Here is a 53,518-nt window from a genome sequence, read left to right on the forward strand (position 1 = left end):
CTTGGCGGCCTCGGCGCGGGCCGCGGTGATCGGCTTGCCCATCTCGATGGTCATCGTGCGGGCGATGTCGTCGGTGTCCTCGTCGAGGAGGTCGGCGGCACGGCGCATGAGACGGGCGCGTTCGGCGAAGGTCGTCGTGCGGTAGACCCGGAAGGTCTCGTGGGCGGCGGCGATGCGCCGCTCGACCTCCTCGGGCCCGTGAGCGTCGTAGGTGCGCAGTGTCTCGCCCGTCGCGGGATTCACGGTGGCGATGCCCATGTCTCGTCTCCTCCTGACGTCCACTCCAACGGAACCCTCCCGCGCCCCGGCCCCCGCCGCAATCGGAGGCGGTGCGCGGGGGTGACGCGGCCGCGGCCGGCCCGTGCGCCCCGGGGGTGCGTCTTCCGGAGGTCGCGGGGTCCGAAACGTGTCGCCGGCCCGGGCTTCTTCAGGGAGTTCCGGTCAGGACCGCCGCGCGGGCCCGCCGTCGGTGACCCAGAGCAGCGCGCCGGCGAGGTGCGCGCGGAAGGCGGGGTCCTCGTACGCCTCGGCGGCGTGCCCGAGCGCCGTGAACAGGACGCGGCCCCGTCCCTCCTCCCGGCACCAGACCAGGGGGTGGTCCGCTCCGAGCGTGCCGCCGCGGTAGCTCGACTCGTCGGCCGTCGCCAGCACCCGCACGCCGCTCCCCCGGGGGTTGGCGGTGAAGTTGTACCACTCGTCGGTCCACGCCCAGCGGTCCGGCAGGGCGGCCGTCGCCGGGTGGTCGCCGTCCGCCACGCACACCACGCCCGGCTGGATCTCCGGATGGCCGTCGAAGCGGGTGCCGAGGAGGCGGCCGTAGAAGGGCCAGTCCGGCTCCGCGTTGGCCGCCGCGTGGACCGCGAGGAATCCGCCGCCCCGTCGCACGTACGCCTCGAAGGCCGTACGGCCTTCGGGAGTCAGCACCGTGCCGGTGGTCGACAGGAAGACGACGGCCGCGCACCGGTCGAGCCGGTCGGGCGTGAAGTCCGCCGGGTCCTCGGTGACCTGGGCCGCGAATCCCGCGGATCTCGCCAACTCGGTGAGGGCGGTCGCGCCGGCCGGGATCGAGTCGTGGCGGTAGCCGGTGGTGCGGACGTAGACCAGGACGTCCGAGGCGGGTCCGGCAGGCACGGTGGGCACGGGTCGCACTCCAGTCAGTAAGCGCTTGCTCCGGGGACCGTAGTCGCCGGAATCCCCGAGCCGCAAGCGCCGCCCTCCCGGCGGCCCGCGCCCGCCGCGGCCGGGCGGCCCCGACCGCCTCCGCGCCCCGGTGCGGGAGGCTTCCCGGAATGCGCGCGGATCCATTGTCGTATCGGATACACATCTGTATCTTTTGGCGCCGCGACACTCCCGTGCCCTCACGCACGCATCCCACCCTCCGAGGAGCCCGCATGAGCACCCTGCCGCCCGCACTCGCCGCCGCCGTGGGCCCGATGCCCGAGGGGGTCACGCTGCCGCTGCCGCCGGTCTTCGACACCGTCGAGGAGGAGCGGCAGTACCGCAAGGAACAACTCGCCGCCGGCTTCCGGCTGTTCGGCCGCTTCGGGTTCTCGGAGGGAGTCGCCGGGCACATCACGGTCCGCGACCCGGAGAACCCGGACGCCTTCTGGGTCAACCCGTTCGGGATGAGCTTCGGTCAGATCAAGGCGTCCGACCTGATCCTGGTCGACCACGAGGGCACGCTGCTCTCCGGCAACCGCCCCGTGAACCGTGCCGCGTTCGTCATCCACTCCCAGGTCCACGCGGCCCGCCCCGACGCGGTCGCCGCCGCGCACTCCCACTCGCTGCACGGCAAGGCGTTCTCCAGCCTCGGCGTTCCGCTCGACCCGATCACCCAGGACGCCTGCGCGTTCTTCGAGGACCACGGGATCTACGACGACTACCGGGGCGTGGTCAACGAGCTGGAGGAGGGCGAGCGGGTGGCGAAGGCGCTCGGCGGCCACAAGGCGGTCATCCTGAAGAACCACGGGCTGCTCACCGTCGGGCACTCGGTCGCCGAGGCCGTGTGGTGGTTCATCACGATGGAACGGTCCTGCCAGGCCCAGCTCCTGGCGATGGCCGCCGGCACACCGCAGCTCATCGACCGCGAGACGGCGCTGATCACCCGCGGGCAGGTCGGCACCCACCTGGCCGGCTGGTTCCAGGCGCGGCCCCTGTGGGATCAGATCACCGCGTCGGACCCGGATCTGTTCGACTGATCCCGGGCTCGTCCGGCTGCTCCCGGCCCGGCTCGGCCGTTCACGGGCCGGGCGGGCCGGTACGGCCGGTCGCGGGCCGGTCCTCCTAGGTCCTGTCCGGGCGATCTTCGAGGACCGGCCCGCGGCGTCGGATGTGGTGTATCGCAAGGCGGAGGATCGCCCTCGTACCGGGCGTACTCGGGCGACTCCGACAACGCCGCGAGACGCCGCAGCCGTCGTCGCGGGCCCGAGAAGATCGCCCGGACAGGACCTAGGCGCCGCTCCCCGCGCCCCGCTCCGCGGCGACCGGCCGGGTCGACGCCTCCAGGAGTCCCGCGAGGAAGTCCCGTTCGAGCGCTCCCGGGGGCAGCTCCTCCGGTTCGACGTAGCTCTGGGCGAGGCCGCCCTCCCGCAGGGCGATCATCAGCCGGGCGAACCGGTCCGCGTCCACGGTCAGTTCGCGCCCCGCCCTGCGCAGCACGGTCGTCAGCCCGCGGGCGATCTCGGCTCGCAGCCGCGCGTCGTGGCGGGCCAGCACCCAGGCCGCCTGCGGGTCCCGGATCGCGTGCAGGGTGAACTCGGTGGTCACGAGGTACCAGTCCCGCTCGTCGGGCTCGACGCGCGAGGCCAGCTCCGCGAGCCGGTCCAGGGTGTACTCCTCGGCGGTCAGCGAGTCGACCGCCTCGGCGAGCCGGCGCACGGTCCGCTCGCTGTGCTCGTCGAAGAGGGCGAGGAAGAGTTCTTCCTTGCTGGCGAAGTTCGAGTAGTAGGCACCCCGGGTGTAGCCGGCCCGTTCGCAGATCTGCTCGATCGAGGACGCGTGGAAGCCGTGCTCGGCGAAGGTCTCCAGAGCGGCCTTGAGCAGGGCCGCGCGGGTGCGGGGCCGGCGCCTGGTGACACCTCTCGGCACGGGGTCTCTCTCCTTCGTCCGGGGTCGGGCGCCCCACGATACCGGCGGCTCTCGCAGGCACGGATCGGTGCCGGAAGATAAAATTCACGCATGGGAGAGCGGCCTTTCGCGCCTGCCGCGCCCGAATTGGTCCTCGAGATCGACGGGGACGCGACCCTCATGAGCCCGGGTCACGTCTATCGCATCGGGCGCGACCCCACCAGTGACATCGTGCTCGCCGACGCCCGGACGTCCTGGCACCACGCGGTGCTGCACGTCGAGGGCGACCATTGGGCGCTGGAGGACGAACACAGCACGAACGGCACGTACGCGGACAGCCAGCGGGTCCGGGAGGACTACGCGGTGGGTCCGGGTTCGATCATCCGGTTCGGGCACCCCTGGGACGGCCCGTGCGCCGTCCTCTCCCGTACGGCGCCGCCGCGGGAGCCCGATCCCCCCAGGCCCGCGCCCGCGCCCCCGCCGATGCCGGTCCCGGCGCCGCCGGCGCCCGCGCCGCCGCGTACACCGCCCCGGCCGTCGTCGGTGTCCCACCCGGGCGCCACGGGCACCTTCCGGCAGCCCACCTCCGTACGGCCGCTGCCCACCCGGACCGTGCGCATCGGGCGCGCGCCGGACAACGACCTGGTCGTGGACGACCTCGTGGTCTCGCGGCGGCACGCCGAGCTGCTGGCGCAGGCCGACGGGACGTACTGGATCCATGACCTCGGCAGCCACAACGGCACCTACCTCAACGGCCGGCGCGTCGAACGCTCCCGGGTGACCCCGGACGACATCGTCGGCATCGGGCACTCGGCGTTCTGCCTGCTCGGGGACAAGCTCGTCGAGTTCACCGACACCGGCGAGGTCTCCCTCGACGTGCAGGATCTCGCCGTCACCGTGGACCACGGGAAGAAGACGCTGATGGAGGACGTCTCCTTCCCGGTCGGGCAGAAGTGCCTGCTCGCCGTCGTCGGGCCCTCCGGCGCCGGCAAGTCCACCCTGCTCGGCGCCCTCACCGGGCAGCGGCCCGCCGACCGGGGCACGGTCCTGTACGACGGCCGTGACCTCTACCAGGACTACGCCGAACTGCGCCAGCGCATCGGGCTCGTACCGCAGGACGACATCCTGCACCTGCAGCTCACCGTACGGAGGGCGCTCGGGTACGCGGCCGAACTGCGCTTCCCGGAGGACACCGCGGCGTCCGAACGCCGGGCACGGGTCGACGAGGTGATCCGGGAGCTCGGCCTGGGCGAGCGGGTCGACCAGCCCATCCACAGCCTCTCGGGCGGGCAGCGCAAGCGGGTCAGCGTGGCGCTGGAGCTGCTCACCAAGCCCTCGCTCCTCTTCCTCGACGAGCCGACCTCCGGCCTCGACCCGGGCATGGACCGCTCCGTGATGCACATGCTCCGGGGGCTGGCCGACGACGGCCGTACCGTCATCGTCGTCACGCACAGCGTGCTGAGCCTGGACGTCTGCGACCGCCTGCTGGTGCTCGCGCCGGGTGGCCGGATCGCCTACTACGGACCGCCGGACGAGGCGCTGGAGTTCTTCGGCTTCGACGAGTGGCCGGAGGCCTTCGAGGCCTTCGAGAACGAGCGCGAGCGGGACTGGGCCGGACGGTACCGCGCCTCCCGCTTCCACCGGCAGTACGTCGCGGACGCCATGGACCGGACGGGCCTGCCCCCGTCGGTTCCGGCCGCGGTGCCGGAACCGGGACCGCCGCCGAAGGCGCAGAGCTGGGGTTCCCAGCTCCGTACGCTCGTCAGGCGGTACGCGGCCGCGCTGGCCGCCGACCGGACCTTCCTGATCATCATGGTCGCCCTGCCGTTCGTCATGGGTGCGATGGCCCGCGCGCTGTCGGAGGGGAGCCTCAATCCCGAGTCGACGCTGAACGTGCTGCTCATCCTGTGCGTCGGCGGTGTGCTGACGGGTGCGGCCAACGCGGTGCGCGAGCTGGTGAAGGAGCGCACGATCTACCGGCGCGAGAGAGCCGTCGGCCTGTCGCGCTCCGCGTATCTGATGTCCAAGATCGTCGTCCTGGGGACGATCACCGTCGTGCAGGCGGTGGTGCTGACCCTGGTCGCCCTGATCGGCGTGCCGCTGAACGTGCCGGACGGCAAGGGCGTGCTCTTCCCACCCCTGGTGGAGCTCACCCTCGCGGTCGCCCTGCTCGCCTTCACGGCGATGATGCTGGGGCTGTTCGTCTCGGCGCTGGTGCGCAAGGAGGAGGTGACCATGCCTCTGCTGGTCCTCCTCGCCATCGTGCAGGTGGTCTTCTGCGGCGCGCTGCTCACCGTGCGCGGGGCGCCCGTCCTGGAGCAGCTCGCCTGGCTGGTGCCGTCGCGATGGGCGTTCGCGGCGATGGGGGCGACCATCGACATCGGCGAGATCGCGCCGAGCGAGAAAACGACCGATCCGCTGATGCACCACACCCTGGAGGCCTGGTTGTTCGACATGGGGATGCTGGTGGTCCTCTGCCTGGTGCTCGGATTCGTGGTCGCGCGGCTGCTGCGCCGACACGAGCCGGTGATCATGCGGAAGTAGCCCGGATCCCGCGGCCCGTCCGAGGCCGTCGTACGTCCCGCACAGCGAAGGCAGGCGGTCCATGGCTTTCCCCGTCACACCCCCCGTCCCCGAGTTCGTCCCCGACTTCCGGCCGACGCACGTCGTGCCGCGCGACGGGCTGCCCGCGTGGGAGGCCCCGGATCCCGGTCTGCCCACCGAACCCCTCGACGCCTTCCTGCCGGTGCAGCTCATGGAACGGGTCGGCGACTGGGGCCGGATCCTGTGCTCCAACGGCTGGTCGGCGTGGGTCGACGCGCGGCTGCTGGTCGCGGTGCCCGTCGATCCGCCCGAGGCCCGCAAGCCGCTCGCACGGACCGCGGACCCCCGGCAGCTGATCGCCCGGGCCGAGGAGTCCCTGGGCCGCTACCGGCGCGCGGCGGAGGAGCTGGCGGCGGGGCGCACGGACGGCGACGCCTTCCGGCGGCGCACCCGCGGGCTGCGGATCGGGATGGTCGTGGACGGCGAGGCGGTGTGGCTGTACGACGCGGAGCACGAACGCTGGGTGTTCTGCGACGGGACGGGGCTGACCACGTACGCGGCGTCGGTCGCCCCGTCGGCGGCGGCCGCCGTACCGGCCGAGGCGGGTGCGGTCGCGGCAGGGCACGAGCCCACGCAGGTGGTGGAGCGGTTCGACGAGGAGGGCGACCGACCGCGGAGCGATCCGGCGGGCCCGCCGCCCACGCAGATCGTGGACCCCGGGAACCTGCCGGGTGAGCGCTGATGGCCGGGGCCACCCGGGGCGCGGATCTGCCGGCCGGCCGGGAGTCGGGGCTGGTGGGCAAGCAGATCGCGGGCTACCTCGTCCAGGGCGAGATCGGACGGGGCGGGATGGCGGTCGTGTACCGGGCGCGGGACCTGCGGCTGGACCGCACGGTGGCGCTGAAGCTGCTGGCGCCCGAACTCGCCCGCAACGACACCTTCCGCAAGCGTTTCGCGCACGAGTCGCGGGTGGCCGCGGCGATCGACCATCCGCACATCGTCCCCGTCTTCGAGGCCGGCGAGACGGAGGGCGTGCTGTACATCGCGATGCGGTACGTCGCCGGGCAGGACCTGCGGGCGCTGCTGGACCGCGAGGGCCCGCTGCCGCCGGCGACGGCGGGCCGGATCGCCGCCCAGGTGGCGTCCGCGCTGGACGCGGCGCACGCCCACGACCTGGTCCACCGGGACGTGAAGCCGGGCAACATCCTGGTCGCGGAGGGAACGGACCGGGATCATCCGGAACACGTGTACCTCACGGACTTCGGTCTGACGAAGAAGTCCCTGTCGCTGACCGGTCTGACGACGGTGGGCCAGTTCGTCGGCACGCTGGACTACGTGGCCCCGGAACAGATCTCCGGCAAGCCGGTGGACGGCCGGTGCGACGTGTACAGCCTGGGCTGCGTGGTCTTCGAGACGCTGACGGGGATGCCGCCGTTCCGCCGCGACGACGACATGGCGCTGCTCTGGGCCCACCAGTACGACCCGCCGCCACCGGTGTCGGCGGAGCGCCCGGGTCTGCCGGAGGCGGTCGACACGGTGCTGGGGAAGGCTCTGGCGAAGGTCCCGGAGGAGCGGTACGACACGTGCGTGGAGTTCGTCATCGAGCTGCGCGCGGCGCTGGAGCACGGCGCCCCCGGCCCGGCCCCCTCGGAAACCTCGGAGCCCCGCCCCCCGAGCCCCCCGCCCGCGCCGCCGAAGTGGGCGCTGCCGGTGTTCCGGGAGGAGCCGTAGAGGTGCCGTAGGGGGCGCAGCCGCCACCGGTGGCAGGTGCGCGGGCCGTCCCGGCGATCGGGCCGGACCCCCGCCACCCCCTGAGGGATGTCAGGACGTGCGGTCCGCGGGGCGGTCCGGATCGGCGTCCACCTCGCCGCGGTGGGCGCCGGTGGCGAGCAGGGCACCGAGGAAGCCGGCGACGGCACCCCACAGCAGGGCCAGACCGGCCGTTCTCCAGACGTGCGGGCGCAGGACGACCTCGCCGCCGAGGGAGTCGAGGTCGCCGATGCCGAGGATGGAGAGGCCGAAGCGTGCCTCGACGAGGGTGATCGGCATGACGACCAGCATGGTCAGGGCGAACGCGATCGCGAAGTGCACGGCGTGCTGCCAGAGCCGGAAGCGGGCCGGGGCGCGGACGGCGGCGACGAACGCCGCGACGAGCACCAGGACGGCGGCGACCGGGAGGAGCCACCAGGCCCGCGAGTCGTACGAGGCGAGCGAGGAGAGGTCCACCGTGGACAGCTGTGAGGTGTCCGGGCCGCGCAGCACCGCGTCGAGGATGGGTGGCATGGGGAGCCCGAACGGGCCGTCGACCCGGCCCTCCCAGGAGCCGCCGATGCCGACGCCGAGCGCGATCCAGCTGACGTTGGGCAGGCCGAGCAGCAGGACGGCGAGGGTCTCCGACGCGTGGCCCTGGGTGGCCGCGACGACGACGCCGATGCCGAGGCCGATGACCACGTACGTCAGGACGAGCAGCAGCATCGCGGAGGCCACGGGGCGGACCGGCTCCTGGTAGCGCAGGAGGCGCGGCGGGAGCGGGGTCCGGCGGGACACGAGCAGTGCGATGAGCAGGACGCCGAGGATCCACAGGAGGCCGAAGAGGAGGGTGGGGCCGAGGTCGGTGCGGAAGCCGACGGTCGGGTTCACCGCGTCGAGGAGTTCACCGAAGATGTCGGGCAGGTCCCCCGTCGTGTCGCCGCCGCCGAGGGTGAGGGGGAAGTCGTGGGCGGCCAGCGCCGACAGTGCGGCGAGCCCGGCCAGCCAGAGCACGACGACGGCGACGACCCGGCCGAGGAGTTCGCCGGTGTGGGCGACGGCGTGGTGGCGCAGGGGGCGCAGGAAGCAGAAACCGGCGACGAGTGCGCCCACCAGGGTGACGGTGAGCGGCATCGCGGTGATCTCGGCGTTCGTCCCGGCGAGCGCGCCCGCGTCTCCGGAGAGTTCCACGTGCCCGCCGGCGGCCATGACGACCACCGCGGCGACGACGTTGACGAAGCCGCTGGGGAGGTCGGCGGCGCCGGCGGCCCAGAGGCCGAGGGCCGCGACGACGGCCATGGCGGCGAAGCCGGCCAGTACGGCGGCCAGGGCTTCGCCCCATTGACGGGCGACATGCCCCGCGCTGGTCGGGGGGCGGGGCGTGGTGGGGACCTGACGGCTCACGCTGCCCACGCTAATGCCGGCGGGTGCGGTCCGCTTGCGGGCGGCACCCGTTCCGCGCACACAATGGGCACGGAACGGAAGAAAGGGAAAAACGTGACTTCCCACCCGCCGTCCGGCCGCCCGTCGGTACCCCCCTCAGGCCCGCCCTCCGGCCCCCTCTCGGGGCCGAGCACCACTCCGGGTTCGGCCGGACCGCCGCCCCCCTCCGGGCCGCCACGCGGCGGCTCGGGCGGAGGCCCGAGCGGAGGCGGATCCGGCGGAGGCGCGGGCGCGGGCGGATCCGGTGGAGGCCCGAGCGGCACCGGTGGCGGTCCGGCCGGCGGCGGCGCGGGCTCCGGCGGTGGCGGCCCCTGGTGGCGCTCCGTTCCCAAGATCGCCTCGATCACGGCCGTACTGGTCGCGGCGATCGCCCTGATCGTGGTGCTGACCCGGCCGGACGGCAACGGCGGCGGAAGCGCCTCCGGGGGCGGCGGTGAGGTGTTCCTGCAGAACGCCGCCGCCACCGGCCCCGATCCGTTCACCCCGTCGACCGCCCGCGCACCCGACGCCTCCCCGTCCGCCGTGCCGCTGCCCAGCCCCACCAAGTCGGCCGACGCCAACGCCACCCGCAGCGTCTCGGGCGCCGCGCCCGGCCTGTACGGCGGCACGCAGAACGTGGCGAGCTGCGACGTCGAACAACAGGTGCGCTTCCTGGCCGCCGAGCCCGCCAAGAACGCCGCCTTCGCGTCGGTCCTCGGCATCTCCGCCAACGAGGTTCCCGGCTATCTGCGGTCCCTGACGCCGCTTCAGCTCCGCGTCGACACCCGCGTGACCAACCACGGCTTCCGGGGCGGCGGGGCCACCACGTACCAGTCGGTGCTCCAGGCCGGCACGGCTGTCCTCGTCGACGACCGCGGCGTGCCCCGGGTGCGCTGTGCCTGCGGCAACCCGCTGACGCCGCCCGTCGCCCAGAAGTCGCCGAAGACCACCGGCGCCGCCTGGCCCGGTTACGAGGCCTCCCAGGTCGTCGTCGTGGCGCCGTCCGTCACGGTCGTGAACGTCTTCGTCGTCTACGACCCCTCCGGTGGCGACTGGTTCACCCGCAAGCCGGGCGACACGGGGAACAAGGACAAGCACACGACCGCGCCGACGGCACCCCCGTCGCCCTCGGTGTCGGATTCAGGCTCGACCTCCCCGGTGCCGTGCTTCACGGGCACGGAGACCCCGAAGCCCCAGGGCGGGATCACCCCGACCCCGTGCCCGTCGGACTCCGTCTCGACCCCGTCGACGCCGCTGTCCCCCGTTTCGCCCGAGTCCCCCGTCGCGCCCGTCTCGCCGGTGTCGCCCGACTCGCCGGACTCCCCGCCGCCCGACTCCGACTCCCCGCCCGCGCCGCAGTCACTGCCCCAGACGGAGGGCTCGACCACGGACGGCACGACGGCCGACCAGTCGGCCCCGGGCGGCAGCCCGTTGTCCGAGGACGCCCCCCCGCCGGGTTCCCCCGGGGCCCCGGACGCCGGAGTCCCGGACGCCGGAGCGGTCACGCCGGACCTTCAGCCGGTGCTCTGAGCCGGCTCGCGCCCACGCGGGACGACGGCGCCGCCCGACGGCCGGGCGGCGCCGTCGTCCCGGTGTCGGCGCGTGGCCGTGGCCAGCCGGCGGATCCAGGTCGCGAGCACCGGCGGCCGCGCCGCCCCGAGCTCGGCCCGCCGCTGCCACAGCCTCTCGTCCCGATCGGTGAAGTGTCCCGTCATCGCCTGTCCCCTTCCCGGCCCCGCGCCCCACGGCCACCAGGCCACTGGACAGCAGTCTGTAGCCTTATTGGCCTGAGGAGCAGGGCCAATAAGGAGTGATTGGCATGGCAGAGAGTGGAGTGGTCCGCACGGTGGTCTCCACCGCCGACCGGACGCTGACGGGCCGCCAGCTGGCCGCGCTGCTCACTCCCCCGCCCGACGGCCGGTTCGGCTACCGGGAGCTCGCCCGGGCGGTCCGCAGGGCACTGCTCGACGGCCGGGTCTCCCCGCGCATGCGACTGCCCGCCGAGCGGGAGCTGGCCGTGGCGCTCGCGGTGAGCCGCACGACCGTCACCGGGGCCTACGACCTGCTGCGGGAGAGCGGGTACGCGCACAGCCGCCGGGGTGCGGGCACCTGGACGGCGCTGCCGGACGGTCAGGCACCGCTCGGGCCGGCCGCGTTCGCCTCGGACGCCGAGTCCGTCGTGGACCTCGCCCTCGCCGCGCCCGAGGCTCCGGCCGACGAGCTGGCCGCGGCACTCGCAGCGGCCTCGGCCGAACTGCCGCGCCTCGCCCGCGCCCAGGGCTACCACCCGTACGGGCTGCCGCAGCTGCGGTCGGCGATCGCCGACCGCTACACACGCCGGGGTCTGCCGACCCGGCCGGAGCAGATCCTGGTGACGACCGGCGCCCAGCAGGGCGTCTCGCTGGCACTGGCCCTGCTCGGTGCGCCCGGCGACCGGGCCCTGGCCGAGAACCCCTCGTACCCCAACGCCCTGGACGCCATGCGCGGGCGGCGGCTGCGCCTCACCCCCGTCCCGGTCACCGAGGCGGGCTGGGACAGCGGGCTCCTCGACGCGGCGTTGCGGCAGACGGCGCCCCGGCTGGCCTACCTGATCCCGGACTTCCACAACCCGACCGGGCTGCTCATGCCCGACGAGCAGCGCCGGGAGGTGGCGCGCTCGGCGAAGGCGACCGGCACCTGGCTGGTGATCGACGAGACGCTGACCGACATCGCCCTGGACGTACCGGCACCGCGGCCGTTCGGCGCGGCGGTGGGGGCGGCGGGCGGCGAGCAGGTCATCGGGGTCGGCTCGTTGAGCAAGAGCTGCTGGGGCGGCCTGCGGGTCGGCTGGCTGCGCGCCGCCTCGCGGGTGATCACGGAGCTGGCCCGGATCCGGATCACGGCGGACCTGTCGGGTTCGGTCCTCGACCAGCTGGTCGCGGTCGCGCTCATGGACCGCCTGGACACCGTTCTGCCGCGGCGGGCGGCGCAGCTGCGGGAGCGGCGGGCAGCACTGGAAGCGGCGCTGGCCCGCCATCTGCCGGACTGGGGGTGGACGCGGCCCGCGGGCGGCCTGTGCCTCTGGGTCGACCTCGGCCGGCCGGTCGCCTCCGGCCTCGCGGAGCGCGCCCTGCGACACGGTGTACGGGTGGAGGGCGGAGCCCGGTTCGGCGTGGACCCGGGCACCCACGAGCACCGGCTGCGGCTTCCCTTCACCCTGCCGTCCGAGGTGTACGACACGGCGGCCGAGCGCCTGGCGGCGGCACTGGAGGGCGCTCCGGCCCGGATGCCGGACCCCGGCCTGCCCGACTGGGTGGCCTGAGCGGGGCCCGAGCTCACGGCACGGCCCTCGGCCGGGGTGGGGTCCGCGGCCGGGCGCGGCTCCGCCGCCGGGGCACGGTCCGCGGCCGGGCGCGGCCCGGCGTCGGTGAGGGCTGCCGTCGGTGAGGGTCGCCGGAAAACCGGGTGCCCCCGCCGGGCACCGTGTGTACGGTGCACCGAGTGGAACCTCTTACCGACCGCCAGATCCGCTCGTCGTTCGTCAACTGCACGAAGGGCGAGGCGAGCAGGCTCCGGCTTCCGCTCGACTTCGCCGCGCTCCCCTGGGAGGACCTGGACTTCCTCGGCTGGGTCGACCCCGGCGCGCCCCTGCGGGCCCATCTGGTGCTCCCGCGCGAGGACGGCCCTCTCGGGATCAGCCTGCGGGTACCGGCCACCGGGCGCACCAGCGCCGTGAAGTCCAGCCTCTGCCAGATCTGCCTGACCGGGCACGCCTCGTCCGGCGTGACGCTGCTCGCGGCGCCGCTGGCCGGCTCCCGGGGCCGCGAGGGGAACACGGTCGGCACGTACATCTGCGCCGACCTGGCCTGCTCCCTGTACATCCGCGGCAAGCGGCAGCCCAGGCTGCGCGCGGGGCGCCAGGAGGAGTCCCTCACCGTCGACGAGCGGATCGAGCGGACGATGGCCCACCTGAACGCCTTCGTCGACAAGGTGGCGGCGGGCTGAGTCCGCCCGAGGACCCGCCCGGACCTCGGCGGCCTCCCGGGATCCGGCGGGCCGAGCCCCGGTCCGGATCGCCGGTCGGCCCGGACCGGATCGCGGGTCAGCGGAAGGCCGACTCGCCCGTCAGGGCCTTGCCGACGACGAGGGAGTGCACCTCGCTCGTGCCCTCGTAGGTGAGGACCGACTCCAGGTTGTTGGCGTGCCGCATCACCGGGTACTCCAGCGTGATGCCGTTGGCGCCGAGGATCGTGCGGCACTCACGGGCGACGGCGATCGCCTCGCGGACGTTGTTGAGCTTGCCGACGCTGACCTGTTCGGGCGTGAGACGGCCCGCGTCCTTGAGCCGGCCCAGGTGGAGCGCGAGCAGCATGCCCTTGCCCAGCTCCAGCGACATGTCGGCGAGCTTCTGCTGCGTGAGCTGGTAGGAGGCGAGGGACCGCTCGAAGACGACGCGGTCGCCGGCGTAGGCGATGGCGGTCTCCAGACAGTCGCGCGCCGCACCGAGGGCGCCGAAGACGATGCCGAAGCGGGCCTCGTTGAGGCAGCCGAGCGGTCCGGACAGGCCACGCGCCTCGGGCAGCATCGCGTCGGCCGGGAGGCGCACGCCCTCCAGGACGAGTTCGCTGGTCACGCTCGCCCGCAGGGACAGCTTCCGCTTGATCTCGGGGGCGCTGAAGCCGGGAGTGCCGGCCGGGACGAGGAAGCCGCGGACGCCTTCGTCCGTACGGGCCCACACGACGGCGACGTCGGCGACCGAACCGTTGGTGATCCACATCTTCGTGCCGTCGAGAACCCAGTCGGCGCCGTCGCGCCGGGCGTGCGTGCGCATGGCGCCCGGGTCGGAACCGGCGTCCGGTTCGGTCAGCCCGAAGCAGCCGATGTACTCGCCCGCCGCCATGCCCGGCAGCCACTGCCGCTTCTGGTCCTCGGAGCCGTACTTCCAGATCGCGTACATGGCGAGCGATCCCTGGACCGAGACCAGACTGCGCAGTCCCGAGTCGACCGCTTCCAGTTCCAGGCAGGCCAGGCCGTACGCGACGGCGTTCGTGCCCGCGCAGCCGTACCCCTCCAGGTGCATGCCGAGCACGCCGACACCGCCGAGCTTCCGGGCCAGTTCCCGGGCCGGTACGGCGCCCTCCTCGAACCATCCGGCCACGTGCGGGCGCAGCTCGCGGTCCGCCATGGCCCGCACGGTGCGGCGGATCTCCCGCTCCTCGTCGGTCAGCAGCCCGTCGATGGCCAGCAGGTCGAAGGGATGGACGGGCGAGGACTTCGGCACGCTCGTGGACTTCATCGCGGGACTCCCGGCGGTTGCGGCTACTCGGCGGGCCGAGCCTAGCGGCAGATCGTATTTTGGATCCAGTATTGAATATCCGCTCACCGGTGCGTACGTTCGCCCCGGATCGGATCGCCGGCGGAGGAGAGCGGGATGCACGCAGACCAGCCGAGGACGCGGGAGACCTCCGGAGGTCCGGACACCGCGAGGCCGGGAGAGCGGGAGACGGACTGCGCTCCGGATCGGGCGGAGGCCCCCGACGCGCACGCAACGGCCGCCGGCTCCGGACCGGACCCGGATCCGGGGGTGACCGGCGCGGCCGGTGCGGCGCCGCGGCCCGGAGCCCTGGACGGGATCGTCGTCGCCGACTTCGGCCGGGTCCTCGCCGGGCCCTACATGACGATGCTCCTGGCCGACCTCGGCGCCGAGGTGATCAAGATCGAGCGGCCCGGCACCGGGGACGACACCCGCGCCTGGGGCCCGCCCTTCGCCGACGGCGAGGCCACGTACTTCCTCGGGGTGAACCGCAACAAGCGCTCTCTCGCCCTCGACCTCACCGACCCGGCCGGCCTGGAGGCGGCCCGGGCCGTCGTCGCCCGCGCCGACGTCCTGGTGGAGAACTTCCGCCCGGGCACCATGGAGAGGTTCGGGCTCGGCCACGAGGACCTGCGCGCCTCCCACCCCGGGCTGATCTACTGCTCGGTGACCGGCTTCGGCGCCGGCGAGGGGGCCCGGCTGCCCGGCTACGACCTCCTGGTCCAGGCGATGGGCGGCCTGATGAGCGTGACCGGCGAGCCGGGCGGTCCCGGCACCAAGACGGGCGTCGCGCTCGTCGACGTCATCACCGGGCTGCACGCCGGCCTCGGCATCCTGGCCGCGCTGCGCCACCGGGAACGCACCGGCGAGGGCCAGCGGGTGGAGGTCTCCCTGCTCACCTCGCTCCTGTCCGCCCTCAGCAACCAGTCCGCGGCCTATCTCGCCGCCGGCGTGGTCCCCCGCGCCCTGGGCAACCGGCATCCGAGCATCGCTCCCTACGAGGTGTTCGAGGCGGCGGACCGGCCGCTCGCGCTCGCCGTGGGCAATGACCGGCAGTTCCGGACGCTGTGCGCACACCTCGGGCTGGCCGGCCTCGCCGAGGACGCCCGCTTCGCCACCAACACGGCCCGGGTCGCCCACCGCGAGGAGCTCGTCGCGGCGCTGTCGGGCCCGCTCGCCGGGCGTACCGCCGACAGCTGGTTCGAGGAGCTGACGCCGGCGGGAGTGCCGTGCGGGCCGATCAACGACCTGGCCGCCGCCTTCGCGTTCGCCGAGCGGCTCGGACTGGAACCCGCGGTCCCGGCCGAGGCCGCGGGTCCCGGGCAGGTCGCCCATCCGATCGCGCTGAGCGCCACGCCCCCCGTCTACGCCGCCGCTCCCCCGCGCCTGGGCCAGCACACCGCGGCGCTGCTCGGGGAGCTGGGGCTGCCCGATCGGCTCCGTAGGGAGGCCCCGTAGGAAGATGGACGCGACCGGCGGCGCGGGCGCGCGGCGGGCGACCGAGCGAGAGGCCACAGGGGATGAACAGCGCGGCAGGGAAGCGGCGGCCACCCACCGCCCAGCAGTTCGTCCTGGAGGAGCTGCGGCGCGCCATCACCAGCGGGGAACTGCGTCCTGGCGACCAGATCCGCCAGGACGCGCTCGCGGCCCGGCTCGACGTCAGCAGGGTGCCGCTGCGTGAGGCCCTGAAGTCCCTGGAGGCCGAGGGCCTGGTGGTGCACCACGTCCACCGCGGCTATTTCGTGGCCGAGTTGTCGCTGGCCGACCTGGAGGAGATCTACCGCATCCGGGAGCTCCTGGAGGGCGAGGCCGTGCGGAGTGCCGTGGCCCGTGCGGACGAGGGGCTGCTCGACGCCGTGGAGGAGATCCAGCGCGCGGTGGAGGAGGCCGCGGAGTCCGGTGACGTCACGGAGATGGCGGCGGCCAACCGCCGGTTCCACTTCGCGCTGATCGAGGCGTCCGGCATGCCCCGGCTGATCCGGCTCGTGGCGACGCTCTGGGACTCGACCGACGCCTACCGGTCGCTGTACTACGCCGAGGCCGGGCACCGCGACCTGGCGGTCCGCGAACACCGGGCGGTCATCGCCGCCCTGCGGGACGGCGACGCGGACACCGCCGTCCGCCGGCTCGACGAGCACCGGACCCACGCGGTGGCGGCGCTGCGGGAGGTACTGGACCTGAGGTGAGCCCCCCGGCCGGCGGGCGACCGAGGCGCCGCCCCGCGCCGGCGAAAATCCGGATGCCGGGCAGGGCGCCTGCTGCATAGCCTCGGGTCCATGGATCACGAAAGACCGGCACTGGGGCTGTGGAACGTCGTCGACGTCGAGGCGACCTGCTGGGACGGCCGGCAACCGCCGGGCGCGGTGAACGAGATCATCGAGATCGGGCTCAGCGTCGTCGACCTCGACGCGGGCGTGCGGGTCGCGCGCCACCGCGTCCTGGTCAGGCCGGCCCGGTCGACGGTCAGTCCGTTCTGCACGGAACTGACCGGGCTCACTCAGGCCGAGGTGGACACCGGCCTGGACTTCGCGGCCGCCTGCCGGCTGCTGGCCGCCGAACACGCCACCGGGTCGCTCCCCTGGGCCAGTTGGGGCGACTACGACCGGAACCAGTTCACCCGCCAGTGCCGGGCGACCGGCACCGAGTACCCCTTCGGGCGTCATCACACCAACGCCAAGGCCGTGTTCACCGAGGCGTACGGGCTCGGCCGGCGCCCCGGGATGGCCCAGGCCCTGCGGATCGCCGGTCTGCCGCTGGAGGGCAGGCACCACAGCGGCGAGGACGACGCCTGGAACATCGCGGCCCTGGTCCTGCGGATGCACGAACGCGGCGCCTGGCCGGCGGTGACTCCCTAAGCGTCTTGTCGATCAGGCCGTATCGGTGAGCGGAGCGCTCGCCGGGTGCGCTCGGCGGCGGCCCCGCCGTCGGCCACGGAGCGGTCCCCGTCGAACCGGCTGATGTGCCGTCAGTAGCCGTGCGCACACCGTCGGTTGACGGTCCTCGGCAGCGACGCAAGGCCGGCGCTCCCCGCCCTCGACAGGCGCCGGCACCGGCGTATGCGGAGGAAACCGTCACAGCCATTGACAGGTTCATTGCCCCCTCCCCATTCTGAGAGCGCTCTCAGAGCGCTCCCGGGCGGGAGTGCTCCGGCGAGCCTCATTCATCCCCGCACGGATCCCCCACCCCTCGAGGAGCCCCCATGCCCTCCCCCCACCGGCGCAGGCTCAAGGTGTTCGTCCCGCTGTCGCTCGCCGCGGTCACCGGCATCACGCTCACCGTCGCCGGACCGTCCGCGGACGTCCAGGCCGGCACCGTCCGCGCCGACGCCGCGGCGGCCGCCGCCGTCCCCGCGACCATCCCGCTCACCTTCACCAACAACTCCGGGCGCACCGACCAGGTCTACGTCTACAACCTCGGCACCGAGCTCTCGACCGGCCGCCAGGGCTGGGCCGACGCGAACGGCACCTTCCACCCCTGGCCCGCCGGCGGCTCCGTCCCGTCCCCGGCGCCCGACGCCTCCATCGCCGGACCGGCCCGGGGCCAGGCGATGACGATCCGCCTGCCGAAGTTCTCCGGCCGGATCTACTTCAGCTACGGACAGAAGCTCGTCTTCAAGGTCGCGACCGGCGGTCTCGTGCAGCCCGCGGTCCAGAACCCGAGCGACCCCAACCGCAACATCCTCTTCAACTGGTCCGAGTACACGCTCAACGACGCCGGTCTGTGGCTCAACAGCACCCAGGTCGACATGTTCTCGGTGCCCTACGCCGTCGGCGTCAAGCGCCCCGACGGCAGCGTGGCCAGCACCGGACGGCTCAAGCCCGGCGGCTACCGGGGCTTCTTCGACGCGCTGCGCGGACAGCCCGGCGGCTGGGCCGGCCTCGTCCAGACCCGGTCCGACGGCACGGTGCTGCGTGCCCTCGCACCCGGCCACGGCATCGAGGCCGGAGCGCTGCCCTCGGGTGTGATGAACGACTACATCAACCGCGTGTGGAGCAAGTACGCCGGCTCGACGCTGACCGTGACCCCCTTCGCCAACCAGCCGGCGGTGAAGTACTACGGCCGGGTCTCGGGCAACGTCATGAACTTCACCAACAGCTCGGGCGCGGTCGTGACCTCCTTCCAGAAGCCCGACTCGGACAGCGTCTTCGGTTGTTACAAGCTGCTCGACGCGCCGAACGACCAGGTCCGCGGCCCCATCTCGCGCACGCTGTGCGCGGGCTTCAACCGCTCGACCCTGCTCACCAACCCCCAGCAGCCGGACACCTCGTCGGCCGGCTTCTACCAGGACGCCGTGACGAACCACTACTCCCGCAAGATCCATGCCCAGATGGCGGACGGCAAGGCGTACGGCTTCGCCTTCGACGACGTCGGCGCGCACGAGTCCCTGGTGCACGACGGCAGCCCCCAGCAGGCGTACGTCACGCTCGACCCGCTCGACTAGGTCCTGTCCGGGCGACACATCCCCCGGACCTCGTCACCCTGACCCGGCGTGGCGCCCGGACACCCCCCCTGGGGCGTGTCCGGGCTCCGCGTGGGGGATCATGGACAAAGGAGACGAGAAGGGACGTGACCGGGCATGAGGAACCGCAGTGTGGCCGATCTGATGACCCCCACCGCGGTGGCCGTGCAGCCGGGCACGTCGTTCAAGGAGATCGCGCGGTTGCTCGACGAGTACGGGATCACCGCCGTCCCGGTCGTCGACGAGGACGACCGGCCCGTGGGCGTGGTCTCGGAGGCGGACCTGCTGCGCCGGCACACGACCAAGGACGGTCCCAGCACGGCCGAGGCGATGATGACCAGTCCGGTGGTGGTGGCCCGGCCGTCGTGGACGGCGATCGAGGCGGCCCGGCTCATGGAGCGGCACCGGGTCAAGCGGCTGCCGGTGGTGGACGCCGGCGGCCGGCTCATCGGGGTGCTGAGCCGCAGTGACCTGCTTCAGCTGTTCCTGCGGCGTGACCGGGCGATCCAGGAGGAGATCCTGGAGGACGTGGTCACCCGCATCCTGGGCCTCTCGCCCGCGTCGATCCACATCGACGTCGACGAGGGCCGGGTCACGCTGAGCGGCACGCTGGAACGCCGGAGTGTGGCCCCGGTCTTCGTACGGCTCTGCGAGAGCGTCGACGGGGTCGTGGAGGTCGTGGACCGGCTGACCTACGAGGACCAGGACCGTGGTCCCGGAGACGACCAGGGCCTGGCCGGCGGCACCGACACGGCCGCGGTCCCGCCCGGACCCGCCCCCGAAGCAGCGGAGGGCGGCGCCGGGCACGAGCCGCTCGCGGGGTCCGGCCCGGCGCGCGCCTGACCGGAGCGGGCCCGGTGCCCGGCTCAGGACCCGCCCGTACGACCGCGGCCGGAGCGGCCGGCACGAGCCGCCCGGACGGCCTTCAGGAGACCGCCTCGGGCCAGCCGTATCCGGGCCCGGTGTGCTGGGGCACCGTTCCGGCGCCGACCGCCTCCATGTCGCGGTCGGCCTCCCGCATCAGCTTTCCGGCCAGATCCTTCATGGCCCGGCCGGCGGCGAGTTCGTCGCCGATCGCCGGTACGTCCACGTCCGAGGGGTTGCAGCGGGCGCTGCCGCGGCCGGTGAGGCGGGCCGTCCCGGTGTCCAGACGGGCCTCGGCCTTCGTCCTGCCGTCCTCCTCGGTCAGTTCCAGGCCGACCGTCCACTCGAGTTGCCGTGTCATGGTCTGCCTCCTCGCACTGGGGCCACGCGGAACCGCCACGCGGCCCTTCTCCTTCAAGAATCCCTCCATGCGGGCTCCGGCGCTCGGCGACGGCCGGTTCCGCTCCGACGACGCTCCGACGACGCCCCGACGACGTCTCCTAGGGCGCGGTGAAGAGGAGGGGGAAGCGCGGGCCGAGCCAGGGCCTGCGGCCCCAGCTGAGCGCCCTCCCGCCGGCGATGGCGCGCCAGGGGTCGCAACGGCCGAGGGCGAGCAGCAGGAAGACGACCGGCTCGGTGAGGACGGTGCAGTCCGGGCGTTCCGCGGGCCGGGCCGTGGTGTGTACGACGTCGTCGGCGACGGTGACACCGAAGCGGGCACCGCCCCACAGGCGGACGGTGAAGCGGGCGCTGAGTCCCTTGACGGCGGCGGGGTCGACGACCCGGGGCATGGCCGTGATCATGAACGGCAGCGTGAGTTCGACCCGGGCGCGGTCGATCATGTGCGGTCGGCGCAGTGCCTGGGCGAGGTCGTAGCCGTGGCCGAGCATGTGGGTGAGCAGGTACGAGCCGAAGACGGCCGGGTCCATCGGGCCGAGGGGCGTGTCCAGGACGTCGTCCGGCGCGCGCTCGTCGATCGCCCGGAGGAAGGCGGCCGCCTGGTCCGTGATCATCTCCGCGAGCGGGGCGGCACCCCGCTCGGGGAAGGCGTCGAGGGCCTGCGCGTTCGCCGCGGCCAGGCCCGGCGGGGTGCCGTCGCCATAGGGCCGGGGACGGCCCGCGGCGATGTCGGCCATCAGTTCGTTGGCCTGGGCGAGGTGTGCGGCGGCCTCGCCGACGGTCCACTCGGACCGCGGCACGGGCACCCCCGTGTCCACCGCGGTGCGCAGCACGGCGGCGATGTCCTCGGCGGTGGCGCGTATCGCCTCGCCCAGCCCCGCGGGCAGCACACCCCGCCCCTGCGCGGTCGGCTCCGTCTCCATGGCCTTCTCCCCTTCACCCGGTCACGTGCCCCGGCAGGAGCCCCGAACGGGGCTCCTGCGCTGACGGCGCCCTGATCCTAGGCAGACGGATGAACCTTGACGAGGGATCGTGCGTCTCAGAGATCGACGGGCTCACCGGGGACTCGCCCCGGAGGCTCGCCGACGGGCCTTCGGCCGGCGGCTGCCGGGCGTGGCGGGGGCCACGCCGGGAAGACGGCTCGTACACGCCCCGGGACACGGTCGTCACGGGGCTGCGGCGCACCGGGCGGTGCGCTCTCTCGGAAGGACAGGGGAAGCATGGCAGGACCCGATCCGATCTCGCGCCGGCTCAGGCGGCTCTTCGCCGTACTGGACGGCGACGGGGACGGCAGCGTCACATGGGCCGACCACCGCGGCATCGTGGACCGGTACGCGGCCGGGTACGGCCTGGCGTCGGACGACGCCCGGATCCAGGCACTGGAGCGGGCGTACTGGGAGCTGTGGCTCGGGCTGCTGGCCCGGGCGGAGCCCGGGCGCGACCGGCTGTCGGAGGAGGAGTTCGTCGCCGCGCACCGCTCGGCCGACTACGAGACGGACGGGCAGAACGTCCTGGAGCGGCTCGCCCGGGCGATCTTCCGCATCCTGGACACCGACGGCGACCAGCGGGTCGGCGCCGACGAGTTCGCGGCGTACCTCACCGTCTGGGGCGTCTCCGGCGACGCCGGTCCGGTCGCCTTCCGCCGACTGGACCTGGACCGCGACGCGTTCATCTCCCAGCGGGAGATCGCCCGCTCACTGCGCGCGTTCCACATCAACAACGACGACCTCGACACCCCGGGGGGCCTGTTCCTCGGCGTCCGCTGAGGTCGCGGCCCCTCCGCCGGCGGCCGTGCCCATGTCCCCGGTCCGCAGCACTCCGAATGGCGGGGCCGGGGCGGCGGGCTTTAGCTGGTTCCACTGCATCCGGGCACTCCCGGGACACGTTGGGACACGCGCATGAGCCAAGCCGACGGGACGGGGAACGGTCCGCTGCCTCCCTCCGAGCGCACGGAACTGACCGAGCTGCGCGAGCGTCTCGCGGCGCTGGAGCAGACGCGTGCGGCGCCCGCCCGCAAACACCACCTGCGCTCGGCCCTCTCGGCCGTCCTCATCGTGCTGGCGGTCATCCTGGCCCCGCTGAGCGTCGTCGCCGTGTGGACCAACGACATCGTGGGCGACACGGACCGCTACGTCGCCACGGTGGCGCCCCTCGCCTCGGACCCCGACGTGCAGGCGGGCATCACGAACCGTGTCACCAACGTGGTCATGGAGCACGTCGACGTCCCCCTCCTCCTCGACCAGGTGGCCCCGGAGGACCGGCCACGGCTCGAAGCGGCGCTGAAGAAGCTCGAAGGGCCGCTGACGGACGCGCTGCGCGGGCTGGTCGAGACCATCACGTCGAAGTTCGTGACGAGCGACGCCTTCGCCACGGTGTGGACCGACGTGAACCGGCGCGCCCACGCGGCGGTCGACAAGGCCCTGACCGGCAGCGGTGACGGCGCGGTGAAGCTGGAGGGGGACAAGGTCACCATCGACCTCGCCCCCGTCGTGGAGCAGGTCAAGCAGCGGCTCGTCGACAGCGGCCTGACGGTGGCTTCGAAGATCCCCGAGGTGCACACCGACTTCACGGTCATGACGTCCGATCAGGTCGGCAAGGTGAAGACCGGTGCCCGGCTGCTGGACGTCATGGGGGTCTGGCTGCCCGTCATCGCCGTCCTGCTCGCGGCCGGCGGCGTCTGGCTCGCCGTCCGGCGCAGGCGCGCGCTCGTCGTGACCGCGCTCGCCATGGCGGTGGCGGTCGGCATCCTCGGCATCGGGCTGACGGTGTTCCGCACGTTCTACCTGGACGCGCTGCCCGCGTCGGTCAACCCCGCGGCCGCGGGCTCCGTCTACGACGCGCTGATCCGCTTCCTCCGGGCCGGCGTCCGCACCGTCGTCACGCTGGGCGTGATCGTCGCCCTCGGTGCCTGGCTGAGCGGGCCGGGGCGGCGGGCCGTCCGGGCGCGGGAGATGTGGCGGTCGGGCATCGGGGCGGTACGCGGTGCGGCCGGCCTGTCGACCGGCCCCGTGGGCGGCTGGGTCCACCGCCACAAGAACTGGCTGAACTGGGGCGTCGTGGTGCTCGCCGCCGTCGTGTTCGTCCTCTGGGACCACCCGACGGGGATGGTCACCTTCTGGCTGGCCCTCGGCGCGCTCGGGCTCCTCGCGGTCGTCGAGTTCCTCGACGACGCGGACGAGGTCCGGCCCTCCGAGCGGGAGGCGGCGGCGCGTCCGACCGTCTGACGGCTTCCCCCGTCCGGCGGAACCTGTCGCGGACCCCGCCCGTACCGCTCAGGAGGGTCGACTCCGGGGTCCGGGCGTCCACAGCCGCGGATGGCGTTCCGCGCCCAGCTCCTCGACCCATGCCAGCCGGTCGGCGACCACGGGGCGGCGGGTGTCGGGGCACGCGTCGAGCAACCGGGTCAGCAGCCCGCGCATCCTCAGCAGGGTCATCGGGGCGCCCGTGGACGCCGCGACGATCACGTCGTCCACGGCGGTGCGCACGTAGCGCTCCCAGTCCGGGACGGGCACGATCAGGCGGACGCCGCCCTGCGGATCCGTGACGTGCCCGATCGCCAGGTCGCGGTCGGCGAGCCGGATCAGCAGCTCCTCCACGTGGTCGAGGGTCTGCACGGCCGTGGCGGGGTCGTTGACGGCCGCCGAGAGGGCCCGGAGCGCGATGTCGGCGAGCAGCCGGAACGGCAGCTCCGCGTCCTGGCCGAGGGTGCGCTCCACGCCGGTGAGCAGCCCGCGGCGCACCACCGCCTCGGGGAGGTCCCGGCCCCGGATCTCGCCCACGGGACGCCCGCGGCCCAGGGTGTCGCCGATCCCGGCGTACAGGACGACGACGGCGTCCGCCCGGCGCGCGGCCTCGACCAGCCGGGGCACGTCGATCTGCTGGAGCACCGCGCCCTGTCCGGTCCACCACAGCGTCACGGCCTCGCCCGGCCTCTCGCCGGTCTCCACGGCGGTTCCGGTCGCTTCGGCCCTTCCGGTCGCGTACGGCTTCGTGTACAGCACGTCCATCACGTGGTGGGCGTGCTCCGCGATCGCCGCGAGCGACGGCGCGAGCTGGATCGAGGTGAAGGCCCGCGCCTGGAGCGTGCGCATGAACCAGAGCGCCAGCAGGGAGAGGATCACCGCGGCGGCGGGGAGGACGACCGAGACGTCCTCCTGGCCGATCGCGGCGAGCCCCGTGGTCACGCAGAAGACGAAGACCCCGACCGCGAAGGCGAACGTCCGCCAGACGATCGGATCGTCCCGGAAGAGACCGAGGCGCGGGGTGAAGGTGCTGGCCGAGAACTGCACGACGAGGAAGAGCACCGAGTAGATGATGCTGACCAGACTGATGACGCCGAAGCCGAAGGTGAACAGCATGCCCCCCACGCCGGCCGCCGCCACCTGCGGCCCGGCCTCCACCTGGGCCACGAGGAGCCCCAGGCCGATGCCGGCCAAGCCGCACAGCACCTGCGAGAGCTCTCTGCGCATCGCGCGGCGCGGCGGGTGGAACAGGCCGTGCGACCGCCGCGCACCGGGATAGTCGACCACCGCGGGCCCCTCTTCTCGCGCGCAGGACGGAGCCGCGAGCCCATCACACCGAGGGGACGGCGGGGCGCATTGGGCGTCCGAAACGGGCACGGATCAGCCGTTCGGAGTCCGTCCGGACCTCTGGTTCCGCCGCGGGGCCCGGCACGGGCACCGCGCCGCTCCCCGGACGCCGGAGCGGCGCGGTGCCTGTGGTGCCGCCGGGCCGGCGGCGGTTCAGGGGGTCACGGGACCCAGTGGTTGCCGGATGCCGTGATCATGACCTGGAGCTGGATGCTCGCCGAGAAGTAGCTGCTCGTGTCGATCGGGGTGCCCAGCATCTTGTTCCACAGGGCGTCCAGCCACGCCTGGCTTCCCGGGTCCGTCATCGCCGCCACGGCGAAGGGGGCGAAGTAGGCGGCCTCGCTGCCCGCCGAGATCTGCGTGCCGTTGAGCTTGTAGCCGATGGCGATCTTGTTCGGGTCACCGCCCGTCTTCGTCTTGATCCAGCTGTTGAGCTTGCGGGCCGCCGCGAGCGACTTGCCGTCCCCGCCGGTCACGGCGTCGTCGCCGATGCGCCAGGGGGTGCGGCAGGCGTTCCACCAGTAGGAGCCGTCGTTCGGGTCCTCCAGGACCTGCCCGGGCGCGGGCTTGGGCGTGGTGTTCGTGGTGACCACGAAGTCGGGCAGCAGTCCGGTGCTCGGCGCGTACGTGGACTGGAGGTTGGCGATCTGGGTCTGGTGGGCGGTGCGGATGCCGTCCCAGGCGCTGTCGCCCGTGGCCGAGCGGAAGGCGCGGAAGTGGTCCACCATCCAGTCGGAGGTCCGGGTGATGTAGTAGTACTGGTCGCCGGAGCTGCTCCAGTCTCCGAGCTTCAGCAACTGCGTCGTGGGGTTGACCTCGTCCTTCTTGATCGCGTTGATGTGCTTGATCGCGAGGTCCTTGTAGTTGTACGTGCCCGCGCTGCCCCACTGCTTGTCGGCGAGCAGCAGCCCGTACGCCACGTCCATGTCGCCGTCGGTGGCGCCGTCCCCGCCGTTGACGCTGCGGCAGTTGACGTCCTGTTCGGCCGCCAGCAGGTTCGGGTTGACCGAGGACGGGTGGTCGATCTTCCACTTGACCAGTCCGTCGAAGATCTTCTTGGCGTCCGGGTCGGCGCCTGCCATCGTCGCCGCGATGACCATGCCGTAGCCCTGCGCCTCGGCGACGTACGGGTGGTCGGCGTCGGGCGAGATGATCTGGTACCAGCCGTTGCCGCAGTTCTGCCGGACGAAGGCGGACTTCCAGTTGTTGTAGTAGGCGACGACCTTCTGGTCGAGGGCCGCCTGCGTGCCGGACGGCTTGAGCGTGCCGGCGGCGTAGGGCCTGAGGTGACTGCCGAAGGGCACCGCCGGTCCCGAACCGCCGCCGGGTGTGGTGACGTTGAGCGCGGCGCTCGCGGCCGAGGCGTTCCCGGCCGCGTCGCGCGCCTTGACGGTGTAGCTGTACGCGGTCGAGGCGGTGAGTCCGGTGTCGGTGTACGTCGTCCCGGTGGTGGAGCCGACGAGGGCGGCGCCGCGGTAGACGTCGTAACCGGTCACGCCCACGTTGTCGGTGGCGGCGTTCCAGGCCAGCGAGGCACTGGTCGACGTCGTCGCCGTGGTGCGCAGGTTCCCCGGCGCGCTCGGCGCGGCGGTGTCGCCGCCGCCCGAGGCGGGCGCGCCGTAGACCTCGAACTCCCAGAGGGAGTACCCGTACGGGGTGCCGCGGCCTGTCCCGTACATGCGGACGTAGCGCCCGGTGCCGGAGACGGCGAGGTCGTCGACCGCCCCGTCGCCCGAGCCGGTGGAGTAGAGGTCGGTCCAGGTGACGCCGTCCGACGAGGACTGGATGCGGTAAGCCTTGCCGTACGCGGCCTCCCAGTGGAGTTTCACGCGCGAGAGGGTGTGGGGGGATCCGAGGTCGATCCGCACCCACTGCGGGTCGGCCCCTTCGGCGCTGGCCCACCGGGTGGCGGTGTCGGCGTCGACCGCGAGACCCGCCGCGAAACCGCTTCCCTCGACGGACGACGCCGTCGCCGGCTTCCCGACGGAGACGAGGGAGTCGGCCGCGGCTGCCTGGGGCAGGCCGACGAGCGGCAGGGCCAGCAGTCCCGACAGCACGAGAAGAGTGGTGCCTCTTCGGCTCATGACAGTGGTGGTTCCTTTCGTGACGGACTTCCAGGGACCGGGCTCTGAGCCATGGCTAATGGTTAGGAAATATTCCTAACCATTGCGCCGGAGGTTAGAGAGCGGGCCGGGGTCCGCGCAAGACCCCCGCCACGAACGGATTTCTGACTTGTGTTCAACTACCTGTCCAGGGGCCGCCGTTCGACCGGTTCCCGACGACGTCCGAGGCTTCGACTCCGGAGTCGCCGAGCCGGTTCCTCCGCGCCGCCGGTTCCTCCGCGCCGGGCGGAGGCGGCGGCATGCGCGTCCGTCACCCGCCGCGTCCGGCCGGGGGCGGCAGCTGGACGGCGGCCTGCTCAGGTCCGCCGGCCGCCGGCCGCCCGTCGCGTCCCGGGTACGGGCGGGTCCTCCCCGGCGTCGTGCTCCGGCGGCTCGGGACCCGAGCGTCCCGCCCGCAGGCAGAGCGCGGCCAGACCGACCAGGAGGGAGGCGAGGCCGCCGGCCACGAAGCAGGCGCGGGCTCCCCACTCCGCGCCGATCCGCGCGACGAGCAGCGCGCCCAGCGGGGTGGAGCCCTGGAGGATGAGGGTGTAGAGGGCGAGGACGCGGCCGCGGAAGCGCGAGTCGCTGCCGAGTTGGACACGGTGGTTGGCGGCCTGGGCGAAGTAGATGGAGGCCCCGCCGGTGAGGAAGAGCAGGACGACGGCGGCGGCGTACCCGGGGGCCCACCCGGTCGCCGTCTCCAGGCAGGCGAAGACGAGGGCCGCGCCGGTGACCAGTCGTGCCGAGGGCCGCGTCCGGCGGGCGGTGGTGAGGAAGGCGGCGGCGAGCGACCCGGCGGCGAAGGCCGTGGTCAGCAGACCGAACGAGGCGGCGTCGGCGTGGAACACGGTCTTGGCCAGCAGCGGCAGGGTGAGCTGGAAGTTCAGCCCGAACAGGCCCACGCCGGCGACCAGGGCGAGCGGCACCACCAGGTCGGGGCGGCTCCGCACGTACCGCAGCCCGTCGGCGACCCGAGCCCGCCCGGCCGGCTCGGCGCCGCGGTGCAGTTCGTCCGGGCGCATGCGCCGCAGGGCGAGCACCGTCGCCGCGTAGCTGAGCCCGTTGAGCAGGAGGACCCAGCCCGTGCCGGCGACGGTGATGAGCAGGCCGGCGACGGCGGGGCCCGCCACGCGCGCGACACTGAAGTACGCGGCACTCAACGCCGAGGCGTTGGGCAGTAGTTCCGGTCCCACCAGCTCACTGACGAAGGCCATCCGGGTGGGCACCTCGACCGAGTTGACCAGCCCGAGGCCGAGCGCGAAGAGGTTGATGTGCGCCAGGCTGACGCCGCCGCTCAGGACGAGGACGGCGAGCAGCAGGGCGAGGAGGCCCGAGGCGAGGTTGGCCGCCGTCAGCAGCGTGCGCTTGTCGTGGCGGTCGGCCAGCTTTCCGCCGTACAGGGTGCACAGCAGCACCGGGGTGAACTGCAGGGCGGTGACGGTGCCGAGGGCGGTCGCGGAGTTCCCCGTCAGCTCCAGGACGAGCCAGTCCTGGGCCACGACCGACATCCAGGTGCCGGCCACGGAGACGACCTGCCCCAGGGCGAAGAGCCGGAAGTTGCGGACGCCCAGGGCACGGAACGGGTGGGCGGCTGCAGCCGGGATCACGGTGCGACGGCGGGAGGGCCGGCGTGGGGGCGAACGGCGACGGTGGCGTGGGGGGCGGTGTGCTCCGCCGGGGAGCGAGGGCCGGCCTCGGAAGCGGCGGCGTCGCGGTGGCCGGGTGCTCGCCCGCCCTGTGCACGGAGGCATTCGTCGAGGAACGCGAGCGCCCGCAGGTGGTAGGCGCGGGCGGCGGTCCCGAGGCTGATGTTGTGGCCGGCGCCGGGAAGCCGGTCGACGACGACACGGGGCGCGCCGGACAGCAGTCCGGTGAGGGCGCCGAGATCGGCGTCGGTGTGCCGCCACCAGGCCTCGTGCTCGGCGAAGGTGAGCCGTACGGGGACGCGCACGCGGGGCAGCAGTCGTGGCGCCAGGGCGCCCCAGGCGCCCACCGTGTCCCGCTCGCGCGGCGGCATCGGGGTCACGATCCGCTGTCCGACGTGGAAGGTGCCCGACGGGTACAGGTGCAGCGGACCCCAGTTCAGGCGGCGCAGGGCGGCGCCGTCCGCCCGGCGCAGGAGGCGGGCGGCGTCGACCGCCGGCCGGTGCCCGCACCCGGAGACGTCGACGCCCAGGAACAGCCCGGGCGGCGCGTCCGCCGCGAGCGCGAGGGCGAGCTTGCCGCCGAAGGAGTGAGCGAGCAGGAAGAGCGGGCCGGTGTCGTGACGGGCCGTGACCTCGGCGAGCGCGGCCCGGACGGCCGTCGCCTGTTCGGGCAGCGCCTGCCCCTCGGGCAGATACCGGGCGGAGGCGCCGTAGCCGGGCCGGTCGAGCGCGAGGACGGCGACACCCAGGCGGGCGCCGAGCGTCATGAGGGAGACGTCGGGGTGGGCCTGGCCGTCGAAGTACCCGGCGCTCATGCCTCCCCCGTGCAGGGCCACGACCGTCGCGCGGGGCGGGCGGCCGTCCGCGGGCTCGCTCAGGAGGGCGGAGAGGGGCAGCCCGGCGGCGTCGAGGGTGATCCGCCGCACGCCGGGGGAACGGGATCCGCCCGGGTGCGCGGACGCCGTGGGAGCCGTGTCCGGCTCGGGAGCCGCGGGAGCCTGTGCCGCCGTCTCTGCCATGTGACCGTCCTCGTTCGCGCGCCGAGGGGCGCCGGTTTCTCGGGACCGGGCGCGCGCCCGGGCGTTCACGGTGCCGTGATGCGTCGCTCCTCCGGGGCCGGTACTGGTCCCGGCGGCGGCCGGGAAACTGCGCGAGGGCGCCGGATCCGCCCGAGGGCACCCCGGCTCTCGACCACCCGTTCGACGGCGGGTGCCCGGGCCGAGCCCAGTATCGCCCGCCGCCATCCGGCTCGCGATCTCTGTGGGCGCCGGCCGGCGGGGACCGGGGGCGAGGGCGGCGTGGTCACCGGGTGTGGTCCCCGTGGTCGGTGCAGACCCACCCGGGGGCCCTCGGCCCGCACGGCCGATCGGCCGCACCGCCCCTTCGGCCGCTGCGCGACTTTTGCCGCCGGCGTGGGCGGGTACTGCGCGGGGATGAGCTACGTGCAGCACGGCAAGGAGTACGCGCGCGACAGCCGGTACCTCACCACCCGCGTCACCGCGGACGGCCGCGACGGTTTCCCCGTGGAACCCGGCCGCTACCGGCTCGTGGTCAGCCGGGCCTGCCCCTGGGCGAGCCGCGCGGTGATCGTGCGGCGGCTGCTCGGTCTTGAGGCGGCCCTGCCGATGGCGATCGCGGGCCCCGTCCACGACGAGCGGAGCTGGACGTTCGACCTCGACCCCGGTGGCCGTGACCCGGTCCTCGGTATCGAGCGGCTCCGGGAGGCGTACCTCGCCCGCGATCCGGAGTACGACCGGGGGATCACCGTGCCGGCGATCGTCGACGTGCCGACGGGCGAAGTGGTGACGAACGACTTCGCGCAGATCACGCTCGACCTGTCGCTGGAGTGGACGGCGCACCACCGCTCCGGGGCCCCGGAGCTCTACCCGCCCGCACTGCGCGAGGAGATCGACGCCGTGAACGGGCCGGTCTACGCGGACGTCAACAACGGTGTCTACCGGGCCGGGTTCGCCGGATCGCAACGGGCGTACGCGCAGGCGTACGAGCGCCTCTTCGACCGGCTCGACCGGCTCTCCGAACGTCTCCGGGGCAGCCGGTACCTGGTGGGCGACACGATCACCGAGGCGGACGTGCGCCTGTTCACGACGCTCGTCCGCTTCGACGCCGTCTACCACGGGCACTTCAAGTGCAACCGGCAGAAACTCAGCGAGATGCCGGTGCTCTGGGCGTACGCCCGGGACCTCTTCCAGACGCCGGGCTTCGGCGACACGACCGACTTCGCCCACATCAAGCGCCACTACTACACGGTGCACGACGACATCAACCCCACCGGGGTCGTCCCGGTCGGCCCCGACCTCTCCGGCTGGCTCTCCCCGCACGGGCGCCACGCGCTCGGTGGGCGCCCGTTCGGCGACGGCACACCGCCCGGTCCGGTCGCCACCGGGGAGCAGGTGCCGGCAGGTCACATGCCGTCACGCCACTGAACCCGGCGGGTCAGACGGGTCAGGCGGCGGCCTCCGGGGCGGAAGCCCGGGGCCGTCTCCGTGAGTTCGGGTCGGGACCGCCTCCGTGAGTCCGGCGGGTCAGTGGGTTCGCTGGGTTCAGTGGGCCGCCGCCCCGAACTCCGCGTGCTGCGTGCGCAACGAGTAGTCCGTCTCTCCCCCGGGCGGCGAGCCGAGCGACCGGCGTCGTGCTTCCGCTCTGGCCTCGCTCAGGAGTGCCCGGAACTCCTCGTCGGTGAGCCGGCCCGCCGCGCCCGCCGTCCGCGACACGGGCCTCCCGCCGTTGCGCCCACGCATGACCTGCCTCCTCCTGCGTCCTCCACACTCGCCCGCGCGAGTACCCGAAGAACGGCGCGGTATCCGCCCCGCCCCCGGCGGGCCACCGCCCGGCCGTGAGCACCGTCCGGTTCCCGGTGCGGAAGCGGGGCAGGCGAGACAGGTGACCGCAGACCGACACCCTTGCTGAGGAGATATGGACAGCGTTCTTCGTCTGACGATCGTCGTGGGCGGCTCCGTGCTGCTCACGGTCGCCAGCGGCCTGCTCGCCGACTTCCTGCTGCGCCGAGCGGACCTCCGCCATCCGGAGACCCCGTTGTGGGGGCTGCTCCGCCGCTGTCGTGCCGCGTTCCAGATCGTGTTGCTCGCGGGACTGCTCCGCGGCTCCCACCGGGCGATCGACTGGCCCCCGCTCCGTGAGCGTGAGGCACTGATCGGACACATGCTGCTGCTCGTGCTGATCGCCGCGGGCGCTTGGCTCTCGATCCGCATCGTGGCCGCCGTGGTCGAGTCCAGCTACGCGCGCTACGCGTCCGGCAGCCGCGAGGCGGCCAAGGTGCGCCGGGTCCGTACCCAGGTCACGTTGATCATGCGGGTCGTGACCGTCGCGGTGGGCATCCTGGCGGCCGCCGTGATGCTCGTGACCTTCCCGAGCTTCCGCACCCTGGGCACCTCGCTGCTGGCCTCGGCCGGCATCATCGGCGTCGTGGCGGGCGTGGCCGCCCAGTCGACGCTGGGCAACCTGTTCGCCGGCTTCCAGATCGCGTTCGGCGACATGGTCCGCATCGGGGACACCGTGGTGGTCGACGGCGAATGGGGAACCGTCGAGGAGATCACGCTGACCTTCCTCACGGTCCGCACCTGGGACGAGCGACGCGTCACCATGCCCGTGTCGTACTTCACGGCCCGTCCGTTCGAGAACTGGTCGCGCGGCGGGATCGAGATGACCGGCACCGTCATGGTGCACTGCGACCACGCCACGCCCGTGCAGCTGATGCGGGCGGAGCTGCGCGAGATACTCGACACCTGCCCGACCTGGGACGGGCGGGGCTGGGACCTGTCCGTCACCGACACCACGCCCACGGGCATCACGGTCCGCGCCATCGTCACGGCGAAGGACCCCGACGACCTGTGGACGACCCGGTGCACCGTGCGGGAGCAGCTGGTCGCCTGGCTGTCCCGCCGGCATCCGTACGCCCTGCCCCGCGTCGCCACCGCCCCGGCGGACCGGCCGGCCCGGTCCACCAGGTCGGCCGGCGGCGAGGTGCGCAGCCCGGCGCGCTGAGCCCGCGAAAGCCGGGCCCCGTCCCCCGCGCGGTGCGGAGACCGGCTGACGTCTCCCGCACGGCGCTGCGTACCGCACCCGCCCGCCGGTGGCGCTCGGCGGGCGGGTGCGGTACGCGCGGCCTCGGGGCGCGCGTACGGGCGTCTCAGGTGTGGACGCGGCCGTTGACTCCGTCGTGGGCGTCCGCCGCCTCGTCGTCGAACCAGTAGTCCCCGGCGGCGAGGTAGCGGAAGGCGTGGGCACTCTTCAGGGGCAGGCCCACGGTCACGGCGCGCCGGCCGTCCTTGCGCGGCTGGAGGGTGTGGACACCGGGCCGCCAGCCGTTGAAGTCGCCGACGACGCTGACCGGTCCGGGCGGGGTGTCGGCCGGCAGGACGAAGGTGACCTCGGCACGGTTCTTACGCGTCTTGCGTTCGAGCATCGGGGGCTCCCGGCTTGTGAGTGGGGTGATCGGGCCCATCCTCGGCCTTGGAGGCGACGGCGGGCGGCGCGGCACGTTCCAGCACGCCGGAGACCACCCGGCCGCCACACCGCCCCGCGTCCGACGGAGCTCCCCGCGGCGGAAAACCCGGATGCGGGTGCCGCACGGCAGGCCCTAGGCTGCGCCCGCGCACGGGACCAGGACGAGGGTCGGGCGAGGCGCCGTACCGGTGGTCGGCGGATCGGAGACGTACGGGTATGACCAGTCAGCTGTTCGCGATCTGCTTCCGCGCGGCCCGGCCCGCGGACCTGGGGCGGTTCTGGTCCGGGGTCCTCGGCCGGGAGGCGGCCGACGGTCCGGACGGCGACGTCGCGCTGCTGCCCCCTGACCCGGGCGCGTTCCGCATCCGCTTCCTGCCGGGCCTGGAGCCGAGGACCGGACGGAACCGCGGGCACTTCGACCTGACCAGTGCCTCGCCCGAGGAGCAGCGGCGGACGGTGGCGAGGGCGCTGGAACTCGGCGGGAAGCACCTCGACGTGGGTCAACTCCCCGAAGAAGGACATGTGGTGCTCGCCGATCCGGAGGGCAACGAGTTCTGCGTGATCGAGGCGGGCAACGCGTTCCTCGCCGACACCGGCCTCATCGGAGCGCTGGCCTGCGACGGTACGCGGGAGGTCGGCTGTTTCTGGAGCGGGGCGCTGCGGTGGCCGCTGGTCTGGGACCAGGACGAGGAGACCGCGATCCAGTCGCCGAAAGGCGGCACCAAGATCACGTGGGGTGGTCCTCCGGTGGCGCCGCACACAGGCACGAGCAGGCCGTTCTTCGAACTTGCGGTCCCCGCCGACGCCGACTGGCAGGCGGAGGTCGACCGCCTGGTCTCGCTCGGCGCGACGCGCACGGACGCCGGCGAGGGCCGGGGTGCGGGCTCCTCCGAGGGTGGCGGCGGGGCGTGGATGCGTGACCCCGACGGCAACGAGTTCTCCGTACGGAGGACCCGGTAGCGGCCACGATTCCGCTGCCCGGCAAGGGGCCGGCCCCGTCCGGAGGACTTTCGGGGATCGGCTCGCACGGCGCACGGCGGGTGCGGGTGCCGCTGTGTGCGCCGATCACTACGGGGTACGCGCTCGCCAGGCGGACGAGCGTCGTCACCGGCCACGCCGGCACGCTCACGCTCGTCGGCCACGGTCCCCTCGCGGGACCGCCGTATCCCCTCCCGGCCGCGGGCCGGGCCATCCGAAGGAGACGATCATGATCGCCGATCACCCTGCCGTCGGACTCGCTTCCGAGTCGGCGGCCGCCGGCTCCAACGCCCTCTTCCTCGCCGTCGCGATCGGAATCGTCGTGGTGGGCGTGCTCCTCGCGAGCTTCTGGTGGGGCAGCCGCCGGGTCGCACGCCGGCGGCGTCCGGTCGGTGACCCGACCCTGGCGAAGCCGCAGCCGGGCGGCGATTCGTGGACGACCCCGGACGACGACCCGAACCTGGGCGACTCCCGCCGCTGACCCCGCCTGCCCGGGCCGGTCGTCCGGGAAGCGCGGCTCGTCCGGGAAGCGCGGCCCGGAGCGTCGCAGAGCCCCGGCCCCGTGGCGGAAGCCGCCGGACCCGTCCGGGCCGCCGGACCCGTCAGGGCAGGAGCCGTCCCAGCGGTCCGAGGTCCAGGTTCAGGTCCTCCAGCTCGTAGCCGTGCTGCCGGCAGAGGTCCTCCAGCCGGTCGTGCAGGGCGAGGAGCGTGGCTCCGAGCTCTTCCTCCTGGTCATCGGTGAGGTCACCGGCGTCCACCCTGCGCAGGGCCTGGCGCTCGATGAGCTGCCGCAGGAGCTCGACGAGGGTGAGCACGAGCTTCAGGAGGTCCTCCTCCACCGTGTCCGAACCCGTGCGCACCCGGTGCGCCGGGTACCGGCCGTGGTCCTCGGGCGTGGGCGGTGACCGGAGGAGGCGGTACGCGCGCGACATCGACTCACCGAGGCCCGTGAGGTCGCCGGTGGGGCCGTCCGGGGGGCCGGCTCCGTCGCGCGCGTCGGCTCCGCCGAAGGCGCTCATGACGGCCGTCCGCCGTACAGCGGCATCGCCGGCGTGTCGGAGTCGACCGACACGATCAGGGCGCGCAGCGAGATGCGCACCAGGTCGATGTCGGCGATGGACAGGACGATGTCGCCCGCGATGACGACGCCGCCGGCCAGCAGCCGGTCCAGGAGATCGACGAGCGCGACCTGGCGTCCGGCCAGCGGCTCGCCGTGGAGCGGGACGGCCGGGGGCTCGCCGTGGAGCGGGACGGCCGGCGGTTCGTCACGGGGTGGGACGGTCATCTGTCTGCTCCCTGCCCTGCTCGGGTTCCGGAGGCATGGCGAACGAGTACGGCGCCCAGGGCCCCGTCAGCTCGATCCGGAGGGCGGTGTACGGCGCGGCGGCCTCCAGGACGGCGGCGCGGAACCGCTCGGTCTCCCGGTCCGGCACCAGGTAGGCGTTGTTGAGGATGTTCTCCAGCGGGCCGCTGAGCGCGCTGCGCTGGACCGGATGCCGGACCACGCCCGTGGCGTGGCGCGCGCCGGCGGCCTCGACGTGCGCGGCGGCCTCGCCCGCCTGGACGTCCCGTGCCTCCCGGGCGGCGTGCTGGGCACGGCGCTGCCGCAGGTAGGAGCGTCCGGGTGCGGCGGTGTCCGGCGGCGCACCGGGGCCCGATCCCCGCGGCCCGTCCTCCGGCTCCCCCTCGGGCGAGGAGGGCGACGGCGACAGATAGATCTTGACCCCGTACTCCGTGTGGCCCCGCAGCAGCGCCAGCCGCTCGGCGAAGTACTCCCTGCGCCGGGACAGCGCCTGCCGGGCGCGCTCGGCGTCCTGGTACACCGTGGCCATCCGGAGCGGCAGGACCGCCGTGCGGGCGGCGAGCGCCTCGACGACGCCGTGATGCGCGCGGGCGGTGTCCTCCAGCCATCCCACGTCCTCGAAATGCTGCTTGAGAGCGCTTTCCCCGAAGTCCTCGGCGGGCACCCGGCTGGCCGCGAACGCGAGCGCCGGCCCCGCCGCCGCGTCCTCCGTCACCAGCAGGACCGGGGCCTCGGCGACTCCTCGGAGCGGCTCGACCACCACGGCCGCCTCGTCGTCCGCGGGGACGACCGCGTACACGTACGTCAGCGTCGGCGCACCGGCTCGGTCGCCTGTCACGACGGCGGCCCTTCCTCGTCCTCCTCGGCGGTCTCCTCGTCCGGGAGGCGGCGGCGCCTGGTCGGCCGTGCCCCGCTCAGCCCGCGCACCTCGCGCCGCAGGGAGTCGAGCTCGGAGCGCAGGCGCCGGTTCTCCTCCACGAGACGGTCGCCGCTGTGGCGGGACGAGAGCGACGGGTCGTGCTCCCACCAGTCGATGCCCATCTCCTTGGCCTTGTCGACCGAGGCCACCAGCAGGCGGAGCTTGATCGTCAGCAGCTCGATGTCCAGCAGGTCGATCCGGATGTCGCCGGCGATGACGATGCCCTTGTCGAGGACCCGTTCCAGGATGTCGGCGAGGTTCGCCGACGAACCGTACTGGGGAGGTGGGGCCGCCCGTGAGGGATAGCCCTCGAATCGGTGGGCGAGCGGGTCAGTCACGGTGTTCGCCTCGCTTCTCGGTCAGGTGCCGCGGCGGAACGCCTCGATCTCCGCCAGGCGGTCCAGCAGCTCGTCCTCGCGGCGGTCGAAGCTCTCCTCGTCGATCTCGCCGCGGTCCCGCTCCTCGGCCAGCGCGGCGAGCTCCTGCCAGATCGGAGCCGGGTCGTAGTACTCGTCCTCGGCCTGCTCCGCCACCCGCTCGGCGGCCCAGGCGACCATGCGCACCGGGGCCAGCGGGAGCGTGGCCAGTGTGCTGAAGAGGCCCATGTCGGTTCGCCCTCCTTAACGGGCGGCCGCGCCGGAGACCGGCGTCTACCGGACGAAGCTGTAGGGAGGCAGGGGCCCGCTGACGCGGAACCTGACACCGCCGTCGAGGTGCTGCTGCGAGAGCGCGTCCTGCCGCTTGAGGAAATTCTCCTCCTCTTCCCGCGGGACGAGGAGCGAGAGGTTGAGGAAGTCCTCGCCCGCCGGTGGGTGGACGTTCTGCTCGCGGGCGAAGCCCGCCAGCTCCCGGACGACGGAGTCGGCCAGCGCTTCCTGTCGTGCGTCCACTTCCCGGGCCACCAGTTCCCCCAGCGCCAGGGGCAGACCCGGATCGGGCGATCCCGCCCGCATCCGCTGGTCGAGATCCCGTGCCTCGGGCACCTCCTGGAGGATCCGGCGCAGCAGCACGTCCTCCTCCTGCGACGCCTTCAGGTGGTATTCCGAGCAGCCGGCCAGCCGGTCGAGCGCCGCCAGGTAGAGGTCGGAGTTCTCCTCGAGCACCTGCCGGACGGCGGATTCGTCGGGTGCCACGTAGCCGAACTGGAGCGGCAGGACCGTCCCTTCGTCCATCAGGCGCTCCTGGACCTCGTGGTGACGGGCCAGGTCGCGCTGCTTGGGGCGGATCTCCTCCGAGATCTCGCTGACGATCGCGTGGAGTTCACCGGCGGCCACGCCGCGCAGGGACTCGGCGGAGGAACCGACCCCGGACAGCCCGTCGAGATCGCGGGGGTGGTCCGAGCCGACGATCGAGTACACGTACAGAGCCATGGCCTACTCCTCTCGGCGACGTGCCGTGCGCTTGGCCGGGCGCCGACGGCGCGGTGCGGGCTCTTCCTGCTCTTCCGGCTCCTCCTCGGAGTCGTCCTCGTCGCTCTGCTTCGACCCGCCGCCGAGGGACTCGGTGACGGCTTCGACGGCGCCGCTCAGCGCGCCCTTCGACTTGCCGTGCGCACCGCCCTCCGCCATCTTGCCCATGACCTCGGGCAACTGGGCGGGGGCCTTGCGGCCCGATTCCAGATCCAGCCGGTTGCACGCCTCGGCGAAGCGCAGATAGGTGTCCACACTCGCCACGACGATGCGTGCGTCGATCTTGATGATCTCGATGCCCACGAGCGACACCCGCACGAAGACGTCGATGACCAGACCTCGGTCGAGAATGAGTTCCAGAACGTCGTACAGGCTGCTCGAGGATCCTCCGCCTCTGCTGACACTGCCGCCGCTCTGCGGCACCACCGTCATGACGCCTCCTCCTTCCGGCAGGACCTTGTCAGGTCTGCCGATCGATCATTCCTCGCGTGTAGCGCCGCGTCCGCTCGTACGAGACGAGTTCGCCGTTCTCGTCCAGGCTCACCCGGTAACTCGCCAGCACGCTGGTGGTGTCCGGGATGCGCTCCAACTCGACGACCTCGACCTGCGCCTCCCATCCGTCGTCCGTCGGACGGAGCGAGGACACGCTCTCGGGCGGCCGCCCGAGCAGCTGCGAAAGCTGCTCGGAGGCCGATTTCATGGCCGAGGCCGCGTTCGGCACGCCCGTCCGCCGGCGCGGGGGACGGCGTCGCTCCTTCGGCTTCTCCTCGTCGGCGCCGCGCGACGTCGAGCGCCGGGCGCGAGCCGGTTCCGCTGCGGCCATAGCTCCCTCCAAAAGGCACATGGACCCCATCTCGGGAGATTTCGTGAGTATCCACGCATAACACCTGCCCAACTGAGCAGGTGGCATGTATATCCCGAGCAACGCTCCTGGAATGACGAGGCGACCGGGCACCGGACAGACAGCGCGGGCATCCGCACGCGCCCCCCTGGCCGCCGAGCGGGCGCAGCCCGGTGGAGGGACGGAGAAACTGATGCAGGACACCACGAAAATGGCGCTGGCAGCCGCGGTCGCCGGAGGTTACGTCCTCGGCCGGACCAAGAAGGCCCGCCTGGCGTTCACGCTCGCCACCTACATCGCGGGCCGGCGCTTCGGCCTGGATCCCGGGCAACTGCTCACACAGGGACTCGCCAAGGTGCGCGAGCTGCCCCAGGTGGCGGAGCTCGGTGAGCAGCTGCGCGGCGAAGCCCTCGATGCCGGACGCCAGGCGCTCGGCGCCGCCGCCAACCGCAAGCTCGAAGACCTCGCCGGATCTCTCCGTGATCGGACGCTCAGCCTCACCAGCGGCGACAGCGGCGCGGGCGAGGAGGACGAGGAGGAGGAAGGGTACGAGGACGAGTACGAGGAGGAGCCCTACGAGGACGAGGCCGAGGAGGAGGGCGAGGAACAGGACGAGGACGAGGAGTACGACGAGGGGCCCGAGGCCTCCGCCGAGGAGGAGGAGGAAGAAGAAGAGGGCGAGGAAGAGGAAGAGGGGGAGGAAGAGGGGGAGGAACCGGAAGCGGAAGCCGACGAGGAACCGGAGGCAGAGGCCGAGGAGGAGCCGGAGGCTGACGAGGAACCGGAGCCGGCGCGGAAGCCACGCCGGAAGCGGGCCGCCCCGTCCACGTCGCGCGCCGCGAGCAGCGGCACACGCAGCCGCTCGCGCTCCACCACGTCGTCGTCCCGCAGCGGCGGAACGGCCGACAAGGGCACGAGTCGGGCGAAGAAGGCACCGGCGAAGAAGACCGCCGCGAAGACTCCGGCGAAGAAGGCCACGTCCAGAAGTCCGGCGAAGAAGACCACGTCCGGGACGGCCAAGAAGACCGCGTCCGGTTCCGGGGCCAAGAAGACCGCGGCGAAGAAGACCACGTCCAGAAGTCCGGCGAAGAAGACCGCCGCCAAGAAGTCCGCCCCCAAGAAGACCGCCTCCAGAAGCCCTGCGAAGAAGACCGCACCCAAGAAGTCGACGGGCTCGACGCGCAAGACGGCGGCCAAGAAGACGTCTTCCCGGTCCTCGCGGAGTAGGTCATGACAACGACAGAGAACAACAAGACAGAGAACAACACGAAGGACAGATCCGGCTTCGACATGCTCAAGGACGAACTGGGCAAGTTCCTCACGGCCCAGGCCGAAGGGCTGGCCGACAAGGCCTCCGGCAAGATCGGCGATGTCACGGACAAACTGGGCGACGTCGCGGAGAACGGCGGGAGCCTGGCGGACATCGGCGGGCGCATGTTCCAGGGGGACTCCCCCCTCAAGGCCATCGCCGGCAGCAAGCTCTCGGGGCTGAAGGACAAGGTCACGGACGCGGCGTCCGGGCTGTTCGGCAAGGGCAAGGGCAAGGGCCGGAAGGGTAGCACCAAGGCGACCAACATCATCGAGTTCATCGACGTGGGCGTGCCCCTGCGGACCGCGTACGACCACTGGACGCAGCTCGAGGACTTCAGCGACTTCGCCAAGGGCGTCCGCAGCGTCTCCAAGGGCGACGACACCTCGAGCGACTGGAAGGTCAAGATCGCCTTCTCCACGCGCGGCTGGAAGGCCACGGTCCAGGAACAGGTGCCGGACGACCGGATCGTCTGGAGCTCGGACGGCGCCAAGGGAACCGTCCGCGGCTGCGTGAGCTTCCACGAACTCGGCCCGTCCCTCACGCGCATCCTGGTCGTCGTGGAGTACTACCCCTCCGGTTTCTTCGAGAAGACCGGAAACATATGGCGCGCCGGCGGCCGCCGTCTGCGTCTCGACCTGAAGCACTTCGACCGCCACGTGACCCTGGGCAACGAGGAACCCGAGGGCTGGCGGGGTGAGATACGCGACGGCGAGGTCGTCAAGACGCACGAGGAGGCGATGGAGGAGGAGGAAGCGGAGGAAGGCGAAGAGGGCGACGAGGACGAGGAAGGTCAGGAGGGCTACCGGGACGAGGACGAAGGCGAGGAAGGCGCGTACGACGAGGACGGCGAAGCGGACCAGGACGAGGAGGACGAGGAGGAGGACGGCGACGACGGGGCGTACGAGGACGAGTACGACGAGGACGAGCCGGAGGAGGAAGAGGAGGAAGACGAGTACGAGGACGAGTACGAGGACGCCGGCAGGAAGTGACGCGGACCGCGGCATGTGCCCGCCCCCGGTGGGTATCGCGGAACCGGCCGGAATCCGACCCGAGCAACCCGAGCAAGGAGACGCCATGCCTCGTGGTGCGAGCCCCGAACGCGAGCGGCAGTACGAGCACATCAAGGAGAGCGCCGAGGACCGCGGCGAGAGCACCGAGCGGGCCGAGGAGATCGCCGCGCGCACCGTGAACAAGGAACGCGCCCGGGCAGGCGAGTCGAAGACCGCCGGCCGGACCTCCCTCGAGGACATGTCGTCGTCACGTCGCGGCGGGCAGCGGTCCCACCGGGGCGCGCAGGGCCCGACGAAGGATCAGCTCTACAACGAGGCCCGGCAGCGCGGCATCGAGGGCCGCTCGAAGATGGACAAGGCGGAGCTCAAGCGGGCTCTGGGTCACTGACACGCTCGGGCTCCGGGTGGCTGACACGCTCTGCGCCACCGAACGCCACCGAACCCCCCGCACCCGCCGTCCGGGCGCCGCCGGTCGTACCACCCGCGACGGATCCTGGAGCCGTTCGTCGCGCGCCCCCGGTCGCCTGTCCGCACCCGAACCCGCGGTACCCGTGCGGACAGGCCCTGCGCCGTCGATAATCGGTGCGTGACGCGCACCCGCGAAGGACGGCCCGCCCCCTCCGCGCTGACTGCCGCTCAGGACGGTCGGCGCCCGCGCGCTGCCGTGCCGACGCCGTACGGCCGTCCCCCGGCCCGGCGACCGGTGCCCTCCCGCGCCGCGCCTCCCGTACCGCCCCCGCGTCACGCCCTGCCCTGACCCGCTGGACGACTCGCCCGCTCCACTCCCCCGGAGGTACTCGTGCGGATGTTGATCAACGTGCCGGAGAGCGTCGTCGCCGACGCGCTGCGCGGCATGGCCGCGGCCCACCCCGAACTGACCGTCGACGTCGAGAACCGCGTGGTCCTGCGGCGCGACGCCCCCATGGCGGGCAAGGTGGGGCTGGTCTCCGGCGGCGGATCCGGGCACGAGCCCCTCCACGCGGGGTTCGTCGGGCCGGGGATGCTGGCGGCCTCTTGCGCGGGCGAGGTCTTCACCTCCCCCGTGCCCGACCAGATGGTGCGGGCCGCCGCCGCGGTGGACAGCGGGGCGGGGGTGCTGTTCGTCGTCAAGAACTACACCGGCGACGTCCTCAACTTCGAGATGGCCGCCGAGCTCGCCGAGGACGAGGGCGTCCAGGTCGCCAAGGTCCTGGTCGACGACGACGTGGCCGTGACGGACAGCCTCTACACCGCCGGGCGGCGCGGCACGGGCGGGACCCTCTTCGTCGAGAAGATCGCCGGAGCGGCCGCCGAGGAGGGCGCGCCGCTGGAGCGGGTCGAGGCCGTCGCCCGCCGGGTCAACGAGCGGTCGCGGTCCTTCGGGGTGGCGCTGAGCGCCTGCAGTACCCCGGCGAAGGGCAGCCCCACTTTCGAACTCCCCGATGGCGAGCTGGAGTTGGGTATCGGGATCCACGGTGAGCCCGGCCGCGAGCGGCGCGCGATGATGACGTCGCGGGAGATCGCCGACTTCGCCGTGGACGCCGTCCTGGAGGACCTGCGACCGTCGGGTCCGGTCCTGGCCCTGGTCAACGGCATGGGTGCCACCCCCCTGCTCGAACTGTACGGATTCAACGCCGAGGTCCAGCGCGTGCTGGCCGAACGCCGCATCCCGGTCGCCCGCACGCTGGTGGGGAACTACGTGACCTCGCTCGACATGGCCGGCTGCTCGGTGACGCTCTGCGAGGTGGACGAGGAACTGCTGCGGCTGTGGGACGCGCCCGTGCAGACGGCGGCCCTTCGCTGGGGCCGGTGACGCCTCGGGCGGCACCCGGCGCGCCGAACTCCCGCGCTCCCGAACTCCCCCACCGCAGCCGACCCCAGTGAGGTGACCGCAGTGCCCGAGCCGACCGCCCCCGACACACCCGGCGCATCCTCCGACGCACCCGACTCCCCCGGAACACCGGGCGCACCAGGCGCATCCCCCGACGCCGCGTCCGGGACGTTCGGCGCCGCCTTCTTCATCCGGTGGCTGGCGCTCGCCGCGGCCGCCGTCGACCGGGAGGCGGACCGGCTGACCGAGCTGGACTCCGCCATCGGCGACGCCGACCACGGCGCCAACCTGAAGCGGGGCTTCGCCGCCGTCACGGCCGTACTGGAGAAGGAGCCGCCCCCGACGCCGGGGGCCGTCCTCCTGGCCGCGGGACGGCAGCTCATCTCCACGGTGGGGGGCGCGTCCGGGCCTCTGTACGGGACGCTGCTGCGCCGGACCGGCAAGGAACTGGGCGACGAACCGGCCGTGAGCCGGGCCCGGTTCGCCGAGGCGCTGGACGCCGGGGTCTCGGCCGTGGCGCGGCTCGGCGGGGCGCAGGCCGGCGACAAGACCATGCTCGACGCCCTCCTGCCGGCGGCCGAGGCACTGGGCGAGTCCTTCGGTGCCGCGCGGGAGGCGGCCGAGCGGGGCGCCCTCGCGACCGTGCCCCTCCGGGCCCGCAAGGGCAGGGCCAGCTATCTCGGCGAGCGTTCCGTCGGGCACCAGGACCCCGGAGCCACCTCGTCCGCACTGCTGATGGCCGCGCTCGACGAGGCGGCGGCATGACCGGGCAGGTCGGCATCGTCCTCGTCTCCCACAGCGGGCCGGTGGCGGCGGCCGTCGCCGCACTCGCCCAGGGTCTGGCCGGAGGCGGCCCGTCCGCGCCGATCCTGCCCGCGGGCGGCACTCCGGACGGCGGTCTCGGCACCAGCGCGGAGCTGATCGCCGCGGCGGCCGAGGCCGCGGACCGCGGCGCGGGTGTGGCCCTGCTCGTCGATCTGGGCAGCGCCGTCCTCACCGTCAAGGCCCTCCTCGCCGAGGGCGACGAACTGCCCGCGGGGGCCCGGCTGATCGACGCGCCGTTCGTCGAGGGAGCCGTCGCCGCCCTGGTGACGGCGAGCGCCGGCGGGGACCTGGACGCCGTGGAGGCGGCGGCCTCGGAGGCGTACACCTACCGGAAGGCATGAGGCCCGGCGGGCGGCCCGACCGCCCGTCACGGGCCGTGCCGGCACACCACCGTGTTGTGATGTACCTGGTCAACGCACTAATGTCGCAGGGCCTTGGTGTACGGGAAACCGGTGCAGTACCGGTGCGGCCCTCGCCACTGTGATCGGGAGGTCCGGCTCCACGCCCTGGGAGGTCCCCAGGGAAGCCACTGCACCACCGCGGGCTGCCGCGGGCGGTGTGGGAAGGCGGAGTCCGGGCGTCATGACCGTCAGCCAGGAGACCGGCCAAGGTGCGTTGTCCATCCACGAGGTGCTGGAGAGGGTCTCCCAACCATGCATATAGCCGAGGGGTACCTGCCCCCTGTGCACGCGGCCGCCTGGGGCGTCGCAGCCGCCCCCTTCGTCGTCCACGGTGTCCGTGCGCTGACCCGTGAGGTGAAGGCCAATCCCGAGTCGACGCTGCTGATCGGCGCCTCCGGCGCCTTCACGTTCGTCCTGTCCGCCCTCAAGATCCCCTCGGTGACGGGCAGTTGCTCGCACCCGACCGGTACGGGGCTGGGCGCCGTCCTCTTCCGGCCGCCCGTGATGGCGGTACTGGGCACCATCACCCTGCTGTTCCAGGCACTGCTCCTGGCGCACGGCGGGCTGACGACCCTGGGCGCCAACGCCTTCTCGATGGCGATCGTCGGCCCGTGGGCCGGGTACGGGACGTACCGCCTGCTGCGGCGGTTCGACGTCCCGCTGATGGTGAGCGTCTTCTTCGGCGCCTTCGTCGCCGACCTCTCCACCTACTGCGTCACCAGCGTGCAGCTGGCGCTGGCGTTCCCCGACCCGGGCAGCGGCTTCGCCGGGGCGCTGGCGAAGTTCGGCGGCATCTTCGCCGTCACGCAGATCCCGCTCGCGGTCAGCGAGGGCCTGCTGACGGTGCTCGTGATGCGTCTGCTCGCGCAGTCGAGCAAGGGGGAGCTGGCCCGGCTGGGCGTGCTCCTCCCCGCGGGCCGGAAGAGCGAGAGCACGGAGGCGGTCGGCCGATGAGCAGGAACGCGAAGATCAACACGCTGCTGCTGCTCGTGGTGGCCGCGCTGGCGGTACTGCCCCTGCTGCTGGGGCTGGGCGACCACAAGGAGGAGCCGTTCACCGGCGCCGACGCCGAGGCGGAGACCGCCATCACCGAGCTCCAGCCGGACTACGAGCCGTGGTTCAGCCCGCTCTACGAGCCGCCGTCCGGCGAGATCGAGTCGGCGCTGTTCGCGCTCCAGGCCGCGCTCGGCGCCGGTGTCCTCGCGTACTACTTCGGCCTGCGCAAGGGCCGCAGGCAGGGCGAGGCCCGCGCGGCGGCCCAGGCGACACCGGACGGCACGACGGCGCCCTCCGGCGCTCCGGCGGAATCCCCGGCGAAGTCGGCGACGGCGATGTCCGTGAAGCCCGCGGCGGCGCCGCCCGGCGACGAGTAGTCACGGATGCTGCCGATCGACGCGGCGGCGCACAGCAGTCGCTGGCGCCGCCGTCATCCTGCCGAGAAGGCCGTTCTCGGCTTCGGTCTCACCCTGTGCGCGGTGTGCCTGCCGCCGTGGCCCGGCGCCGTGCTGGTCGCCGCGGCCACGCTGGCCGTGCTGCTCGGACCGGCCGGCGTGCCGCGACGTCAGCTGTGGCGGGCGTTCCGGATCCCCCTGGGCTTCTGCGTGACGGGCGCGGTCCCGCTGCTGTTCGAGGTCGGCGGGGCCCGCGGGCTCGTCGCCCTCGCTCCGGACGGACCCGTGCACGCGGGCGAGTTGCTGCTGCGGACGTCGGCCGCGTCGCTGGGGGTCCTGCTGTTCGCCTTCACCACGCCGGTCTCGGACGTACTGCCCCGGCTCGTCCGCGCGGGTGTGCCGGCCCCGGTCGTGGACGTCGCCCTCGTGATGTACCGGATCGGCTTCCTGCTCCTGGACGCCATGGCCAGGATCCGGCAGGCGCAGGCGGCCCGGCTCGGGCTCACCACCCGCGCGGCGACCTGGCGTTCGCTGGCCGGGCTCGGCGCGACCGCGTTCGTCCGCGCCTTCGACCGCGCCCAGCGGCTGCAGACCGGGCTCGCGGGGCGCGGGTACGACGGCACGCTGCGGGTCCTGGTGCCCGAGGCCGCGGTCTCGGGCCGGTTCCTCACCGCGTCGGCCGGCCTGCTCGCCGGGCTCGTCGCGCTCACTCTCGTACTCGAAAGGTCCCTGCGTTGAGTTCTCGGTCCGCGGTCGTGGAGCTGGTGAAGGCGGGATTCGCCTACGAGGACGGTCCCGCCGTCCTCGACGGGATCGACTTCGCCGTGCCCGAGGGGCGGGCGACGGCGCTGCTCGGCCGCAACGGCAGCGGCAAGACGACCCTGATGCGGCTGCTCAGCGGCGGGCTCCGGCTCGGCGGCGGCACGCTCCGGCTGGACGGCGAGAAGGTGTCGTACGACCGCAAGGGGCTGACCCGGCTGCGGACGACGGTGCAGCTCGTGGTGCAGGACCCGGACGACCAGCTCTTCGCGGCCTCGGTCGGCCAGGACGTGTCCTTCGGGCCGATGAACCTGGGCCTGCCGGAGGAGGAGGTACGACTGCGGGTCCGCGAGGCGCTGGAGGCGCTGGACATCGTGGCCCTGGAGGACCGGCCGACGCACCTCCTCTCGTACGGGCAGCGCAAGCGGGCGGCGATCGCGGGGGCGGTGGCGATGCGCCCGCGGGTCCTGGTCCTGGACGAGCCGACGGCCGGGCTCGATCCGCATGGGCAGGAGCGGCTGCTGGAGGTACTGGGCCGGCTGCGGGACACCGGTACGACCGTGGTGATGGCCACGCACGACGTGGATCTGGCACTGCGCTGGGCGGACGACGCCGCGGTGCTGTCGCCCGAGGGGCTGCGGACCGGGCCGATCGCCGAACTGCTCGGCGACGACGCGCTGCTCGCCGCGGCCCGGCTGCGCCGCCCCTGGGGCATGGCCGTGACCCGGGTACTGCGCGGCCACGGCCTGCTGGCACCGGACGCGCCGGGTCCGCGGACGGCGGAGGAGCTGGACGCGTGGGCGGAGGTACGGGGGCGGGCCTGAGGGCCGCAGGGCCCGTCCCGCCGGGCCCGCGGCGTCCCTGGGGGGCTGTCCCGTCACCCGCGGCGCGGAGGTGCGCCCACCCCGATCTCGGATCCGAAGCCCGGTCGGCGATTCCGCTCAGACGTCGTGTGCGCCGCCCTCGTCCCGCTCCGCCGCCTCGGCGACACGCTTGATGCGGGCCAGGCGCCGGTCCCAGTCGGCCGCGAGGGTCGCCATCCAGCGGGCCGTCGTGTCCAGGGCCGCGGGCCGGACCGCGTACCGCACCTCCCGTCCGACCCGGCCGCCGGACACCAGTCCGGCGGCGTCGAGCACGGCGAGGTGCTTGACGACGGCCTGCCGCGAGACGGGGAGCTCCGCGGCGAGCGTGGTCGCGGTCGCCTCCCCCCGCGCGGCCAGCAGGTCGAGCAGCCGCCGTCTCATCGGGTCGGCCAGCGCGCCGAGGACGACGTCGACGACCTCGGCGGCGCCGGGCACCTCCTCGGTCACGGGGAGGGCTCCTCCGCGCGCTCGCGGAGCGCGTCGAGCTCCAGCGGCCAGCCCTCGGTGTGGTCCTTGTGGTTCCGGCTGCGCAGGTCCTCCGACCCGGCCAGCGCGGCGAACCCGCTCTCGACGACACGCAGGCGGGTCTTGCCACCCTCCGCGGTCAGCGTGAACTCGACCAGGGTGCTGTTCTCCTCGCGCAGTTCCTCTCCGGGGAAGGCGCTGGTCCAGCGGTACGCCAGGTAGCTCGGGGGCCGCACCTTCTCGACGCGCACGGGGAAGTCGCCGTGCTCGGGGTTCCTCGCCACCATCGTCACGCCCTCCTCGGCCACCGTGCCGGGCAGGCTCGCCTTGTCGGCCACCCAGAAGCCGGGCTGCGCCACCAGGGTCCAGACGCGCTCCAGGGGCGCCTCGATCAGGGTCTCGCGTTCGATCCGGTCCTCGCTCATGACGGACTCCGTTCCTCGACACCATCAGATGCAACTCCAGGGTTGCACGTCGCGATCCGAGACGCAACCCAGAGGTTGCACGACGGCGCGCCGCGCGTTGCGCACATCACGCGACCCTCGTTATGCAACTAGTTGCACAAGCGCCCTCGGGTCGTCTACAACAGACGGTGACGACCCTGCGCGAGGAGGCGCCCGATGGCCCCGACCACCCCGTACCCGCACCTGTTGAGCCCGCTCGACCTCGGGTTCACCACCCTGCCCAACCGGGTGCTCATGGGCTCCATGCACGTCGGCCTCGAGGAGGCCGAGCACGGATTCGAGCGGATGGCCGCCTTCTACGCCGAGCGCGCCCGGGGCGGAGTCGGCCTCATCGTGACCGGCGGCATCGCGCCGAACGAGGCCGGCCGGCCCTGGGACGGCGGCGCCAAGCTCACCACCGACGAGGAGGTCGCCGAGCACCGGCTGATCACCGACGCCGTGCACGAGGCCGGCGGCCGGATCGCGATGCAGATCCTGCACTTCGGCCGGTACGCCTACCACCCCGGCCTCGTCGCGCCCAGCGCGATCCAGGCGCCGATCAGCCCCTTCGTCCCGAACGAGCTGACCGACGCCGAGGTCGAGCAGACCGTCGAGGACTACGTCCGCTGCGCCGAGCTGGCCAGGGCCGCGGGCTACGACGGCGTGGAGGTGATGGGCTCCGAGGGCTACCTGATCAACGAGTTCATCGCGGCCGCCACCAACCGGCGCACCGACCGCTGGGGCGGCAGCTACGAGAACCGGGTCCGCTTCCCGCTGGAGATCGTCCGCCGCATCCGCGAGCGGGTCGGCGAGGACTTCATCCTCGTCTACCGGCTCTCCATGCTGGACCTGGTCCCGGGCGGCTCCACGCTGGACGAGGTGGTCGCGCTCGCCAAGGAGATCGAGGCCGCCGGCGCCACCATCATCAACACCGGCATCGGCTGGCACGAGGCCCGCATCCCCACCATCGCCACCTCGGTCCCGCGCGGCGCCTACACCTGGGTGACGAAGCGGCTGATGGGCGCGGTCTCCGTCCCGCTGGTGACGAGCAACCGCATCAACACCCCCGAGGTCGCGGAGCAGATCCTCGCCGAGGGGCGCGCCGACATCGTCTCGATGGCCCGGCCCTTCCTCGCCGACCCGGACTTCGTCCGCAAGGCCGCCGCCGACCGCGCCGACACCATCAACACCTGCATCGGCTGCAACCAGGCGTGCCTGGACCACACCTTCAGCCTCAAGATCACCTCCTGCCTGGTCAACCCGCGCGCCTGCCACGAGACCGAGCTCGTCCTCTCCCCCACCCGCCTCGCGAAGCGGATCGCCGTGGTCGGCGCGGGCCCGGCCGGCCTCGCCTTCTCCGTGTCCGCCGCCGAACGCGGCCACCGGGTCACGCTGTTCGACGCCGCGGGCGAGATCGGCGGGCAGCTGAACGTCGCCAAGCGCGTGCCGGGCAAGGAGGAGTTCAACGAGACCCTGCGCTACTTCCGCACGCAGCTCGACGCCCTCGGCGTCGACGTCCGGCTGGACACCACCGTGGCGGCCGCCGATCTCGGCGACTTCGACGAGGTGGTCGTCGCCACCGGCGTCACCCCGCGCGTCCCCGAGATCGAAGGGATCGACCACCCCAGCGTCGTCAGCTACCTCGACGTGCTGCGCGACGGCGTCCCGGTCGGCGAGCGGGTGGCCGTCCTGGGCGCCGGCGGTATCGGCTTCGACGTCGCCGAGTTCCTCACGGACGGCGGCGAGGGGGCGAGCCAGGACCCGGAGACGTACTTCCGGCAGTGGGGCGTCGACACCTCGTACGAGACCCGCGGCGGTCTGCGGACCCCCGAGCGGCCCCGTCCCCCGCGCCAGGTCCACCTGCTCCAGCGCAAGACCTCCAAGGTCGGTGCCGGCCTCGGCAAGACCACCGGGTGGATCCACCGCGCCGAGATGAAGCACCGCGGCGTCGCCATGGTCGCGGGCGTGACGTACGAGCGGATCGACGACGAGGGCCTGCACATCACCCTGGACGGCGAGCCGCAGGTCGTCCCCGTCGACACCGTGGTCCTCTGCACCGGCCAGGAGCCGCGCCGCGGCCTGTACGAGGAGCTGGTCGCCGCGGGCCGCACCGCGCACCTGATCGGCGGCGCCGACGTCGCCGCGGAGCTCGACGCGAAGCGGGCCATCGACCAGGGCACCCGCCTGGCGGCGACCGTCTGACCGCGGGCGCGGGCCCGGCACGTCCACCCGGGCGGCCCGGCCCGCGCCCTCCCTCCGCCCCCGCCGGCCGGCCGGGCCGCACCACCCGGATGCGATACCGGGCATGCCGCGTCGATCGGGCCGGGTCCCGCCGGGAGCCCGGCAGGACCGGCGAGACACCCTCCTAGGATGCGTCCATGTCCCTCCCGCACGCGATCCTGACCGCGCTGCTCGAGAAGCCGTCCTCGGGTCTCGAACTGACGCGCCGCTTCGACCGGTCGATCGGCTACTTCTGGTCGGCCACGCACCAGCAGATCTACCGCGAACTGGGCAGGCTGGAGCAGGCGGGCCACATCCGCGCCCTGCCGGCCCCCGTGCCGGCGCGCGGGCAGAAGAAGGAGTACGAGGTCCTGCCGGCCGGCGTCGGGGAGCTGACGGCATGGGTGGCGCGCACGGAGGACCCGAAGCCGCTCCGGTCGGCGCTGCTGCTGCGGATGCGGGCGGCGGCCGTCGTCGGGGCGGCCGGCATGAGGGACGAGCTGGAGCGCCATCTCGACCTGCACCGTGCGCAGTTGGAGGAGTACCGGGCCATCGAGGAGCGGGACTTCCCGCCCGCCCGCCGGGAGAGCGGGCCGGACCGCCTCCGGCATCTCGTCCTGCGGGGCGGGATCGACCTGGAGCGCTTCTGGGTCGAGTGGCTGACGCACGCGCTGAGCGAGCTGCCGGAGGAGCCCGCGGAGCGGTGACGGCCGTGCCGGGATCCGTATCCACGGAGGGACGCGCCCGGCGCCGCGGGAGCGGGTGGCCGGCGGCCGGATCGGGCGGGTCCGCCCGGCCGGTTGTGGATACTGGGCGGTAGGAGATCCACGACCGGAAAGGGCGGGCATGGCCGACGACTTGGAGCACCGCGCGACACGTCACGCGGTGGTCATCGGGGGAAGTCTCGCGGGCCTGCTGGCCGCGCGGGTGCTGAGCGAGCACGCGGAGAAGGTCACGGTCGTCGAGCGCGACCGCTTCCCCGAGGGCCCGGACGCCCGGCCCGGCGTCCCGCAGAGCCGGCACATCCATGTGCTGGTGGAAGGCGGACAGCGGGCCCTGGACGAACTGCTTCCGGGATTCACGAAGGAGCTGGGCGAGCTCGGCAGCCCCGTGGTCGGGATGCCGGCGGACATGGTGCAGCTGCAGGACGGCCGGTGGTTCCGCCGCACGGCCGCCTCGACCTCGCTCTTCACGGGGCCCCGGGCCCAGCTCGAATGGCTGGTGCGGCGCCGGGTGCTGGCCGATCCCCGCATCGAGACCGTGCAGGGCACCGAGATCGTGGGGCTGGTCGGCGACTCCTCACGCGTGCGCGGGGTGCTGCTGCGCGAGCGGGGTGCGGGCGCGGACCGGGAGACGCGGTCGCTGGCGGCCGATCTGGTCGTGGACGCCTCGGGCCGGGGCTCCGACGCCGCCGACTGGCTCGCCGCGATCGGCGCCGAGCCGCCGCACGAGGAGACCATCGACACCGGTCTCGGCTACGCGACCCGGGTCTACCGGGGCGCGGAGGACGCGTCGTCGGACGCGCTCGGCGTCAACATCGTGCCCAACCCCCGTCAGACGTACGGGGCCGTGATCGTGCCGGTCGGCGAGGGCCGTCACCTGGTGACGTTCTCCGGGCTGCGCGACGACGTGCCGCCTTCGGACGAGGCGGGCTTCGAGGAGTTCGCGAAGCGGCTCCCGCATCCGCTGGTCGGCGAGTGGCTGGCGAAGGCCGAGCCGGAGTCCGCCGTCTTCGGTTTCCGCAGGACCGCCAACATCCGGCGCCGCTACGACCTGCCCGGTCGCCGGCCGGCCGGGTTCCTCGCGACCGGCGACGCGCTGTGCGCCTTCAACCCGATCTACGGGCAGGGCATGTCGGTGGCCGCGCTGGGCGCCGTGGCGCTGCGCCGCGCGCTGGGCGACACGCGCCGTACGCCGACCACTCGGGCGGTGCAGAAGGCCCTGCTGGACGCCTCGCGGCAGGCGTGGGACATCTCGGCGGGCGCCGACAAGAAGATGCCGGGGGCCACGGGCAACGCGACGGGCTCACGGGTGGTGGACCGGCCCGTCGGGTGGTACCTGCGGCGCCTCCAGGAGCGGTACGCCGGCGATCCGCTGGTCGGCGCCGCGTTCCGGTCGGTCCTCACCCTGACGGCGCCGATGTCGGCGTTGTTCGCCCCGGCGGTGGCACGGGCGGTGCTCTTCGGGCCGGTCCGGGAGACGCCCGCGGAGCCGCCGCTGCGGCGCGAGGCGGCCGCGGGGCGGTGAAGCCGGACGGGGGCCGTCGGAAGCGTGCTTCGGTGCGCCTCCGGAGGCCCTCCGGGCCCGGCGGGTCGGTCCCTCGTCCACCTTGCGGCGCGCGGTGGCGGTGCCCGGCCCGCGGGTCACACTCCCGGCGCGGCGGCGATCACCCCGGCCGCGATCGCGGCGCTCAACTGCGCGTAGTCGTCGGCGTTCTGGCCGGCGTAGCGGATCGCGAAGTCGGCGATCGCCCGGTCGAAGACGTCCGAGGAGCCGAGGTAGCCCGCGATGGCGATGCGGTCGCCCGAGCGGGCGTGGGCGCGGGCCAGTGCGACGCCGCAGAGGCGGGCGTAGGCGCGCAGCATGGACGGGGACATCGTCTCGACCTCGGCCGAGCCCTTCATGTCGCGCAACTGGCGCCAGTAGAAGTGGCGTTGTTCGGGTCCGGTCATCCAGCCCAGGAAGATGTCGCTGGCGGCCTGGGTGAGCCGCTGTCCCGCGACGACGCGATGGCCCTGGTGGGCGTGGACGCTCGGCGGCAGGTACGGCTCCAGGACCGAGCGGCCGGCCTCCTTGATCTGGAGCATCAGCGGGTCGCCGTCGTCCCGGCCCTGGAGGAGCAGGATGAAGCAGCGGGTGCCGACGCTGCCGACGCCGACGACCTTGCGGGCGGCGTCGACGAAGCGGAACCGGTCGAGCAGCAGACGGCGCTCCTCGGACAGCGAGCTGCGGTAGTCGCTGAAGATCTTGCCGAGGCCGACCCGGTCGAGGTCCCCGGCCCGTTCGAGGAGCGGCGGGTCGTCGACGATCCGGCGGGCGCCGGACTCGTCCGTCTCGGTGAGCTTGGCGAGGGCCTGGAGGCTCGTGCGGCGGCGGGCGCGGGCGAGGCGGCCCTCGACGCGGGCGCGCCCGCCCCGCACGAGGGGGGCCAGCTCGTCGGCGTCGATCCGCTCGTACCAGACGGCGAGCTCGCCCAGTCCGGCCAGCCGTCTCATGGCGGTGCGGTACGAGGTGGCGGCGGCCAGGGCGGCGAGGTGGGCCTTGGCCTTGGTGTTGCCGTTCTGGAGGGCGGCGGCGACGACGCTGGCGGCGAGCCGCTTCACGTCCCATTCGAAGGGTCCGGGCAGGGTTTCGTCGAAGTCGTTGACGTCGAAGAGGAGCGCCCGTTCGGGTGAGGCGTAGACGCCGAAGTTGAGCAGGTGGGCGTCTCCGCACAGCTGCACGGTGAGGCCGGTGTGGGGCTGGGCGGCGAGGTCCGCGGCCATCACGGCGGCGGCGCCGCGCAGGAACGCGAAGGGCGAGACGGCCATCCTGCCGTACCGGATCGGTACGAGCTCGGCCAGCCGGTCGACGGACTGCCGCTCCAGGACGGTCAGCGGGTCGGGCCGCTGCGAGGAGGGTATCCAGCGGCCGTGCGAGGAGCGCGGCACCCGCTTGCGGGCCGCCCGGCCGGTCTCGGCCCGCTCCGACGGTGTGGTCATCCGGCATCACCGCCTCGTTCGCCGCCATCACCAGTGGCTTCATTAGAAGCTCAGTCGCTCGTTTCGGCCACTCTCACCGGCCCCCCTTCCAAAGTGGTTTAGACCAATGATAGGAATTGATCACCGAAGCGGCCCATGCGGTCACGCTGAGCAAGTAGAGAGGGTCTGATCATGGCCGAGCCCGATCCCGAACAGATGGCGACGGTTCCGCTCTACCTCCGGGTCGCCGGCGCCCTGCGGGACGACC

57 protein-coding genes and 1 riboswitch (2 of these 58 running past the window's edge) are annotated in these 53,518 nt (G+C 73.3%); of the genes, 32 read left to right on the plus strand and 25 right to left on the minus strand.

The features are described from left to right. Positions 1-258 carry the beginning of an NADP-dependent succinic semialdehyde dehydrogenase gene (locus ACGFZF_RS32255; protein ID WP_393559968.1) on the minus strand. 1,134 nt of this gene lie to the left of the window's left edge, so only the first 258 of its 1,392 coding nucleotides appear in the window; its start codon is at positions 256-258; the stop codon falls past the left edge of the window. Positions 259-441: 183 nt separating this feature from the next. Continuing rightward, the gene (locus ACGFZF_RS32260) at positions 442-1,140 is read right to left on the minus strand and encodes a ThuA domain-containing protein (protein ID WP_393559970.1); all 699 of its coding nucleotides are present in this window, start codon (positions 1,138-1,140) and stop codon (positions 442-444) included. 251 nt (positions 1,141-1,391) lie between these two features. On the opposite strand from ACGFZF_RS32260, the gene ACGFZF_RS32265 reads away from it, so the two are divergent. Then, entirely contained in the window at positions 1,392-2,198 is an 807-nt protein-coding gene (locus tag ACGFZF_RS32265; protein ID WP_356609314.1) for a class II aldolase/adducin family protein, read from the plus strand. Between the two features lie 250 nt (positions 2,199-2,448). Here ACGFZF_RS32265 and ACGFZF_RS32270 read toward each other — a convergent pair whose 3' ends face one another. Continuing rightward, complete coding sequence (locus ACGFZF_RS32270) at positions 2,449-3,087, minus strand: TetR/AcrR family transcriptional regulator (RefSeq protein WP_393559973.1); 639 nt, start codon at positions 3,085-3,087, stop codon at positions 2,449-2,451. A gap of 90 nt (positions 3,088-3,177) precedes the next feature. On the opposite strand from ACGFZF_RS32270, the gene ACGFZF_RS32275 reads away from it, so the two are divergent. The 3 genes from ACGFZF_RS32275 (at position 3,178) to ACGFZF_RS32285 (ending at position 7,341) form a co-directional block, all read left to right on the plus strand. Next, positions 3,178-5,610, plus strand: a complete 2,433-nt coding sequence (locus tag ACGFZF_RS32275; RefSeq protein ID WP_393559975.1) for an FHA domain-containing protein — start codon at positions 3,178-3,180, stop codon at positions 5,608-5,610. A 61-nt stretch (positions 5,611-5,671) separates the two neighbouring features. Next, a complete protein-coding gene (locus tag ACGFZF_RS32280; RefSeq protein WP_393559976.1) occupies positions 5,672-6,352 on the plus strand; it encodes a hypothetical protein in 681 nt (226 codons plus the stop codon). Next, positions 6,352-7,341, plus strand: coding sequence for a serine/threonine-protein kinase (locus ACGFZF_RS32285; protein WP_393559978.1), 990 nt, complete (start codon positions 6,352-6,354; stop codon positions 7,339-7,341). The genes ACGFZF_RS32280 and ACGFZF_RS32285 overlap by 1 nt, the downstream gene beginning before the upstream one ends. A 90-nt stretch (positions 7,342-7,431) precedes the next feature. Here the strand turns inward: ACGFZF_RS32285 and ACGFZF_RS32290 are convergent, their stop codons facing one another. After that, positions 7,432-8,772, minus strand: coding sequence for a streptophobe family protein (locus tag ACGFZF_RS32290; protein WP_393559980.1), 1,341 nt, complete (start codon positions 8,770-8,772; stop codon positions 7,432-7,434). A gap of 84 nt (positions 8,773-8,856) precedes the next feature. Between ACGFZF_RS32290 and ACGFZF_RS32295 the strand changes: the two genes are divergently transcribed. After that, positions 8,857-10,311 (plus strand): DUF6777 domain-containing protein, encoded by a 1,455-nt coding sequence (locus ACGFZF_RS32295; protein WP_393559982.1) that lies wholly within the window; start codon positions 8,857-8,859, stop codon positions 10,309-10,311. Here the strand turns inward: ACGFZF_RS32295 and ACGFZF_RS32300 are convergent. Next, positions 10,296-10,496: a hypothetical protein gene (locus ACGFZF_RS32300; protein ID WP_393559984.1), complete on the minus strand. Its 201-nt coding sequence runs from the start codon at positions 10,494-10,496 to the stop codon at positions 10,296-10,298. The two genes, ACGFZF_RS32295 and ACGFZF_RS32300, sit on opposite strands and share 16 nt — an antisense overlap. Positions 10,497-10,600: 104 nt before the next feature. On the opposite strand from ACGFZF_RS32300, the gene ACGFZF_RS32305 reads away from it, so the two are divergent. Together ACGFZF_RS32305 and ACGFZF_RS32310 are read left to right on the plus strand one after the other, a co-directional pair. Beyond that, on the plus strand, positions 10,601-12,082 hold the full coding sequence (locus ACGFZF_RS32305; RefSeq protein WP_393559986.1) for a PLP-dependent aminotransferase family protein: 1,482 nt from the start codon (positions 10,601-10,603) through the stop codon (positions 12,080-12,082). Between the two features lie 179 nt (positions 12,083-12,261). Further along, a complete protein-coding gene (locus tag ACGFZF_RS32310; protein ID WP_393559988.1) occupies positions 12,262-12,765 on the plus strand; it encodes an FBP domain-containing protein in 504 nt (167 codons plus the stop codon). Positions 12,766-12,862: 97 nt separating this feature from the next. Here ACGFZF_RS32310 and ACGFZF_RS32315 read toward each other — a convergent pair whose 3' ends face one another. Continuing rightward, positions 12,863-14,056, minus strand: coding sequence for an acyl-CoA dehydrogenase family protein (locus ACGFZF_RS32315; RefSeq protein ID WP_393559990.1), 1,194 nt, complete (start codon positions 14,054-14,056; stop codon positions 12,863-12,865). Positions 14,057-14,191: 135 nt separating this feature from the next. Between ACGFZF_RS32315 and ACGFZF_RS32320 the strand changes: the two genes are divergently transcribed. From ACGFZF_RS32320 to ACGFZF_RS32340, 5 genes are all read left to right on the plus strand, one after another. Continuing rightward, the gene (locus tag ACGFZF_RS32320; RefSeq protein ID WP_393559992.1) at positions 14,192-15,532 is read left to right on the plus strand and encodes a CaiB/BaiF CoA transferase family protein; all 1,341 of its coding nucleotides are present in this window, start codon (positions 14,192-14,194) and stop codon (positions 15,530-15,532) included. Between the two features lie 62 nt (positions 15,533-15,594). Further along, positions 15,595-16,260 carry a GntR family transcriptional regulator gene (locus ACGFZF_RS32325; protein WP_356609290.1) on the plus strand — a complete coding sequence of 222 codons (666 nt, stop codon included), beginning with the start codon at positions 15,595-15,597 and terminating at the stop codon, positions 16,258-16,260. A 90-nt stretch (positions 16,261-16,350) separates the two neighbouring features. Beyond that, on the plus strand, positions 16,351-16,929 hold the full coding sequence (locus ACGFZF_RS32330; protein ID WP_393559994.1) for an exonuclease domain-containing protein: 579 nt from the start codon (positions 16,351-16,353) through the stop codon (positions 16,927-16,929). A 344-nt stretch (positions 16,930-17,273) separates the two neighbouring features. Further along, positions 17,274-18,515, plus strand: a complete 1,242-nt coding sequence (locus tag ACGFZF_RS32335) for a glycoside hydrolase family 64 protein (protein ID WP_393559996.1) — start codon at positions 17,274-17,276, stop codon at positions 18,513-18,515. Positions 18,516-18,650: 135 nt separating this feature from the next. Further along, positions 18,651-19,376, plus strand: coding sequence for a CBS domain-containing protein (locus tag ACGFZF_RS32340; protein WP_393559998.1), 726 nt, complete (start codon positions 18,651-18,653; stop codon positions 19,374-19,376). Positions 19,377-19,458: 82 nt separating this feature from the next. Here the strand turns inward: ACGFZF_RS32340 and ACGFZF_RS32345 are convergent, their stop codons facing one another. After that, positions 19,459-19,758: a DUF1876 domain-containing protein gene (locus ACGFZF_RS32345; protein WP_393560000.1), complete on the minus strand. Its 300-nt coding sequence runs from the start codon at positions 19,756-19,758 to the stop codon at positions 19,459-19,461. Between the two features lie 139 nt (positions 19,759-19,897). Beyond that, positions 19,898-20,719, minus strand: coding sequence for a maleylpyruvate isomerase family mycothiol-dependent enzyme (locus ACGFZF_RS32350; RefSeq protein WP_393560002.1), 822 nt, complete (start codon positions 20,717-20,719; stop codon positions 19,898-19,900). A 297-nt stretch (positions 20,720-21,016) separates the two neighbouring features. Here ACGFZF_RS32350 and ACGFZF_RS32355 point away from each other — a divergent pair, with 297 nt between their 5' ends. Then, positions 21,017-21,562 (plus strand): EF-hand domain-containing protein, encoded by a 546-nt coding sequence (locus ACGFZF_RS32355; RefSeq protein ID WP_393560004.1) that lies wholly within the window; start codon positions 21,017-21,019, stop codon positions 21,560-21,562. 132 nt (positions 21,563-21,694) lie between these two features. Continuing rightward, positions 21,695-23,020: a hypothetical protein gene (locus tag ACGFZF_RS32360; protein WP_393560006.1), complete on the plus strand. Its 1,326-nt coding sequence runs from the start codon at positions 21,695-21,697 to the stop codon at positions 23,018-23,020. A 48-nt stretch (positions 23,021-23,068) separates the two neighbouring features. On the opposite strand, the gene ACGFZF_RS32365 is transcribed toward ACGFZF_RS32360, so the two are convergent. The 4 genes from ACGFZF_RS32365 to ACGFZF_RS32380 form a co-directional block, all read right to left on the minus strand. After that, on the minus strand, positions 23,069-24,325 hold the full coding sequence (locus ACGFZF_RS32365) for a DUF2254 family protein (protein WP_393560008.1): 1,257 nt from the start codon (positions 24,323-24,325) through the stop codon (positions 23,069-23,071). A gap of 221 nt (positions 24,326-24,546) precedes the next feature. Next, entirely contained in the window at positions 24,547-26,469 is a 1,923-nt protein-coding gene (locus ACGFZF_RS32370; RefSeq protein ID WP_393560010.1) for a glycosyl hydrolase family 8, read from the minus strand. A gap of 335 nt (positions 26,470-26,804) precedes the next feature. Next, the gene (locus ACGFZF_RS32375) at positions 26,805-28,097 is read right to left on the minus strand and encodes an MFS transporter (RefSeq protein WP_393560012.1); all 1,293 of its coding nucleotides are present in this window, start codon (positions 28,095-28,097) and stop codon (positions 26,805-26,807) included. Further along, on the minus strand, positions 28,094-29,155 hold the full coding sequence (locus ACGFZF_RS32380) for an alpha/beta hydrolase (protein ID WP_393560014.1): 1,062 nt from the start codon (positions 29,153-29,155) through the stop codon (positions 28,094-28,096). Before ACGFZF_RS32380 ends, ACGFZF_RS32375 begins: the two co-directional genes overlap by 4 nt. 414 nt (positions 29,156-29,569) lie before the next feature. Here ACGFZF_RS32380 and ACGFZF_RS32385 point away from each other — a divergent pair, with 414 nt between their 5' ends. After that, positions 29,570-30,580 carry a glutathione S-transferase family protein gene (locus ACGFZF_RS32385; protein ID WP_393560016.1) on the plus strand — a complete coding sequence of 337 codons (1,011 nt, stop codon included), beginning with the start codon at positions 29,570-29,572 and terminating at the stop codon, positions 30,578-30,580. A gap of 117 nt (positions 30,581-30,697) precedes the next feature. On the opposite strand, the gene ACGFZF_RS32390 is transcribed toward ACGFZF_RS32385, so the two are convergent. Further along, positions 30,698-30,895 (minus strand): hypothetical protein, encoded by a 198-nt coding sequence (locus tag ACGFZF_RS32390; protein ID WP_393560018.1) that lies wholly within the window; start codon positions 30,893-30,895, stop codon positions 30,698-30,700. A 175-nt stretch (positions 30,896-31,070) separates the two neighbouring features. Between ACGFZF_RS32390 and ACGFZF_RS32395 the strand changes: the two genes are divergently transcribed. Then, positions 31,071-32,159, plus strand: coding sequence for a mechanosensitive ion channel family protein (locus tag ACGFZF_RS32395; protein WP_393560020.1), 1,089 nt, complete (start codon positions 31,071-31,073; stop codon positions 32,157-32,159). Positions 32,160-32,304: 145 nt separating this feature from the next. Here the strand turns inward: ACGFZF_RS32395 and ACGFZF_RS32400 are convergent, their stop codons facing one another. Then, positions 32,305-32,580: an isoamylase early set domain-containing protein gene (locus ACGFZF_RS32400; RefSeq protein WP_393560022.1), complete on the minus strand. Its 276-nt coding sequence runs from the start codon at positions 32,578-32,580 to the stop codon at positions 32,305-32,307. A 257-nt stretch (positions 32,581-32,837) separates the two neighbouring features. Here ACGFZF_RS32400 and ACGFZF_RS32405 point away from each other — a divergent pair, with 257 nt between their 5' ends. Both ACGFZF_RS32405 and ACGFZF_RS32410 read left to right on the plus strand, forming a co-directional pair. Further along, positions 32,838-33,581, plus strand: a complete 744-nt coding sequence (locus ACGFZF_RS32405) for a VOC family protein (RefSeq protein ID WP_393560024.1) — start codon at positions 32,838-32,840, stop codon at positions 33,579-33,581. 247 nt (positions 33,582-33,828) lie between these two features. After that, positions 33,829-34,080, plus strand: coding sequence for a DUF6479 family protein (locus ACGFZF_RS32410; RefSeq protein WP_393560026.1), 252 nt, complete (start codon positions 33,829-33,831; stop codon positions 34,078-34,080). 121 nt (positions 34,081-34,201) lie between these two features. Here the strand turns inward: ACGFZF_RS32410 and ACGFZF_RS32415 are convergent, their stop codons facing one another. From ACGFZF_RS32415 to ACGFZF_RS32450, 8 genes are read right to left on the minus strand one after another with little or no spacing between them, the layout of a single operon-like run. Then, a complete protein-coding gene (locus ACGFZF_RS32415; protein ID WP_393560028.1) occupies positions 34,202-34,618 on the minus strand; it encodes a gas vesicle protein K in 417 nt (138 codons plus the stop codon). Further along, positions 34,615-34,884: a gas vesicle protein gene (locus ACGFZF_RS32420; RefSeq protein WP_393560030.1), complete on the minus strand. Its 270-nt coding sequence runs from the start codon at positions 34,882-34,884 to the stop codon at positions 34,615-34,617. Before ACGFZF_RS32420 ends, ACGFZF_RS32415 begins: the two co-directional genes overlap by 4 nt. Then, positions 34,865-35,740 carry a GvpL/GvpF family gas vesicle protein gene (locus tag ACGFZF_RS32425; RefSeq protein WP_393560032.1) on the minus strand — a complete coding sequence of 292 codons (876 nt, stop codon included), beginning with the start codon at positions 35,738-35,740 and terminating at the stop codon, positions 34,865-34,867. The genes ACGFZF_RS32420 and ACGFZF_RS32425 overlap by 20 nt, the downstream gene beginning before the upstream one ends. Beyond that, positions 35,737-36,159 (minus strand): gas vesicle protein, encoded by a 423-nt coding sequence (locus ACGFZF_RS32430; RefSeq protein ID WP_393560034.1) that lies wholly within the window; start codon positions 36,157-36,159, stop codon positions 35,737-35,739. Before ACGFZF_RS32430 ends, ACGFZF_RS32425 begins: the two co-directional genes overlap by 4 nt. Before the next feature lie 21 nt (positions 36,160-36,180). Then, complete coding sequence (locus ACGFZF_RS32435; protein ID WP_393560036.1) at positions 36,181-36,426, minus strand: gas vesicle protein GvpG; 246 nt, start codon at positions 36,424-36,426, stop codon at positions 36,181-36,183. Between the two features lie 45 nt (positions 36,427-36,471). Then, positions 36,472-37,191 (minus strand): GvpL/GvpF family gas vesicle protein, encoded by a 720-nt coding sequence (locus ACGFZF_RS32440; RefSeq protein WP_393560038.1) that lies wholly within the window; start codon positions 37,189-37,191, stop codon positions 36,472-36,474. Positions 37,192-37,194: 3 nt separating this feature from the next. Further along, the gene (locus ACGFZF_RS32445) at positions 37,195-37,662 is read right to left on the minus strand and encodes a gas vesicle structural protein GvpA (RefSeq protein ID WP_393560040.1); all 468 of its coding nucleotides are present in this window, start codon (positions 37,660-37,662) and stop codon (positions 37,195-37,197) included. Between the two features lie 28 nt (positions 37,663-37,690). Then, positions 37,691-38,053: a gas vesicle protein gene (locus ACGFZF_RS32450; protein ID WP_384874302.1), complete on the minus strand. Its 363-nt coding sequence runs from the start codon at positions 38,051-38,053 to the stop codon at positions 37,691-37,693. A 211-nt stretch (positions 38,054-38,264) separates the two neighbouring features. Between ACGFZF_RS32450 and ACGFZF_RS32455 the strand changes: the two genes are divergently transcribed. From ACGFZF_RS32455 to ACGFZF_RS32500, 10 genes are all read left to right on the plus strand, one after another. Beyond that, a complete protein-coding gene (locus ACGFZF_RS32455) occupies positions 38,265-39,305 on the plus strand; it encodes a histone protein (RefSeq protein WP_393560043.1) in 1,041 nt (346 codons plus the stop codon). Continuing rightward, on the plus strand, positions 39,302-40,372 hold the full coding sequence (locus ACGFZF_RS32460) for an SRPBCC family protein (RefSeq protein ID WP_393560045.1): 1,071 nt from the start codon (positions 39,302-39,304) through the stop codon (positions 40,370-40,372). The genes ACGFZF_RS32455 and ACGFZF_RS32460 overlap by 4 nt, the downstream gene beginning before the upstream one ends. Before the next feature lie 85 nt (positions 40,373-40,457). Beyond that, entirely contained in the window at positions 40,458-40,781 is a 324-nt protein-coding gene (locus tag ACGFZF_RS32465) for a plasmid stabilization protein (protein WP_393560047.1), read from the plus strand. 411 nt (positions 40,782-41,192) lie between these two features. Continuing rightward, a complete protein-coding gene (gene dhaK / locus ACGFZF_RS32470) occupies positions 41,193-42,185 on the plus strand; it encodes a dihydroxyacetone kinase subunit DhaK (protein ID WP_393560049.1) in 993 nt (330 codons plus the stop codon). A gap of 207 nt (positions 42,186-42,392) precedes the next feature. Beyond that, complete coding sequence (gene dhaL / locus ACGFZF_RS32475; RefSeq protein ID WP_393560231.1) at positions 42,393-42,968, plus strand: dihydroxyacetone kinase subunit DhaL; 576 nt, start codon at positions 42,393-42,395, stop codon at positions 42,966-42,968. After that, the gene (locus ACGFZF_RS32480) at positions 42,965-43,369 is read left to right on the plus strand and encodes a PTS-dependent dihydroxyacetone kinase phosphotransferase subunit DhaM (protein ID WP_393560051.1); all 405 of its coding nucleotides are present in this window, start codon (positions 42,965-42,967) and stop codon (positions 43,367-43,369) included. Before dhaL ends, ACGFZF_RS32480 begins: the two co-directional genes overlap by 4 nt. 49 nt (positions 43,370-43,418) lie before the next feature. Continuing rightward, a riboswitch (cobalamin riboswitch) is annotated at positions 43,419-43,653 on the plus strand. Between the two features lie 28 nt (positions 43,654-43,681). Beyond that, entirely contained in the window at positions 43,682-44,383 is a 702-nt protein-coding gene (locus ACGFZF_RS32485; RefSeq protein ID WP_393560053.1) for an energy-coupling factor ABC transporter permease, read from the plus strand. Next, positions 44,380-44,802 (plus strand): energy-coupling factor ABC transporter substrate-binding protein, encoded by a 423-nt coding sequence (locus ACGFZF_RS32490; RefSeq protein ID WP_393560055.1) that lies wholly within the window; start codon positions 44,380-44,382, stop codon positions 44,800-44,802. The genes ACGFZF_RS32485 and ACGFZF_RS32490 overlap by 4 nt, the downstream gene beginning before the upstream one ends. Before the next feature lie 6 nt (positions 44,803-44,808). Further along, positions 44,809-45,558: a cobalt ECF transporter T component CbiQ gene (gene cbiQ, locus ACGFZF_RS32495; protein WP_393560057.1), complete on the plus strand. Its 750-nt coding sequence runs from the start codon at positions 44,809-44,811 to the stop codon at positions 45,556-45,558. Next, positions 45,555-46,403: an ATP-binding cassette domain-containing protein gene (locus tag ACGFZF_RS32500; protein WP_393560059.1), complete on the plus strand. Its 849-nt coding sequence runs from the start codon at positions 45,555-45,557 to the stop codon at positions 46,401-46,403. The genes cbiQ and ACGFZF_RS32500 overlap by 4 nt, the downstream gene beginning before the upstream one ends. Before the next feature lie 117 nt (positions 46,404-46,520). Here the strand turns inward: ACGFZF_RS32500 and ACGFZF_RS32505 are convergent, their stop codons facing one another. Both ACGFZF_RS32505 and ACGFZF_RS32510 read right to left on the minus strand, forming a co-directional pair. Next, the gene (locus tag ACGFZF_RS32505; RefSeq protein ID WP_393560061.1) at positions 46,521-46,889 is read right to left on the minus strand and encodes an ArsR/SmtB family transcription factor; all 369 of its coding nucleotides are present in this window, start codon (positions 46,887-46,889) and stop codon (positions 46,521-46,523) included. Then, positions 46,886-47,332: an SRPBCC domain-containing protein gene (locus ACGFZF_RS32510; RefSeq protein WP_393560063.1), complete on the minus strand. Its 447-nt coding sequence runs from the start codon at positions 47,330-47,332 to the stop codon at positions 46,886-46,888. Before ACGFZF_RS32510 ends, ACGFZF_RS32505 begins: the two co-directional genes overlap by 4 nt. Before the next feature lie 195 nt (positions 47,333-47,527). Here ACGFZF_RS32510 and ACGFZF_RS32515 point away from each other — a divergent pair, with 195 nt between their 5' ends. From ACGFZF_RS32515 to ACGFZF_RS32525, 3 genes are all read left to right on the plus strand, one after another. Next, positions 47,528-49,552, plus strand: coding sequence for an FAD-dependent oxidoreductase (locus tag ACGFZF_RS32515; RefSeq protein WP_393560065.1), 2,025 nt, complete (start codon positions 47,528-47,530; stop codon positions 49,550-49,552). 176 nt (positions 49,553-49,728) lie between these two features. Beyond that, positions 49,729-50,277, plus strand: coding sequence for a PadR family transcriptional regulator (locus ACGFZF_RS32520; protein WP_393560067.1), 549 nt, complete (start codon positions 49,729-49,731; stop codon positions 50,275-50,277). A 139-nt stretch (positions 50,278-50,416) separates the two neighbouring features. Continuing rightward, positions 50,417-51,817 carry an FAD-dependent oxidoreductase gene (locus tag ACGFZF_RS32525; RefSeq protein WP_393560069.1) on the plus strand — a complete coding sequence of 467 codons (1,401 nt, stop codon included), beginning with the start codon at positions 50,417-50,419 and terminating at the stop codon, positions 51,815-51,817. Between the two features lie 116 nt (positions 51,818-51,933). On the opposite strand, the gene ACGFZF_RS32530 is transcribed toward ACGFZF_RS32525, so the two are convergent. Next, entirely contained in the window at positions 51,934-53,271 is a 1,338-nt protein-coding gene (locus ACGFZF_RS32530) for a DUF2252 domain-containing protein (RefSeq protein WP_393560071.1), read from the minus strand. A 171-nt stretch (positions 53,272-53,442) separates the two neighbouring features. On the opposite strand from ACGFZF_RS32530, the gene ACGFZF_RS32535 reads away from it, so the two are divergent. Next, positions 53,443-53,518: the beginning of a GntR family transcriptional regulator gene (locus ACGFZF_RS32535; RefSeq protein ID WP_393560074.1), read on the plus strand. It continues 677 nt past the right edge of the window; 76 of the gene's 753 nt are visible here — the first part of the coding sequence; the start codon lies at positions 53,443-53,445; its stop codon lies beyond the right edge, outside the window.

Source organism: Streptomyces sp. NPDC048338, from assembly GCF_043201055.1.
GTDB lineage: Bacteria > Actinomycetota > Actinomycetes > Streptomycetales > Streptomycetaceae > Streptomyces.

What these genes read in the sequence shown, in the direction of transcription:
- ACGFZF_RS32265 (WP_356609314.1), top strand. Translation starts at nt 1,392, where the DNA reads ATGAGCACCCTGCCGCCCGCACTCGCCGCCGCCGTGGGCCCGATGCCC.
- ACGFZF_RS32275 (WP_393559975.1), top strand. Translation starts at nt 3,178, where the DNA reads ATGGGAGAGCGGCCTTTCGCGCCTGCCGCGCCCGAATTGGTCCTCGAG.
- ACGFZF_RS32280 (WP_393559976.1), top strand. Translation starts at nt 5,672, where the DNA reads ATGGCTTTCCCCGTCACACCCCCCGTCCCCGAGTTCGTCCCCGACTTC.
- ACGFZF_RS32285 (WP_393559978.1), top strand. Translation starts at nt 6,352, where the DNA reads ATGGCCGGGGCCACCCGGGGCGCGGATCTGCCGGCCGGCCGGGAGTCG.
- ACGFZF_RS32300 (WP_393559984.1), bottom strand. Translation starts at nt 10,496, where the DNA reads ATGACGGGACACTTCACCGATCGGGACGAGAGGCTGTGGCAGCGGCGG.
- ACGFZF_RS32305 (WP_393559986.1), top strand. Translation starts at nt 10,601, where the DNA reads ATGGCAGAGAGTGGAGTGGTCCGCACGGTGGTCTCCACCGCCGACCGG.
- ACGFZF_RS32315 (WP_393559990.1), bottom strand. Translation starts at nt 14,056, where the DNA reads ATGAAGTCCACGAGCGTGCCGAAGTCCTCGCCCGTCCATCCCTTCGAC.
- ACGFZF_RS32320 (WP_393559992.1), top strand. Translation starts at nt 14,192, where the DNA reads ATGCACGCAGACCAGCCGAGGACGCGGGAGACCTCCGGAGGTCCGGAC.
- ACGFZF_RS32325 (WP_356609290.1), top strand. Translation starts at nt 15,595, where the DNA reads ATGAACAGCGCGGCAGGGAAGCGGCGGCCACCCACCGCCCAGCAGTTC.
- ACGFZF_RS32330 (WP_393559994.1), top strand. Translation starts at nt 16,351, where the DNA reads ATGGATCACGAAAGACCGGCACTGGGGCTGTGGAACGTCGTCGACGTC.
- ACGFZF_RS32335 (WP_393559996.1), top strand. Translation starts at nt 17,274, where the DNA reads ATGCCCTCCCCCCACCGGCGCAGGCTCAAGGTGTTCGTCCCGCTGTCG.
- ACGFZF_RS32340 (WP_393559998.1), top strand. Translation starts at nt 18,651, where the DNA reads ATGAGGAACCGCAGTGTGGCCGATCTGATGACCCCCACCGCGGTGGCC.
- ACGFZF_RS32345 (WP_393560000.1), bottom strand. Translation starts at nt 19,758, where the DNA reads ATGACACGGCAACTCGAGTGGACGGTCGGCCTGGAACTGACCGAGGAG.
- ACGFZF_RS32350 (WP_393560002.1), bottom strand. Translation starts at nt 20,719, where the DNA reads ATGGAGACGGAGCCGACCGCGCAGGGGCGGGGTGTGCTGCCCGCGGGG.
- ACGFZF_RS32355 (WP_393560004.1), top strand. Translation starts at nt 21,017, where the DNA reads ATGGCAGGACCCGATCCGATCTCGCGCCGGCTCAGGCGGCTCTTCGCC.
- ACGFZF_RS32360 (WP_393560006.1), top strand. Translation starts at nt 21,695, where the DNA reads ATGAGCCAAGCCGACGGGACGGGGAACGGTCCGCTGCCTCCCTCCGAG.
- ACGFZF_RS32370 (WP_393560010.1), bottom strand. Translation starts at nt 26,469, where the DNA reads ATGAGCCGAAGAGGCACCACTCTTCTCGTGCTGTCGGGACTGCTGGCC.
- ACGFZF_RS32380 (WP_393560014.1), bottom strand. Translation starts at nt 29,155, where the DNA reads ATGGCAGAGACGGCGGCACAGGCTCCCGCGGCTCCCGAGCCGGACACG.
- ACGFZF_RS32385 (WP_393560016.1), top strand. Translation starts at nt 29,570, where the DNA reads ATGAGCTACGTGCAGCACGGCAAGGAGTACGCGCGCGACAGCCGGTAC.
- ACGFZF_RS32390 (WP_393560018.1), bottom strand. Translation starts at nt 30,895, where the DNA reads ATGCGTGGGCGCAACGGCGGGAGGCCCGTGTCGCGGACGGCGGGCGCG.
- ACGFZF_RS32395 (WP_393560020.1), top strand. Translation starts at nt 31,071, where the DNA reads ATGGACAGCGTTCTTCGTCTGACGATCGTCGTGGGCGGCTCCGTGCTG.
- ACGFZF_RS32400 (WP_393560022.1), bottom strand. Translation starts at nt 32,580, where the DNA reads ATGCTCGAACGCAAGACGCGTAAGAACCGTGCCGAGGTCACCTTCGTC.
- ACGFZF_RS32405 (WP_393560024.1), top strand. Translation starts at nt 32,838, where the DNA reads ATGACCAGTCAGCTGTTCGCGATCTGCTTCCGCGCGGCCCGGCCCGCG.
- ACGFZF_RS32410 (WP_393560026.1), top strand. Translation starts at nt 33,829, where the DNA reads ATGATCGCCGATCACCCTGCCGTCGGACTCGCTTCCGAGTCGGCGGCC.
- ACGFZF_RS32415 (WP_393560028.1), bottom strand. Translation starts at nt 34,618, where the DNA reads ATGAGCGCCTTCGGCGGAGCCGACGCGCGCGACGGAGCCGGCCCCCCG.
- ACGFZF_RS32420 (WP_393560030.1), bottom strand. Translation starts at nt 34,884, where the DNA reads ATGACCGTCCCACCCCGTGACGAACCGCCGGCCGTCCCGCTCCACGGC.
- ACGFZF_RS32435 (WP_393560036.1), bottom strand. Translation starts at nt 36,426, where the DNA reads ATGGGCCTCTTCAGCACACTGGCCACGCTCCCGCTGGCCCCGGTGCGC.
- ACGFZF_RS32440 (WP_393560038.1), bottom strand. Translation starts at nt 37,191, where the DNA reads ATGGCTCTGTACGTGTACTCGATCGTCGGCTCGGACCACCCCCGCGAT.
- ACGFZF_RS32445 (WP_393560040.1), bottom strand. Translation starts at nt 37,662, where the DNA reads ATGACGGTGGTGCCGCAGAGCGGCGGCAGTGTCAGCAGAGGCGGAGGA.
- ACGFZF_RS32450 (WP_384874302.1), bottom strand. Translation starts at nt 38,053, where the DNA reads ATGGCCGCAGCGGAACCGGCTCGCGCCCGGCGCTCGACGTCGCGCGGC.
- ACGFZF_RS32455 (WP_393560043.1), top strand. Translation starts at nt 38,265, where the DNA reads ATGCAGGACACCACGAAAATGGCGCTGGCAGCCGCGGTCGCCGGAGGT.
- ACGFZF_RS32460 (WP_393560045.1), top strand. Translation starts at nt 39,302, where the DNA reads ATGACAACGACAGAGAACAACAAGACAGAGAACAACACGAAGGACAGA.
- ACGFZF_RS32465 (WP_393560047.1), top strand. Translation starts at nt 40,458, where the DNA reads ATGCCTCGTGGTGCGAGCCCCGAACGCGAGCGGCAGTACGAGCACATC.
- ACGFZF_RS32480 (WP_393560051.1), top strand. Translation starts at nt 42,965, where the DNA reads ATGACCGGGCAGGTCGGCATCGTCCTCGTCTCCCACAGCGGGCCGGTG.
- ACGFZF_RS32485 (WP_393560053.1), top strand. Translation starts at nt 43,682, where the DNA reads ATGCATATAGCCGAGGGGTACCTGCCCCCTGTGCACGCGGCCGCCTGG.
- ACGFZF_RS32490 (WP_393560055.1), top strand. Translation starts at nt 44,380, where the DNA reads ATGAGCAGGAACGCGAAGATCAACACGCTGCTGCTGCTCGTGGTGGCC.
- cbiQ (WP_393560057.1), top strand. Translation starts at nt 44,809, where the DNA reads ATGCTGCCGATCGACGCGGCGGCGCACAGCAGTCGCTGGCGCCGCCGT.
- ACGFZF_RS32510 (WP_393560063.1), bottom strand. Translation starts at nt 47,332, where the DNA reads ATGAGCGAGGACCGGATCGAACGCGAGACCCTGATCGAGGCGCCCCTG.
- ACGFZF_RS32515 (WP_393560065.1), top strand. Translation starts at nt 47,528, where the DNA reads ATGGCCCCGACCACCCCGTACCCGCACCTGTTGAGCCCGCTCGACCTC.
- ACGFZF_RS32520 (WP_393560067.1), top strand. Translation starts at nt 49,729, where the DNA reads ATGTCCCTCCCGCACGCGATCCTGACCGCGCTGCTCGAGAAGCCGTCC.
- ACGFZF_RS32525 (WP_393560069.1), top strand. Translation starts at nt 50,417, where the DNA reads ATGGCCGACGACTTGGAGCACCGCGCGACACGTCACGCGGTGGTCATC.
- ACGFZF_RS32530 (WP_393560071.1), bottom strand. Translation starts at nt 53,271, where the DNA reads ATGACCACACCGTCGGAGCGGGCCGAGACCGGCCGGGCGGCCCGCAAG.